Raw genomic sequence first — 55,110 nt, forward strand, 5'->3', positions numbered from 1 at the left:
AGTGCACGGAATTTCAGGACGGCTTCGACGCCGGCGCTCCGCCCGGCCGTCGACGCGTTCGTCCGACAAATTCGCTACCCGGCGGCCGGAGCGCCGTGATACACAACCGACGTGCAAAACATCTTGGAGTTCCCCGAGGTCCTGCGGCTGATCGAAGACCGCTCGGCCGCTTTCCGCGCCGCGATCGCGTCCGCCCCCGACCTTGACGTCCAGGTCCCGACCTGCCCGGACTGGACGCTGCGCGAACTGGCGCAGCACCTCGGCGACGGCCGCCGCCGCCAGGCCTCCATCGTCGCGGCGGGCCCGGGCGTCGAGCCCCCGGCGAGGACGGACCCGAAGGGCGCCCCGACCGCGCCCCGCGACCGCGAAGCCCTGGACGCCTGGCTCGCCGAGTCGACCGCGCTCATGCTCGACGCGATGCGCGAGGCCGGCCCGGACCGCGGCTGCTGGACCTGGTGGGGTCGCTCGCAAGCCCCGGAGACCAGCGGAGCCGTGGCCCGGCACCAGATCCAGGAGATCGCCGTCCACACCTACGACGCCCAGCTCACCCAGGGGGCCGCACAGCCGCTGCCGACGGACGTCGCGGTCGAGGGCGTCGACGAGTTCCTGACGACCGTCGCGGCGACGACCGTCCCCTGGCCGTTCAAGCCGGCGACCATCGACCTGCACACGACCGAGGGCCGCTCCTGGCGCCTGACCCTCAACGCCGACGGCGTCCGCTGCGACGACCTCGCCGCCGACGCTGAGCCGGGCGACATGGCGATGCGAGGCGCAGCGAGCGAACTGGTCCTCTACTTCTACGAGCGCATCCCGCTCGACGGCCTGGAGACCACCGGCGACACCGAGCCGATGGAGCAGCTCGCAGACTGGGACCCGAACGCGTAAAGCGCGCACGTGTGACGCATCTGTCGCTTGTGCGCGCGCTGCTGCGGGCGCCACTGGGCCCGGGGTTGCGGACATCGCGCGGCTGCGGGCAGGCTGCGGGCCTGCTGTTCAAGGGCGAAAAGCGCACCTGCGGGCGGCTCGCGCTCGACTGGGGACAGTGCGCGGCGGGTGCGGATTGCCGGGACTGACCTCGTAGATCAAGCAGCGAGTCGGTAGCGGGCCCGGTGGTTGCGCTGGTGTTCTTGGTCGAGGCGGAAGGTCCAGTAACGGTCGAAGTCGCCGTTGGCGAGCAGGGCGCGGAGTCTCAGGACGGCTTCGGTGCCGGCCCGTGACCATCGGGGGCGTCAGGGCTGAACAGGCGGGGACGGCCTCCCGCCCACCGAGGGTCCAGGCAGGCCGGGCCGATCTGGTTGGACCGGTGGATCACGTCCCGCACCGTGTCCTCGTCGGCCTGCACCAACTGGGCGATCACGGGAACTCGGTTGCCGCCGGCCGAGGCCAGCAGCATCACCGCCCGTCGATGGCGCACTGTGCTGGTGCTGCCCCGGCGCACGATCCGTTGATCCAACCGGTTCCGCCCCCCCGCCGCCAACCCGGTAAACGTTCCCGGTCAGAGCACCAGGTGGTAGCGGCATGGATTTCGCTAGTCCTGAGTGCACGCCTACTGGCGATGCGGCTACTCGGTGACGTACTGGGCTTGACGACGGTACTCCTTGGGTGGGATCCCGTAGGCCGTGCGGAAAGCGCGGGTGAAGTCGGACGCGCGGGGAAAGCCGCAGGAGGCGCCGATGGTGTGGAGGGGAGTGGCGTACATCGCGGGGTCGGCGAGCGCGCGGCGCGCGCGCTCCAGCCGTTGGCTGCGGATCCAGGCAGCGACCGTGTCGTCTTCCTCCTGGAACAGGCGGTGCAGGTAGCTGGTGGAGATGTGATGCGCTGCGGCGATGGTGCGCGGGGTCAGGTGCGGGTCGTGCAGATGCTGCTGGACGAAGGCACGGATGCGTAAGACGAGGGCCTGCCGGCGGGTTTCCGGTGGGAGCGAGTTGTCGGAGTCGAGGGCGTGGGCAATCAGTGCGGACAACAGGTCGACCACGACAGTCCCGAGCCGGGGCCCATCGGACGGTTGGTAGGAATCCGTGCCTCTCGCCAGCTGGGTGAGCAGTTGTCCCAGCAGGGAGCCGAACCCGTCCTGCGCTGAAAGCCGCAGCCGGGCAACCCGGTCCAGCTGGTTACGGGGCAGCGGCAGCAATGCTTTGGGGACCTCCAGCCCAACTCCCGTGTGCAGATCGGCATCGTCACCCCCGTGGACGTCGACGGGCCGCGAGGTGTCGACGACGCACAGGCTGTCCGGACCGTACACGGCTTCTTCCCCGCACGGCGCGCAGCGCCCCGCTCAGAGGCAGAGAGATGTGCAGCCCTTCAGGATCGGACTGCCGGATCAGTTTCGGTGTCCGTCGAAAGCACACTGGCTGGAAGGTTGTCGGCCACACCGATACGGCACCGAGGTACAGAACGCGCTGGGAAGTGCGAAAATCCGCCCGATGGTCACTGCGCAACTCCAGTGGCGCATGGGTCCGGCCGACCAGTTCGCGCCAGCCGTCGAACCGGTCCGCCGGGGACAAGTCCTCGCTGCGGAATACCCTTTCGATCAGCATCTCGCATCCTCCACGTCTTGCGAGTCCCTGAACGGTTTGCCTGTTGCCACTTGATGACGGCAAGGCAGGAGTACACCATCCACAGATACACATCTGGTAAATGCCCGGGCGGAGGCGGTTCCACCTATCCGACGTGTGGGCCGCCTCATCCGCGTGTGCTGCCCTCAGTCGGCAGCGCGGCGTTCGTCGTCCAGGTGGACCACGGCGGAGCCGTGCTCGTCCGGACGGTGGGCGAGGCGGTCCATCACTTCGTACGGTGGCGGTCCCGCGGCGTCACGCCGGGCCCGGTGGTGGTCGGTGGGGTAGCCGGAGGCGGAGCGGCACGCGCGGCCCGGGCCCGCGCTGGAGGCGGGACACTCCACGCGCCGGAACCAGGCACGGACCCGATCGGACAATCACCCCGAGCAGGCGACGGGCTGGAAGCCGTCTTCGCCGCAGCCGACGATGAACCTGGCGCAGTTCGGCCGGGCAGCCGGCCTGTACGTGCCGGACCTGGCCTGACGGAGCCGGGGGAACGGGACGTGGTTCGGCGGGATGCTGTGGGGGTGTCTTCGGGTATCTCGGCACAAGCGCGCCCCCACGACCCGGCCTCCGGCGGAGGGGAAGAGCTGGGCAAGTGCCCCAGGTCGTCACCTGGGGGCCTTCTCGCGTCCTGCTACAGACCGATCGTGTCCTCTTCGAGCGCGCCGCCGACCAGGTCAGCATGCGCGGTCCGCCAGGCCACGTACTCCACCGCCCACGGCTCCCTGTCCACCCAGGCAGACCCCAGCGCATCATCGAACTCCCGGCTGATGGCCTCCTCATGGCCGGGATGCTCTTCACCGAGATGCTGAAGCAACACGTTGATCTTCACGCTGGTGCGCGGCGTGCACTGGGCGGCCCACGCGCTGTGGTCGTTGGGATTCGTGTAATCGCTCATGCCGGTTCAACGACGCCGCAGGCGGCACGGAAGGGTGAACGTGGACTCGGGCCGGGCAGCGTGGTTGGTGGTGCGGGCGGCTGGAACGGTCGTGCATGCCCTCGGTGCCCCACTGCCGGTAACGGTCAGCCCAGCGCGCGGCGGTGGTGTGGCTGACCGGGATGCGTTCTGCCCCCCCGACGCAGGGGCCAGCCGTCGTCCAGACACACCTGGCCAGACGCAGCATGCCGGTCGGCGTCAGCGGGGCATCACGGTGGGACACGAGGGCCTCCTGCGTACGGTCGTAGGTGTCGCGATCCACACCGAACCCAGCAGGCCCTCACCCTCACCTGTTCAAGCACCCAGCGGTGCCTGCGCTCGCACCGGCCGGAATACGCACTCGCGGTCGCCGGTTGCAGCGGGACATGCATCCTCCTCAGGAGCCGCCCAGCGGCATACACCCACTGCTTGCCGGGCGCTTCAGCCCCCACCGGTTCGATCCGTCGGCGGCTGTCGACGACCACGCCCTCGGACTGCTGCTGGAAGCCGCGCGGTGGGCACCGTCGGCGGGGAACTCCCAACCGTGGGGCTTCTTCATCGGCAGGCCCGGTGAGCCGGAGCACGACCGGGTGCTCCCTCACCTGGCGCCGAGCTCGGCCCGCTGGGCGACGGATGCGGGCCTGCTCGTCGTCACACTGACGCGCCGTCACGTCGACGACACGCAGCTGCTCTACTCCGAGTTCGCGGACTACGACCTCGGCCAGGCCATCGCCCACATGACTGTTCAGGCCCAGGCCATGGGGCTGTCCGCGCACCAATTCCGGGCCTTCGACCTGGAAGGGCTCACCAAGGAGCTGGACCCGAACCCGGGCTGGGTGATCGTCTCCATGGTCGCGGTGGGCAAGGCGGCTGGCGGACCCCCGGAGGGCCGTGTCCGGCGCAGCGTCGCGCACTTGCGCTCCGCTCCCTGGTCGCAGGCGGAGTAGCAGCCGAGTCGTGCTCATTCAGCGGTTGGGGCGAGGTGCTTGACCCAGGTCATTGAGAGCGAGGGTAGGTTCGGCGAGGCAGCTGTCAGGGGTCTTGTCGTAGCGGGGGGTCTTTGTCTGCGCAGGTGGGCGCGGTTGCCGCGGGAGGAGCAGGCCCTGTCCCCGGCGACCGTGTCGGGCCGGGTCCGGGTACGGCCGACGGACCGCGGACCCGCACCTTATCAGCCGACCTGTGATTGAGCGTTCCCGCTGGCCGTCCGAGCCAAAGGCTGAGGGGTTCATCGGTCGCCGGGAGTAGGTCCCTTGCCTCATGCGCGCTTTGAGCCTGCTGGCTAAGGTCGGCACTCATGCAGACCACAGGGATTGTTCGCCGTCAGGCGGCGGAGCGTAGGCGCGACACTCTTGAACGGCTCGTTACCGAGCGGGATGTATGGGTGTCGACAGCACATCCCGATCACGGGCCGCACCAGGTGCCGCTGTGGTTCTTGTGGGACGGGCGAGCGGTGTGGATGTGCACCAGTGCCACCTCCGTAACGGCGCGGAACGTCCGCGAGGAGCCGCGCGTGCGTCTGGCGCTGCCGGACACCTTCGATGTGGTGCTTCTCCAGGGTGAAGCGGAGTGCTTCCTGGACCAGGATGTACCCGGAGACGCAGCGGAGGCGTTCGCCGTCAAGTTCGGATGGGACCCCCGCGCGGAGGAAGGGCCCTTTGTGTATGTGCGCGTGGTGCCGAAGAGTGTGCGCGCTTGGCGCGGCACGCCGGAACTACGCGGCAGAGTCATCATGTGCGACGGCACGTGGTTGCAATAGCGGCCGTACCTGGCTGACGCCCCTCTCTCGGCCATCAGTCAGTGGAACATTGCCGCAATCGCGGTCACCTTCGTCTCCTATCTCGTGGGTAGCACGGACTCGCTCAGCGGGCCCCGACATACACGGTGAAGCGGACTTGGGTGGAGCCGAGTGTTTCGGTCACCCTCCAGCAGCCGGCCTCGGGAAAGTCGATGACCGTCGGCCACCACTGCCGGTCGCCGTCGGCAGTGGCAAATCCACCAGTGCTGCCGCGCACGGAGCCGGGCCTGTCCAGTCGTTCGGCGTCGACGTGCGGGGCGCCCTTCTGATCCGTCGACCGTCCCCGGGCGTCGAGCGTCATCGAGGCGTACTTCGTAGGGTGCCTCTCTTCGCGCCCGTCTGTGGGATTCAGAAGAGTGGGCTTGGCCACCCACAGGTCCTCGGCGCCGTACCATTTCTGGTTTTTATCGAAGTCGTGCACGGTGGCGGGTACGGAGTCGGAGGGGACCGGTGCGGCTTCCGGGCAGGCTGCATCCATTGCACCGGAAGCATCCGGCTGAATTGCCGAGGAGGATGGCGAACCCGGCTGGGATGACGTCGATGTTGAGCAGCCGACGGCCAGCATCACCAGCGGGCACATCAGGGACGCTGCTCCTCTTGCTGCCCGCCTTCGCATACACCTCAGTCTTCCATGACTGTGAGTTCCATTGAGCCCTTTCAACCTGTTGCCGTCTTGGCTTCTCACCGGCCGTATCCGCGAACGTCGCCGTGCGATCGGCAGCCGGTGCGCCGGTTGAGCGCCGGCCGACAGGCCCTGCTCCCCCTCGCTCATCTGCGCACCGGACATCCCAATGCTCAGCTCGCCGCCGGGTTCGGCATCGGCACCACCACGGCCTACCGGTACATCACCGAAGCCGTGGACCTCCTGGCCGCCCTGGCACCCACGCTCGAACGAGCCGTCCGCGAAGCGTCGAGGAAGGCGTTCGTCCTGTTCGACAGCACTCTCCTACCCATCGACCGGATCGTCGCCGACCGGCCGTTCCACTCCGGCGAACAAAAGAAGCACGGCATGCGCGTCGAGGTCCTCTCCGACCCGGCCGGACGTCTCCTGTGGGCCTCATCCGTCTTGCCCGGAGCCGCCCATGACATCCGCGCCGCACGCGAACACGGCATCCTCGACACCCTCACGTCAGCCGGCCCGGCCCCGGCCGACCGGCGACGTGCCCGTGCGACTCCCCCCTTTAGCGCGCTGACGTGGGACGAACCGACCACACAGGGCCACCGAGGCGCTGGCGGCTCTGTCCGCGTGCCCTACCGCGGTCGTTGGCACTACCCCTCCGCAGGCCAGCAGGCCGTCAACCGCTCCGACGTCAAGATCCGAGCCCTTGGCGAACAGGCCATGGCCATGCTCGAGACCTGGCGACTCCTGCGCAAACTGCGGTGCAGCACGAGCCGCATCACAGACCTGATCAAGGCCGTGCTCGCCCTCCGCCTCGCTCCAGCCTGAGATCAGGCAGATGGCTCAGTCTCCAGACCACCCCCAAAAGTAGATCTCCTGTGGCGTCCCGCGGGCGTCGTGCAGTACTGCGCAACGGCCGTACCCGCGCTCGCGAGCGAGCTCTTGGATCGCTGGGACGTGTTCGCGAGTCAGCCGTTCAGTGCCCGTAGCCCTCCGGGCCTCTTCGGCAGTCACAGGCTGTACCGCACAGACCTCGGGCTCCTCACCTTCCCGTTGAACGTGGAAGACATCGAGGATCGAGTGGGTTCCGGAGTGCTGCGTCCACTCGTCGGCCCACAGTTCGTCCAGGGTCGAAGGTCGCGGGCGGCGCTCTTCCTCAGGAAGCCAGTCGCCGCCGCGCACCCAGTAGTAGTCACCAGCGAGGAACACTCGGTGCCGCAACTCCTCCAGCGCGGCGCCCACGTCCTCCTGGTACGGCACGTAGTAGTCCCAGGCCGAAGCGCCCATCCTGTATCCCCTCCGAGTTCAACTGCCAGCGCGGTACTACCACGAGAACGTTAGCGGTCGCCTCCGACAGGCCATGAAGGCTGACGACAGGCCTCCCGCATCGACTGCCGAGACGTACCGAGGAGGACAACCAGCCCATGAAGATGCGTCTACTCGCCACCGGGCGGGACTTGCTGGCTGTGGCCCGACAAGGCGAGGCCCGGCGTGCCCAGCCGGTCGATCCTCGCGGCGGCGACGGCGCGTCGTACCGGGGCGGGCACATCGTGGGGTGGGCGGGACAAGACAGCGGCGACCAGAGCCAGACGATCCCGAATGTGGGATTCCCTACCAGGTCACGGCAGACGCACCCGAAGTCTTCCGCCTCACCGTCGCCAAGCCGTGCCGCGACGACTGCCGGTTCACCATCGTCCTGGAGTGGGTCTGCCAAGGCCGCGAAGGCACAATCCTCCGGTCGCTGGCGGAGGGATTGACACATAACGTCCCCGACATCGCCATCGTCTCCGGGCTGCCCCACGCTGCTCGGGCAGCAACGGCCGGAGTCGTGGCATGGAGCGACCGGAGGTCTCGTATGACTGTTCGCCTTTCCGCGTGCCTGATCGCGGCGTCGCTGCTCGCGCTCGGGATGGCCGGGGAGACCTCGGGGCAGGCCCGGGCCACCTGTTTCGGCCGCCCGGCGACCATCACCGGCTCGGGCACCATCAACGGCACCTCCGGCAGGGACGTCATCGTCGGCTCCGCCGGTGCCGACACGATCGACGGCAGGGGCGGCAACGACCTCATCTGCGCTCTGGGCGGGAACGACACGATCCAGGGCGGCCGTGGTGACGACGAGATCGACGGCGGCTCGGGCAACGACTTCATGATCGGGGATGTCTACGCCACCACCGGCGACGCCAAAGGCGGCGGGAACGACCGGTTGTTCGGCCGCGATGGTGACGACAGCCTCGGCGGCGACAGCTTCGCGGACGCCGGTAACGCCGAAGGCGGGGGCAGGGACCACCTCGACGGCGGCCCCGGTGACGAGATCATGGCCGGTGACAGCGTCGCAAGCGTCGGCGATGCCCGCGGTGCCGGAGACGACGTTCTGCTGGGCGGGCCAGGCGCGGAAATCCTGACCGGTGACAGCTCGGCGGGCGGACGCGTCACCGGAGACGGTGGGGACGATGTAGTGGACCTCGGCCAGGACGGCGGCGTCGCTGCCATCGGCGATCACAACATCAGCAGGCCTACCGGTGGCACGGCGACCGGCGCCGGCCACGACCGGGTCACGGGCGGCAGCGGCAACGACGTTCTGATCGGCGACAGTTCCGTGGTGGACGCCGCACGGACGTCCGCCCGCAGCGACGTCCTGAACGGCCGGGGCGGCAACGACACCCTCTTCGGCGACAACGCCGACTTCGACGCCACAAGGAGCGTGGGCACAGCCGGTGGAGACGACCGTCTGCTCGGCGGGGACGGCGCCGACACCCTCCATGCCGGGCCCCGCGACGACCTTCTCGATGGCGGCCCCGGCGCTCCGGACCGGTGCGACGGCGAGGCGGGGTACGACAGCGCCGTCCGCTGCGAAATCGTCAGCCACATTCCCTGACCGGTTCCGAGAGCCTGTTTCGAACTGGGAGGTGGTGTGCGGGGCGTGGGACACTGCGACGGCCCGGCGGTCAGCTCAGGGGAATCACTGTGCGTGGGTCGTTCTTCCTCATCAGCGCGCCGTTCGGTGTGACCAGCAGTTGAACCTTACCGGGCCTCAGTGATTCCCGGACGGTCGAGGGCTCTCCGAAGTAGCCGCGCAGGGTCCAGGTCGCTCCGGGTGGAAGGGTGACCGTGTCGGGGTCAAAGGCCAGGAGATCGTCCGCCTCGCCTCCGGTGGTCATGTGTTTCCACCGGGCGAAACGGCTGCACAGGCCGTCGTCCGCCGTGTCGCAGACGTAGGCCGGTCCGCCGTCCGCCCCCGCAGGCACGGCCGTCTGCGGCACGGACAGGACGAGCTGGGACAACACCTCCCCCAGGGACCCACCCCGGTCCTTGTGCAGGTTGGTGACATCGATCTCGACGTACAGGAAGGTCTGTCCCGGGGGCGCCGTCTTCCCGTCCGGCTCCGTGGGGGTGGTGTGCGCACCCGCGCCGGCGACACTGAAGCGGAACCCGTCCGGGCTCGTCAGCGGTGTGACAGGGCGGTGGGCGGCTGACGAGTGGCTGCCGTGCTCGGCTCCGGAAGCGCCGGAGCGCCGGCCCGATTCCCCCGGTTCCCCGGACGAGGACGCATCACAGCCCGCGGCCAGCACGGTCGCCGCCACCAACACGGACATGACTCCCTGTCGGACCTTCATCCCGAGCCTTCCCCCCTGATGGATCGTGCGTGGTACGAGCAGTCGCTCACTCGTCCCATGCTGTCAATCACTGGCCGTCCGCGTCCGGTCGTTGCGCACATCGACATCGGCCCGGTGCCCGGGCCGCGGGCCCCTGACCGACCGCAAGCCGCTTCAGAATCGTGCGTTGCTGTACGTCCGGGGCGGACCAGCGATGCACGTACACCAGCCCCCACCGGGCCCGCACGCCCTGCGCAGAGCCGAAAGAGCGGCCGTCGGCGGTGTGGGGTTTCCTGAGACCGTCCTTCCTCGGCTCACGGTCCCCGACCGGACGGGTTCTCGGCCCGGACCCGAGGAGATGTACTGACGTCGCAGCATCACGAGGGGGAGGCGATGAGTCGGTAGGGGCGGTGCCACCGTCACGCGCGGCCGGCCACCTCGTCGTGCTCCCCGCGCTACCTGGTCAACTGCGGGCAGAGGGCCGCCAGATCCCCTGACAGGACCGCCTTGAGCTGTCGTGACACGTCGTCGGCGAGCACGCTGTGCCGGCGGCCAGGTCCGTGTCCGTGTCCCCCGTGCAGTCCGGTGCCGGCTGTGCCGCGCGGCGGTGACGTCTTCCGCCTGTGCCGCGGCTGCCGCGGCCGAAACCGGCCGCCTCGCACAGCGCTTCGACACCGGTACTGACGCCCTCGGTACAGGCGAACACGGCGGCTGCTTCCAGGAGCCGCCCACGGGGTCGGCTGCGCGCCTGTGACCATGACCCGGAGGCCAGCCCGACTCCGTCCAGGATTCGGCTCAACCCCGGCGGTCCTGCTTGACCGTCTTCATCGTGAAGTGCGAGGTCACGCTCTTGACCCCGGGGATGGTCATGACCCACTGGCTGAGGAAGGTCTCGTACGCCGCGAGATCGGCGACGGCCACGCGCACGAAGTAGTCCGGCGTGCCGAACAGCCGGCGTAGCTCAAGAACCTCCTCGCACCTCGAAGGTCCGGCCGCGGGCGGCGGGGTCGATCACGGCTCGGTGGCCCCCGATGACACCGTCGGCCTCGAGCCGCTGGACGCGGCGCCGGCAGGGCCCGGAAGTGAGCCGGTGACGCCGGCGCACAGCAGCGGGGCCGCTTCGTCCGGGCCGATGCCGTCCGGCATGCGTTTGCCGTTCAGGCGGTACTGCTCCTCCCCCGTCGCCAAGCGACGCACTGTCTGCAGGAGTTGCCATGCGGCCGACACCGACCCGGTCACCGACGGCGTACGGGGTGACCTCCGCACCGACCTCGGCGACCACGCTCGCGCGGCCACCCCGGAGCGCACCCCGTCCACCCGCGCCCCACCCTCGACAAGGGGCGCGGTCTCCCCTGACACCTGGCTCAAGTGGCGAGAGCCGCGACCCGGCGCCAGCCTGGGAGGGTCGATCGAACGACAGGACGGGAGACGCGCATGACCTCTGTACTCCGTCACCACTGCCTTCGTACCCTCGGCGCCGGTGCCCTCTCCGTGGCGCTGCTGTCCGGCGGGACGGCCGGAGCCCTGGCCGCGAGCCCGACCCCCGGCACCATGGCCACGATCACCGTGAAGGCCGACAAGACCGAGGTGAAGGCCGGGGACAAGGTCACGTTCACCGGCCGCACCAAGGGCCTGAAGATCGGCTCCCCGCTCGTGCTCCAGCACGAGAAGTCCGGCAAGTGGACCTCGCTCAGGGCGACTGCCAAGGTCAAGAAGGGCAGTTCGTACGCCCTGATCGCCAAGCTCAACACCAAGGGCGCCGAGCATCTGCGGATCGCGGGCGCGAGCAAGTCCGGGAAGGTCTACTCGCCCACGGTGACGGTCAAGGTGAAGTAGCCCTCCAAAAGGCGAGCAGTGCGGTGACGAGCGCCTCGGGAGCCTCTTCGGCCATGTGGTGTCCGGAGTCGATCGGGGAGCCGTCCAGTCGGCCGGCCGCCCAGTGGCGCCAGACGCTCAGCACGTCGCCGTAGAGGTCGGCCATGTCGTCGTGGGTGGCCCACAGCACCTGCACGGGGCAGCCGATACGCCGACCGGTCCGCCGGTCGGCGTCGTCGTGCTCCCGGTCGATGCCGAGGCCGGCTCGGTAGTCCTCGCACATGGCGTGCACGGTGGCCGGGTCGTGAATGGCGCGGCGGTAGTCGTCGTACGCTTCGGCGCCCATCTGCTCGGCGGTGGCCTTGTACCAGGCGTCCGGGTCGGCGTCGATGACGCGTTCGGCGGGCTTGTCGGTCTGCCCGAGGAAGAACCAGTGCCACCAGCCAGCGGCGAAAGCGGCGTCGCAGCGCCGTAGCGCTTCCCCGATGGGAACGGCGTCCAACACGCTGACGGCGGACACGGCTTCCGGGTGGTCCAGGGCGAGGCGCGTGGCCACGTACGCACCCCGGTCGTGCCCGACGACAGTGAACCGGTCGTGCCCGAGACCACGCATGACCGCCAGACAGTCGCCGGCCATGGCACGCTTGGAGTACGGGCTGTGCTGCGGATCGGTCGGGGGCTTGTCGGACTCTCCGTAACCGCGCAGGTCGGGGCAGACCACCGTGTGACCCGCCGCGGCCAGCAACGGGGCTACGCGGTGCCAGGTGGCGTGCGTACGCGGGTGCCCGTGCAGGAGCAGGACCGCGGGACCCCTGCCGCCGTAACGCACCCGCAACCGGACCCCATCGCCGTCGCGACGTGTCAACGTGAACCCGTCGAACATGAAACCTCCTGTGGCCGGGACCTCACGGCTCCCCTGCCCGGAGCGCTTCATGCACCCGGTTGTCTCCGTGGACTGCCGATCGCCGTAGTGGGCCAGTCGACAGGTCCGGTGCGGTCCGCCTACTGGGGCGTTCTTCGGGTGACAGCGGCCCGGAGGAGCCCGCCCTTCTATCTCCAACCTGGATTGTTTCTAGAATGGCCGGGTGAAGGACATCGACTCGATCGCGGTGTTGCAGGATCCGGTGCGGCGCCGCCTGTATGAGTACGTGGCGGCACAGGGCCGCGAGGTCGGCCGCAACGAGGCCGCCGAGGCGGCCGGGGTGGCACGCACGCTCGCCGCGCATCATCTGGACAAGCTGACCGAGGCCGGATTGCTGGAGTGCGGTAGCCGCCGCCTGACGGGCCGCTCGGGGCCGGGGGCGGGCCGTCCCGCCAAGGTGTACACGCGGGCGCGGGTCGAGCGATCGGTGTCGCTGCCCGCCCGCGACTACCGCACCGCCGCCGAGCTGCTCGCCGAGGCCGCCGAGCAGGCCGGGCTGGACGCCGGGCTCTGCGCGGTGGCGCGCCGCCGGGGTGAGGCCCTGCGCGGCTCGGCGGCGCCCTGTGGCGGTCTCGAAGAAGCCATGAAGATGCTGGCCGCCCGCGGCTACGAACCGTACCTGGAAGGCGACGAGAGCGCCGAGGGCGCCGAAGGCGTCCAGGCCGCCGAAGGCATCGAGGGGACGACCGGGGCAGCCGCACGCGTCGTTCGTATGCGCAACTGCCCCTTCCACGCCGTTGCCGAAGGTTTCCCGCCACTCGTCTGCGGCATGAATCTCGCGCTGCTGGAGGGGCTGTTCGGCACCGACGGTGCCGTCCGCGCTCGCATGGACGCCCGCCCAGGGGAGTGCTGCGTGGTGCTCGAGAATTCTAAAAACAACGACGATTGACATAGAAAGAGGGGCGTGCTGGGATGAGACCATGACGACATCCGCGCATGCCGCCCACCTCGCCCAGCTCAACGTCGCCACGCTCCGTCACCCCTTCGACGACCCGCGCATGAAGCCGTTCGTCGAGATGCTCGAACCGGTCAACGCCGCCGCCGACGGCACGCCCGGTTTCGTGTGGCGACTCGTGGAGGAGGGAGCGGCCGACGCCACCGGCCTGCGCCCGGCGGGCGAGGACGTCATCGTCAACCTGTCCGTGTGGGAGACCCGGGAGGCTCTGTGGGACTTCACCTACCGCAGCGGGCACCTCGAGGTGATGCGGCGGCGCCGTGAATGGTTCGAACGGCACGTCGAGGCGCACCTGGTGCTCTGGTGGATCCCCGCCGGTCACCTCCCGACCGTCGGCGAGGCCCTGGAGCGGCTGACGGACCTGCGGGCACACGGGCCGTCCCCGCGCGCGTTCACCTTCGCCTCCTCCTACACCGCGGCGGAGGCCGCCCGGCGCATTCAGGCGGTGCCGCCGGCGCGGCCTGTGCAGGCCGCCCGAAGCGCTCCTCCGACGCCGGCCGCGGACTCGGCGGCGGTTCAGATCGTCCAGCGGGAGTACCTGCCGATGGAGCTCGGGTTCGGCTCGCGTGCATGACGTGCCGGCGCCGGCTGCGGGACGGGAACGAGGCCGGGTTCCGGCAGTGGCTGCACGAGGTCCTGCTCGCTGAGCTGAACTCTGAACGGAAGCCGGACTGGTCCCGTTGTGTGGTTGGTTCGTCGCGTGTCAGGGCGTTGCAAGCAGGCTCACGACGGGCCCGTCACCGGTCGACCGCGGCTGTACCGTCCGTCCGCGACCGGGTCGGTCGGCTACGCCGCAGGGAGGCTGGTGTGCTCGGTGTCGTGCCCGCTGTGGCCCTTTGCCCGGCTGCACAGCTCTCCTCCGACGAGCGGGCCGCACGGGTGCGGTCGGCGTAGGACCCGGTCGGTGCCTTGGTCGTGCCGAGAACGACGCGACGAGGTAGCGGTCCGCGACCCCGACAGCGCGAGACGGCCTCCATCACGCCGTCCAGGCCGTCGCCCGCATGCACGACCTCGCGCTCGCCGCATGATCACCCCGGGCCCGCCACCCGCTTCCGGCCGCCTGACCACGGCCTTCTGCCACACCTTTCAGTCAGCATGCTTCTTCCCGGCCGTCTTGCGACGAACCTCTTCAGCGTTCCGGGACTTGTCGGGCCGCTCGCTGGAGGAGGCCGTTCCCCGCTTGCCGTGCGATGCCGTATCAGGCGTTCGCGCGACCCCGCTGCCGGGTGTGCCCTGTGCGGTGTTGTGTGAGGGTGGTGCCGTGGCGCCGTGGTCGCCTGTCTCGGCGGCCCGCTCCCGGCTCGGGACAGCGGGGGCGGGGCTGGAAGCCTGATCGGGGCTGGGGGCAGGAAGCCGTCCGGTGGAAACGTCGCGGCCGGCGGGCTCGGCAGGGGCAGTTCCCTCCTCACCGCTGCGAGCGGACGCGCGTGGTGGGCCGGCTTTCGCGGAGGGGCTGCTCACCGCCCGTGTCGCTTCGTGGTGGGCAGATCCGTCGGATACGGCAACAGTGGCGGCCACGGCAGCCGCCAGCACGGCGGCCGTACCGGCTACCAGGTGACGTCCGCGCGCGGGCGCCGCCTTCGGCGCGGCCGTGCCGGCGGCGTGCGGCGCATGCGGGTGCGTGAGGTCGGCCCACGGCGGCACCTGTTCGGGAACCAGGCTCGTGACGTCAGCCGGCGGCGGGACGGGCCTGGGACCGATCGACTCGGCCAGAGCGGCCAGGGCCCGGACGCAGTCGTCGGCCGATGGGCGGGCCCGCTTGTCCAGGGCGGTCATGTCCCCCAGCAGGGCCGCGAAGTCCTCCGGCAGGGAGTCGGGCAGTTCGGGCCGCCGGTGGAGCCGCGCGATCGCGGCCTCCAAGGGAGCACCGTCGTATTCGAGTCGGCTCGTGACGCATTCGAGGAGCACCAGCCCGAGGGCGTAGACATCGGCGGACGGGCCGACGGACCGGCCTAGCACCTGCTCGGGAGACAGGTAGGCGGCCGTACCGATGAGTGTGCCGGTCGTGGTACGGGTGGTGGCGTCCAGCAGCCGGGAGATGCCGAAGTCGGTCAGGTGGGGGCGGCCGGACGCGTCCAGGATGATGTTCGAGGGTTTCACGTCACGGTGAACGATCCCTGCCCCGTGCGCGTGGGCCAGAGCACGCGCCAGGTCGGCTCCGAGAGCAGCGGTCTCCCCCGGCCCCAGGGGACCCGCGGCAATGCGCGCCTTCAACGTAGGGCCTTCGATCAGCTCCATCACCAGATAGGCCCGTCCGTCGTGCCGGCCGGCATCGTAGACGGTGACCAGGCCGGGGTGCCGCAACCGGGCAAGGATCACCGCCTCGTTGTGGAAGCCGTCCTCCCCGTCGCCACCGGTAGCGACGTGGAAGACCTTGACGGCCACCGGTCGTTCCAGACGCAGGTCGAAACCGCGGTGGACGTCGCCGGCGCCACCCGAGCCGATGACCGCGTCCAGGCGATACCGCCCGCCCAGCACTTGTGCGGAACACCGGAACGACGCCAGAGCCGACTGACGGAGCCTCATGTCATCTCCCACTGCTTCCCCAGGTGCTGCCCACAGGTGCGCCTCCAAGAGGGCGCCGCACACGCGTACCCATGAGATGGCGGAGTACCCCTGCGCCAGGTTCCGCACCTCGACCGGTGAGGCTGTGGTCCCGGGTGACGCCGAGGCTGTCGTCCCGGGTGACGCCCGCTTCTCTCGTCCTCCGCGCGGCGGCCAGGAGCGGGGCTCCGCACTGGCCGGTCAGGCGCGAACACTGTCGAAGATGTCCCGGCAGGCTTCGGGCAGTTGTGCGGCCACCGCGTCCGTGAGGACGACACCAGCGCCGGCCTGGTCATCGCGTCCGCGTGGTGGGCCATGAGGGCGTGGTCGGCGCGGGAAGCGTCGGCGAGGCGGACGTCGACCGCCACGTCTGGTGCCGGTCACGTGCCGGTTTCACCAACTCGGTGCCGGCTTCCAGCACGTGGGCGGCACTGCGGTGGACCATCACCCGCGCCACGGACACCGCAGACCGGCAACGCCTCTCCGGTGGGCACGCGGCTGCTCGCGGAGCTGAGCCTGTCCCGGGACGTTGGTGCCGCGACTGGCTGGACCGGGGGTGGAGACCGCTCGTCCAGGCGTGACGATCGAAGCCGGTGCCGTCTTGCAGAAGGCCGAGGCCCGGTACGGGCCGTAGGTGGTCCGAGCGGCTGGGCGGCAAGGGTACGGGGGAATCCGGACGTGCGTGATCTGGCGAGCGTGGGATATCAGCAGGTCATGAGGTTGCTTGCCACAGTGCGTGAGATGGACCGTCGTCTGACCAAGCGGATGGCTTCCTGGCGGGAACCGTGGCTCCACCGGACGCTGTCGGTGGTGGAGGAAACAGCGGAAGCCACCAAGTTGTGGTGTGGTGCTGCCGCGGTGATGGTGTGGGCCGGCGGGTGGAAGGGCCGTAGGGCGGCGGTGGCGGGTCTGTCGGCTCTGACCTTGGCGCAGCTGGTGTCCAACGGTGTGTGCAAGCAGGTGAGCGACCGTCCGCGCCCGCCCGAGGAGTGGATCCCTCACGACGAGGTCGAGGACCGGCCTGATTCCTCGTCGTTTCCCTCCGGGCACACCGCGGCCGCGGTGGCTTTCACCGCTGCGGTCGCCCCCTCGTGGCCGCCGGCCGGGGCGGCCTGCGCGGTGCCGGCCGCTCTGGTGGCCGTGGAACGGGTGCAGTCAGGTGCCCACTACCCCAGTGACGTCGCCGCCGGTGCCGCCATCGGGCTCGTGAGCGCCTGGCTGGTCAGGCACCTTCCGCAGCTGGTGCTGCGCGTGTGGCGGTGACAGGACCCTCGTGTGGCAGCACGGACATCGAAGGCACGGCGGCGAGCGTCTTCCGGAGCCACCGGGAGGTCTGTGCCCGGGTGAGCGGGCAGTCGGCCGGAGCGGAGTCGGCGGCCCGCCGTCGTCCCGGTCCCGTCGCTGCCCGGGCAGCCGGTCGCCGCCCTCCTCAGGCGTCTCACGGTCCCTACGGGGCGGCACCGACGGTGGCCGCCGTGTCACGCAGCTTCTCGTGGCGAGAGACGCTCGGCACATCAGGGTGCGCCGCCTTCCGTCCCCGCCGCTCCGGTTTACAATTCAACTACATCCGGTGCCACGAGGAGGTCGCACCATGGCGGAGCTGGGTCTGGCCGACACGGTCGGCATCCTGCGGCAACCCGGCGTGCGGACACGGCACAGCAGCGCCGGGCTCGGGTGGGAGCGGCTGTACCTCTCCACCCAGGAGGAGCAGCCCTATCGTGCCGCCTTCGATCCGGCGCCCACGCATCTGCTGATCCTGCACCTGAGCGGCCCCGTCACCGTGCGGCGGGGCCGGGGGGCGGGCACACGGTCGCGGACGATCCCGGCCGGTGGGCTCTTCCTGCAGCCGGCCGGCCGTACCCTCGCCGTCGAACTCGGCGGCACGCTCGACACGGTCCACGCCTACCTCACCGACGACGCGCTGTGCGAGGCGAACGACGGACGGCCCGTGGAACTGTCCGAGGAACTCGGCGCCACCGATCCCCTGGCCGAGCAGCTCCTGCTCGCGCTGGCGGGGGCGGTGCGCTCGTGGGAGCCGTCGGCCCGTACCTACACCGACCACCTGACCGGGATGCTCGCCGCACAGCTCGCCCGACGGCACGGCGTCCGCGACGCGGTGCCGGCGGCCAGCCGGTCCGGACTGTCCGCACGCCGGCTCGCCGCCGTCCGTGAGCTCATGGAGGAGCGGCTGGCCGAACCGCTGCCGATCGCGGACCTCGCCGACGCGGCCTCGCTGAGCCCCAGCCAGTTCACCCGGCAGTTCCGGGCGAGCACGGGACAGTCGCCGCACCAGTTCCTGCTCGCGCTGCGTCTGGAGCGGGCGTGCCGGCTGCTGCGCACCGGTAGCGACCCGATCGCCGAGGTGGCCGTGGCCTGCGGGTTCTCCCATCAGGAGCATCTCACCCGGGTGATGCGCGCCCGGCTCGGCACCACCCCCGCCGTGTTGCGCCGCTCGGGCTGAAGCGACGGCCACGGCCCTCAGCGTTCCAGCACCAGCGCCAGTGCCTGGCCCACCCCGATGCACAGCGCCGCCAGCCCCGTGCCCGTGCCCGCCGCGGCCAGCTGGTGCGCGACCGCTCCCGTGATGCGCGCTCCCGACGCGCCCAGCGGATGGCCGATGGCGATGGCGCCGCCGCGTGGGTTGACGACGGCCGGGTCCAGCTCGGGCAGGGCGGCGAGGCAGGCCAGTGCCTGGGCCGCGTAGGCCTCGTTGAGTTCGACGGTGTGCAGGTCGGCGGGGTCGAGGTCCGCCTTGGCGAGCACCTTGCGGATCGCCTCGACCGGACCGAGCCCGAAGTACTGCGGCTCGATGCCCGTCACCGCCGCGGCCCGCACCCGCGCCAGCGGCTCGCGTCCGATCGCCGCGAGCCCCTCCTCGTCGGCGAGCAGCAGCGCGGCCGCCCCGTCGTTGAGCGGCGAGGCGTTGCCGGCGGTGATGGTGCCGTCCGTGCGGAACGCCGGCTTCAGCCTGGCGAGGGCCGCCAGGGAGGTGTCGTCGCGGATGTTCTCGTCACGCGGCAGGCTGACGTCCTCGACCGGGACGACCTCCCCGTCGTAGAGGCCCTCGCGCCAGGCGCGCGCCGCATTGCGGTGGCTGGCGAGCGCGAACGCGTCCTGCGCCTCCCGGGTGACGGCGTACTTGGCGCCGACCAGCTCGGCGCTCTCGCCCAGCGGGATGGTCCACTCCCGCGGCATCCGCGGGTTGACCAGCCGCCAGCCGAGCGTCGTCGAGTACAGCTGCTGGTCCTTCGCGGGGAAGGCCCGGTCCGGCTTGGGCAGCACCCAGGGTGCGCGGCTCATGGACTCGACGCCGCCCGCCACGACGACGGAGGCGTCACCGAGTGCGACGGCGCGGGCCGCCTGGATGACGGCTTCCATGCCGGATCCGCACAACCGGTTGACGGTGGCGCCGGGCACGCTGACGGGGAGCCCGGCGAGCAGCACGGCCATGCGGGCCACGTCGCGGTTCTCCTCACCCGCGCCGTTGGCGTTGCCGAGCAGTACGTCGTCGATGCGCGCCGGGTCCAGGTCGGGGCTGCGGTCGAGAAGGGCGCGCAGCACACCGGCGGCCAGGTCGTCGGGGCGTACGCCGGACAGCGCACCGCCGTAGCGTCCGAAGGGGGTTCGGACGGCGTCGACGACGTACACGTCACGCGGTCGCTCGATCATGGAGGACTCCCGGCTGGGCAAGGGGGGTGGTCGGGGGGCAGGGCGGCTGTGGTCGGGGCGGTCGAGGGCGTCAGGGCGCCCCTCTGGCGGGGGGCACGGAGGCCCGTCAGGGCGCCTGTCGTGGGGGCACGGTCAGGGGCGTCAGGGCGGCGACCTCGTCGGCCGTCACGCCCGGTGCGGTTTCCACGAGGGCCAGTCCGTGCGGGGTGACGTCGAGCACGCACAGGTTCGTGATGATCCGGTCCACGCAGCGGCGGCCCGTGAGCGGAAGGGTGCACTCCTCGACGATCTTGGAAGTGCCGTCCTTCGCCGTGTGCTCCATCAGTACGACGATCCGGCGGACCCCGTGGACGAGGTCCATCGCACCGCCCATACCCTTGATCATCTTTCCCGGCACCGCCCAGTTCGCCAGGTCGCCGCGGGCGGAGACCTGCAGCGCCCCCAGGACAGCGGTGTCGATGTGGCCGCCGCGGATCATGCCGAAGGAGAGCGAGGAGTCGAAGAACGACGCGCCCGGAAGCACGGTGACGGTCTCCTTGCCGGCGTTGATGAGGTCGGCGTCGACCTCGTCGGGCGAGGGATAGGGGCCGACGCCCAGCAGCCCGTTCTCCGAGTGCAGGACGACGTCGACGTCCGGGGGCAGGAAGTCGGCGACGCGCGTGGGCAGTCCGATGCCGAGGTTGACGTAGTCGCCGTCCCGCAGCTCGCGGGCGGCGCGGGCCGCCATCTCGTCCCTGGTCCAGCTCATCGTTCGCGCACCGTTCTCTTCTCGATTCCCTTGTCGGCCGCCTGCTGCGGCGTCAGTGCCACGACGCGCTGCACGAAGACCCCCGGCAGGTGCACCTCGTCGGGGTCGAGCAGCCCCGGCTCGACCAGTTCCTCCACCTCGGCCACCGTGATCCGGCCGGCCATCGCGGCCAGCGGGTTGAAGTTGCGTGCCGCGCGGTGGAACACGAGGTTGCCGTGCCGGTCCCCGCGGGCGGCCCGGACCAGCGCGTAGTCGGTGGTGATGGCGTGCTCCAGGACGTGGTCGACGCCGTGGAAGCCGCGCACCTCCTTGGGCGGCGAGGCCACGGCGACCGATCCGTCCGGGGCGTACCGCCACGGCAGCCCGCCCTCCGCGACCTGTGTGCCGACGCCGGCCGGGGTGTAGAAGGCGGGGATTCCGCTGCCGCCCGCCCGCAGCCGCTCGGCGAGGGTGCCCTGCGGGGTGAGTTCGACCTCCAGTTCACCGGCGAGGTACTGACGGGCGAACTCCTTGTTGTCACCGATGTACGAGCCCGTGACCCGGCCGATGCGGCCCGCCGCCAGCAGGACGCCGAGGCCCCGCCCGTCGACCCCGCAGTTGTTCGACACCACGGAGAGACCGGTCGCCCCGGTCGCGTACAGGGCATCGATGAGGACCTCCGGGACACCGCTCAGTCCGAAGCCTCCGACGGCGAACGACTGTCCGTCCGTCACGTCCGCCAGGGCCTCACCGGCCGTGGCCACGAGCTTGTCCATCGTGTCCTCTCCTAACGCGCCAGGACGTGGCGGAGCGCGCCGAGGAGTTCCTCCCGCGCCCCCTCATCGGTCTCCGCGGCGGCGGCCCGGCGCCAGGCGACGTGTCCGTCCGGGCGCACCAGCAGCACGCCGTCCTCGGCGATCTCGCTGACGCGGCTCCATTCGCCGTACGCGTCACGGCAGTTGTCGTCACCGACGCGCACCACGCGCAGCGGTACGCCGAGGGCGTCGCCGCAGGCGCGTGCGGCGGTCTCCCAGACACCGCCGGACAGGCCGGTCAGCACGGTGAAGGCACCGTGGCCGACGACGTCCAGCGTGGAGACGCGCTCGCCCTGCGCGTCGACCAGCCAGGCGTGCGGCAGCTTGGCGCCCGGCCGGGTCGTCGGCTGGTGCACCAACTCGCGGTCGCCCGTCCACACTTCGGCCGGGCTGTCGTCGGGGAGCACCGCGGTGGAGACGTACCGCTGGTTCATCTCCACGCCGTGCGCGTTGAACTCGTAGTTCTTCAGCTGGATCGCCTCTTCGAGCTGCCGCCTCCTCTTGGCGCCCTCGGGTGTCCGCGCCCGTATCGCCGCGATCCCTTCGGCGATGGCCTCCGCGTCGCTGCCGCCGCCGACGCCGAGCACGTCGAAGATCGGTCCGAACTGGTCGCGGCTGAGGTTGGCCCGCTCCACGATCTGCCGTCCCACGGGGGCGCGTTCGGCCGTGTAGCTGTCGAGCAGCGCGGGCCCCGCCTCGCCGCGGATCACCATCGCGAGTTTCCAGGCGAGGTTGTACGCGTCCTGGACGGAGGTGTTGGAGCCCAGTCCGTTGGACGGCGGATGGCGGTGCACGGCGTCGCCGGCGCAGAAGACCCTGCCGGCCGCATACTCCTCGGCATAGGCGTGGTTGACGGTCCACAGCGAGGTCGACGTGATCTCCACCGGGAGGTCAGGATCGCCGATGAGGTCGCGCACGATCTTCCGGGCGGCCTCCTCGTCGACACTCGGCGGCGGCTGCTCTATGTCGTAACCCCACACCAGCAGCCACTCGTTCCACGGGCGGACCATGCGGACCAGACCCATGCCGATGCCCCCGGTGTCCGCGCCGGGCTGCAGCACCCAGTACAGGACGCTCGGACGGTGGGCGCAGTACCGGGTCAGGTCGGCCTTGAAGACGATGTTCATGCTGCCGGCCTTGGCCATGCGGCCGGCGAAGGGCAGGCCGAGCTGCTCGGCGACCGCGCTGCGCCCGCCGTCGGCGCCGATCAGGTAGCGGGCCCGCACCGTGAACTCGTCACCTCGGACCCGGTCGCGCAGCAGGGCGGTGACCCCGTCCTCGTCCTGTTCGAAGCTGATGAACTCGGTGTCGAAGCGGACCTTGGCACCGCGGGCCGCCGCGTTGTCGACCAGGATCGGCTCCAGATAGGTCTGCGGCAGGTCGATCATCTCGCAGGGGCTCTTGGCGGAGTACTCGGTGGCCGTCGCGGGGCCGGTGCCCCAGCTGCGGATGCGGCCGATCTCGTCGCCCGTGAGCGCCGTGCACAGCACGGTGTCCCCCATCAGGTGGGAGGGGCTGCCGAGGGCCAGTGCCTCCGACTCGACGCCGAGGTCGCGCAGGACCTCCATGGTGCGCTGGTTGGTGATGTGCGCCCGCGGGGTGTTGGCGAGCCATCCGTACTTCGTCACCAGCAGGGTGCGGACGCCGTAGGTGGCCAGCAGCAGGGCGGCCGAGCCGCCTGCGGGGCCGCTGCCGACGACGAGGACGTCGGTGTCGTACGCGTCGAGCGGGTCGGTGGTCGTCATGGGTGGGCGCTCCTCGGTCATCCGGCCAGCGGGGCGAGACGGAAGGTGTAGTCGAGCCGGCACCACTGGCCGTCGACCGGGCGGTCGTCGGGGGTGGGGCCGGACTGCGGTGTGAAGTCGACGACGAGTTCGTCCTTGACGCCGAAGACGGTGTCGCCGTCCAGGTACGCTCCGCCGGCCACGAACAGCTGCGTGACGAGCCGGCGGTGTCCGGGCGCGTCGAACATGAAGTGCAGGTGGGGCGCCCGGTAAGGGTGGCGTCCGACCGCGTCGAGCATCTGCCCGACCGGCCCGTCGTCGGGAATCGGGTAGTGCGAGGGCAGGATGGACCAGAAGGTGATCCGCCCCTGGCTGTCGCTGCGCAGCCGGGCCCGCAGCACCGGCCCGTCCAGGTCGGGGAGCTGGACGTCGTAGAAGCCGTCCTCGTTGGACTGCCACACGTCCACCACCGCGTCCTTGACCGGCTCGCCGTCGCTGTCCGTGACCCGTACGTCCACCCACAGCGGGGTGCCGTGCAGGCCGCCGGAGATGTCGCTGCCGAGCGCGGTCTCGGGCGGGCCCTCCACGTAGAAGGGGCCGAGCACCGCGGACGGAGTGGTGTCGGGCGTGCGGGAGTTGGTGAGCAGGTCCACGGCGCTGGAGACGCCGAGCGTGTCCGACAGCAGCACGAACTCCTGGCGGGTCGGGCCGCAGATCTGCCCGGTCCGGGTGAGGAAGTCGATGGCGTACTGCCATTCGGTGTCGGTGACGTCGTTGTCCGCGACGAAGGTGTGCAGGTGCCTGACGAGATCGGTCAACAGCGTACGGATCCGGGGGTCGGGGGCGTGCGCGAAGCTGGCCACCACCTCCTCGGTGAGCCGGGCCAGCTTCGCCTCCGTCGAGGGCGGGCCCTGCGGGCGGCGTCCCTGCCAGGCGCCGGCCAGCAGCTCGCCGATGCCCTCGGCGGTCAGCTCGCGCGGGTTCGGGTACGGCGTCGAGGCGGCCAGCTCAGCCGCACGTGCCAGGTCGGACTCCGCCATGCCGAGGTCGCGCAGCGAGGTGGGGCCGCCCAGGGAGACGATCAGGTCGTACACGCCGCTCGGTGCGTCGGGCACGCCCAGGGCGTCGGCGATGCGGCGCATGACCTCGGGGACGGCGGGCGCGTTGTAGGCCATGGCGTGCGGCAGGACGACGGTGTGGGTCTCGGCGTGCGGCAGGCCGAAGCTGCCGCCCAGGGTGTGGCACAGCTTGTGGTGCAGGCCCATGCCGACCGTGGCGAGGCAGGTCCCGGCGAGCCAGGCGGCGTGCAGCAGGTCGGCCCGGGCCTCCGGGTCGGCCGGGTCGGCGGCCAGCCGGGGCAGCGCCCGGGCGATGCCGGAGATCGCGTCGAGGGCCTGCCGGTCCGTCACCGGGTTGGCGTCGGCCGAGTAGAGGGCCTCGACGGCGTGCGCGAGGGCGTTGATGCCGCTCGTCACCGTCATGGGCAGCGGCAGCGTGAGGGTGAAGTCGACGTCGTAGACGACGGTCTCGGGCAGGATCGCCGGCGACGACCGGGTGACCTTGCGCCCGTCCCGGGTCTCGCCGAGCACCGGGGTCACCTCGGAGCCGGCGTAGGTGGTCGGCAGGATCACCTGCGGGAGGTCCGTGCGCAGGGCCAGCGCCTTGGACAGGCCGGTCGTCGAGCCGCCGCCGACGGCCACGATCACGTCGGCCGAGGCGTGCGTGAGCACGTCGAGCGCCTGCTCGGTCACCTCGACCGGGGTGTGCATGGCGGCACCGTCGAACTCCGCCACCACGAGGTCTCCGAGCACCTCGCGGACCCGCGTCGCGGTGCGGGCCAGGGGCCGGCTGGACAGCAGCAGGACACGGGAGCAGCCGAGCCGCTCGACCTCCTCGCGCAGCCGGCCCACCGTGCCGGGTCCGAAGACGACCCGCGAGGGACGGGATGTGTAGACGAACGTCCGCATTGAGTTCTGCCTCCGCCTGTCATCCGGTGTGCGTCGAGCGCTTGGATCACCGAGTGTGCGGAGGAGGGCGGCACGTCGTCCTGCACGATGCGCGCGCGGCGCTGCACGAAACGCGCGTGTGTTCCGGAGCCGGCGAGGCGCGCCGCGCTCGTCGCACGCGGGCCAACTGGTCCGGCGTACCGGCCCCCCTCCCCCTCACCGTGGGCCCGGTCGTGTGCGCGGTGGGCATGGTGACGATGCTGCGGGTCGGTGCCGGTGCCTCGTACCTGACGGACGTGCTTGCCGCGCTGCTGGTCATCGGCGCCGGGATGGTCACGATGGTCGCTCGCTGACCGTGGCCCTCCTGTTCGTCCGTGGACGGCTCGAACGCCGCAGTGGCGAGCGGTGTCGACAACGCGGCGACGCGCGCGTCCGTCCGGTGACTGCGGCGGCCCTGCCGATGCTGGTGGGCATGGGCCCAAAGGCCCACCTCTCGGGTACCGCCTTCGACGCGTCGTTCGGCGGTGCGATGCCGCTGTGCGCGGCACTGCTGTGCGGCGGGGCCCTGCTGGCCTTGGTGACGCTCGGCCCCGCCGCCGACGTCCCTCACCGGGTGCGCCGGCGCACCCACGGGTGGCTCATGGAGCCGCCTGCGGTGCCACGGCTCGCGCACCCCCCGCGCACCACTGACGGGAGCAGAGCCGATGACCAGTGCGTCTCCCCCACCGCTGCGGCCCATGCCGGAGGGCTACCGCTTCCCGTCCGGCTCCCGGCGGCGTGCCGGGCGTCGCCGTCCCGGACGAACGCGTCCCGCGGATGCCGCACGGAGGCCAGGGAGACGAGATCCCGGCCGAACAGGGCCGCGGTGAGCCAGACGGTGAGGACACCGATCTCGCGTTCCCGACACCGGAGAACCCTCCGTCCACGAACATCGAGGACGACCTGTCCGAAGGCCACGCGGGTCGCCTACCTGCCGCACGGCCTGCTCACCCAGATCCGGTGGGTTCCTCATCCACGTACACGGGTGTCCTTCGGTCACGGCACACGTCGCGCTGAGCAGCCGCGGCCGGGGCGGTCAGGACGCGGCGGGAACCGCCGCGTCGAGGCCGTGGGAGGCGACGAGCTGTGCACTGCCGTCGGCCAGGCGGTAGCACAGGCCCACCACGGCGGCCTGGCCGGCGGCGACCTTCTCGGCGAGCACCCGGGAGCGGTCCAGCAGCAGGTCGACGGTGTGCCTTATGTGCTCGGCGAGAATCTCGCCCGGCTCGACCCGTCCGGCGGCCCGCGCCGCCAGCACGCTGGGCGTCACCCGCTCGACGACGTCCCGGACGTACCCGGCCGGTGTCATGCCGTCCTCCAGGGCGGCGCACGCCGCGCCCACCGCGCCGCACGAGTCGTGTCCGAGCACCACGACCAGCGGGCAGCCCAGCACGTCCACGCCGTACTCGATGCTGCCCAGCACTTCCGCACCCACCACGTGGCCTGCGGTGCGTACCACGAACAGGTCGCCCAGGCCGCGGTCGAAGATGATCTCGGCGGCCAGCCGGGAGTCCGAGCACCCGAACAGCACGGCGAAGGGCTGCTGGGAGGGTGCGATCTCGGCGCGGCGGGTGGCGTCCTGGTTCGGGTGCTCGGGGGTGCCGGCGACGAAGCGCTCATTACCGGTCAGCAGCAGCTCGAAGGCCTCACGGGGCGTCGGGGTCTTGATCTCGGTCATGACCGCAGCTTAGAACCCGGCACCGGTCGTCGCACCGCCAGGTCCCCTCGGCCGTCGCCGGGCCGGCCGATGCGGGCGCCTTGGGCATCGTCCCCAGGCGCCGGGCGTGGGCGGCCTCGATGCGGGACCGCGGCGCACAACGCTGTACCCGGTCCCGTACGGCCGGCCCCCTGCACGCTCCGGGAGCGCCCACCGGCCGCCACGGCTCACTGTCGTCCGCCAGGCCCGTACGACGAGCGAGGCGCTGGCCGAACGAGGGGGCCGCCCACGGCCCAGCAGCGGAGACGGCGGGCGCGGACGGAGGACGGCCCGTAAGTTGAGGGTGAGGGCTGTGGGGGCCGGAAGGGAGTGCCACCGGTGGCATCGCGGGTTGATCACGCGGCACTGTTCGCCGCCACACCGAGCCCGTACCTGGTACTCGGCCCGGACCTGGTCATCGTCGATGTGAACCAGGCCTATCTGGAGGCCACCGAACGCACCCGCGAGGACCTGCTCGGCCGGCACGTCTTCACCGCGTTCCCCGAGAACCCCGCCGACCCGGAGGCCGACGGGGTCCGCAACCTCGACGCTTCCCTGCACCGGGTCCTGGCCACCGGCCGGCCCGACACGATGGGCCTGCAGAAGTACGACATCCCCGTCGTGAGCCGGCCAGGCGTCTTCGAGGAACGATGGTGGTCCCCGGTGAACACTCCCGTCCTGGGCCCGGACGGGCAGGTGGCCTACATCATCCACCGGGTCGAGGACGTCACCGCCTTCGTCAAAGCCCACCAGGCCTCGCGGCCCGCCGGCGTCCGGGTGGGCCAGTACCTGGAGGAAACCCAGGCGCTGGAGGCCGAGCTGTACGCGCGGGCGCGGGAGCTTCAGCGGCTGAACGAGGAACTGCGCCAGGCCCACACGCGGGAACGCGAAGTCGCCCTCGCCCTGCAGGAAGCCATGCTCCATGCCCCTGACCTGGCCCAGCACCCACACGATGTGACGGTGCGCTACCTGCCCGCCACCGGCTCCCTCAACGTGTGCGGCGACTGGTACGACGTCGTCGACATCCCACCCGACCGGCTCGCCCTCGCTGTCGGCGATGTCATCGGCCACGGCCTTCAGGCCGCAGCCGTCATGGGGATGCTCCGCAGTGCCCTGTCGGCGGCCACCCGCGCCCTGGAACGCCCCGCCCAGGCCCTGGAGGTCCTCGGCCTGTACGCCCGGTCCATCGAGGACGCTCTGGGCACCACCGCCGTGCAGGCGCTCGCCGACACCCGCAGCCACCTGATCACCTACAGCAACGCCGGCCACCCCCCGCCGATACTCCTCCACCCCGACGGCGACTGCGCACTGCTCGACCAGGCCACCGACCCACCGCTCGGCGCCCGCCCCCAGCACGTCCCCCGCCCACAGGCCAGCGTGCCCTACAAACCCGGCGACACTCTCGTGCTGTACACCGACGGACTGATCGAGCGCCGCGGCGAGGACATCGACGCCGGTCTGGGGCGCCTGACCGACGTGCTCAGCGAGTGCGGCCGCCTCGGCACCGAGCAGCTCGCCGACACCGTCCTGGCACGCCTCGGCGTCTCAAGCGGTGGCCGCGACGACGTCGCGCTGATCGTCGTGCGACTCTGACCGGCGAGCAGACCCGCCCGCCTTCCCGTGCTGGTGCGCGTCCGGCGACGAGGGCCTGTGCCTGGCCGTTGCCACGATCAGCGGGATCAGCAGGCACGGCGACCGGTACGCCCGCGAAGGACCACGCTCAGTGCCCCTGCCGCCCGACCGCGTCAGGGGACCGAGGAACGGACCGTCTTGTCGGACACACAGGGGCCCGCCTGGTCGCGGCTCCCCATCCGGAGGCACGCGGATGGCGAGCGGAGCGATCACCACGGAGGATGAGTACGCGTCCCTGGTGGCAGATCTCCTGGTCCGCTGAGGGTCTGTGAAGGAGGCACCCCGTGGAAAGCGTCGACACAGGCCGGTTCGGAGCCGCGGGAATCTTACCGGCGGTGATCTGGTGAAAATGCACGGCAACTCGCCCGACAAGTCGCGTCAGAGGGCGCAACGGACGCTGGCGAAAGCACAAGCCAGACCGTCGCGGGTCTCCCTGGCGTTGGTCGCGCTGGTCCTCCTCGCGACGACCGGGCTGTTGGGCTGGTTCGGCATCGAGGACTTCGTCGGGGCGCTGACCTTCGCCGGCCGCATCACCGGTGCCGTGCTCATCGCCGTGGCGTTCGCCGCGCTGCTGGGCGCCGTCGCGGCTGCTGACCATTGGCTGTGGGAGACCTTTCGCTACTCCGGGCTGGTGGTGCTGATCGGCACGTTCGCGGCCTTGCTGACCAACTTCCTCGTGCTGGCCGAGATTCTGAAGGACGGCGATTCCACGTTCTTCAAGGCGCTGTTCAGCGCGCTCACGGCGGGTTCGGCACTAGCTGTCTTCGCGGTGTGCCGCACATCGATCGACATCCCCGCTCCGAAGCGGGTGGCCGCGACGCTGATCGTCACCACGGTCATCGCGGTGGCGAACTTCGGCTACCAGAACCTCTACCTGCCGTCCCAGCGCGAAGTGCGGCCTGTCATCAGATTGTCCGTGGGAAAGCCGATGACGAATCCGGATCGCAAGGCGTTTTCCGTGCCGGTGGACATCACGATCGAGAATCGCAGTGATGCGGCTTTCTACGTTCTGGGCACCGAATTCCACGCCATGGCGGAACGGGTGCCGCTGAGTTCGCAGGACCGGCTCCGTCAGCAGTGGCGAGCTGATTCCGAGCAGTGGGCGAAGTTCGAGGAAGTCAACCCGGTCTCCCGCAGGGAGATCCACCAGCCCGGCGAGTTGGTGTCGGCGCAGCCGTGGATGCCCTACGGAGGATGGATCTACGCCAGCGACACGTTCTCGTCCCGAGTGGTCGTGCAGCTTCCCGTCGACACCCCGTACGACCAGCTGGCGTTCTATGCGAGCGCGCACCTCACACGCAAGGACCGAACTCGTCTGGAGAATCTCAGGTTCACCGGGTACAGCTGGCGTGGCGCCCAGCTGCCCCAGTGGCTCAAGAGGCGCGAGGATTTCGACTCCATCGTCTACGGGAGCCGTATACACGAGAACAACGTGATCGACGAAAAGACGAGGAAGCCTCGGTACATGACCGTGTACTGGCGGTTCGGCACCCATGGCGTCAGCTTGCTGGAAACCATCACCACGGCGGACGGCAGGAACGAGTCCCAGGAAGCGGTGGAAGGCCGGTACGGCGTCCGCCAGGTCGAAACCGGCCCGGTCGAGCGGCCCCTGTCGGACATCAAGAACCGGCAATGACCGGCAGGGCCGCGGCGGGTACCGGAGACCGCTCGTCCAGCAGTCCCTCCAGCCACACCACCAGGGCGAGCGAGCCGTTCATACGGTCCCAGGAGGCGGAGTCGCCCATGCCCAGCTGAGCCTCCCGCACCGCCTGGCAGAGTCTGTCGATGTCGAACATCTCCGCGATGAGCGGATGCCGTGCGGAGCGGCACAGGTCGATGAGGTCGTCGCCGTGCGACCGCAGACCATGGACGTACGGCCCGTTGAAGGGGATCTTGTCCGCTCGGTCGCGTATCCGGGGCGGGAGCATGTCCGCCATGGCCTCGCGCAGCACCGTCTTCGGGCGGCCCGGGCGGAACGTGGCTTCGGCGGGGAGGCGGCGCATCGTGGCGATGACCTCCGGGTCGAGGAAGGGGTGCGAGAGGAAGAATCCGTTCTGCGGTGCGCAGCGCCAGGACAACGGGTCGGGCGCGGCGAGGTAGTTGGCCGCGTCGTAGAGCGACTGTTCCGGCGCGCGCCCGAACAGGAACCGGCTCTCCCCGACGCGGGCCGCGCGGTAGCCGTGAGCCCGTGCGAATCCGCGTCGCAGCCAGGGCGGGCGCGTGAAATGACCGAGGCCCCCGAGGACCGTTCCGCGGTGGACGAGCCGGGTGATCCGTTCGGCTGTCAGCGGCAGCGCCGGCTGCACGACGTGGGTGCGGACGATGTCGCGCACTCCCTGGTCGCTCGCCGCGGCCCGGAGCCGCGCCTGACGCGTCATCTCCCGGAGCCGTCCGGACCGGGCCAGCCGGTGCAGATGAAACGGGTTGGCGTCCACGATCGGATCGGCTCCGCATCCGGTCAGGAGGATGTCACAGCCCAGCTCGGCCGCGGCGGCATGCAGCCTGCTCCAGAAGGGGGCACGGAAGGCGTGGGCATGAGGCTCGTCCGAGTCCCCGGCGTGGTGCAGGAAGTCATCGAAGTCGGCCACGTCGTCGGTGTCGACGATGACCGGGCGGGCGCCGGGTGCCTGTCTGCGGACCGCCTCCACCGCCTCCTCCAGGTACGGCCGCTCCGCGGCCAGCTCTCCTGTGCCGAAACGCCCGGCGAGCAGGACCAGGTCCCCGGTGCTGCCCTCCTGTCCCGCGGCGAGCAGACGGGCCGTGAGCAACGCGACGCTGGTGGAGTCGGTGCCGCCGGAGACATGGCAGGCGATCGTCCGGCCGAGGCGGCGCCCGACAGCGTGCTCCAGCGCGCGGCGCAGCTGCTGCCCGGGACCGGATCCGTCTGCCACCGGTGCCGGCGAATCGACGGTGCGCCCGGTGCGGCTCAGCCGGTGGCCTCGCATCCGCCCGGTGACGGACAGCTCCACCACCTCGCCGCCGAGGATCCGGTGTACCCCCGCGAACGGGGTCAGTTCCGTGTGCGGTTGCGCCATGTTCCCGGTCAGATACCGGCAGAAGTAGCGGTGTTCCAGCTCCGCGGCGCTGCCCAGGCCGCGCGCCGACGTACTCACCGCGCTCACCCGGCCCTCGGACTCCCTGAAGAACAACGGGATGCGCGCCTGCTCGTCCCGCAGCAGCAGAACGCGGTCCTGGTAGACCAGGACCGCCGCGAAGTCGCCGGTGGGCAGGGGCGGTTCGGACCCGGGCGGGGCGAAGGCGCCGAGGAGAGCGTGCGCGCCCGCCAAGCGGTCGTGGACCGAGCCGGCCCAGCCGACGACCGCTGCCGTGCCGGCGGGTGAGGCCACCGTCGTCACGAGTCCCTGCCGGACCATGGCCTCGGCCGTCCGGAGTTCGGGTGCGTCCCCGGCGAACTCGACTCGGAGCGCTTCCATGCCGCCGCCCTCAGCAGCCGATCGAGAGGACCGGTGTGAAGGCGTGCCCTCGCGGGTCGGCGTCCGGGATGCACAGGCCGGCCGCAGATGTCCAGGCGTGCAGGGCGAACGGGTGCTCGCGCACGCCCACGTGCAGTACGGCCTCGAAGCCGCGCCGCCGCAACAGGACGAAGGCCGTGACGGCCTCGGTCTTGCAGTCGCCGTTGACGAACCAGCTTCTGCGGCGGGCTGCTTGAACCGCTCGTTTCAACCGTGCGACGTCCGCCGCGGAAGGGGTGTCCGTTCGGGCGTACTGCGGGGCGGCCAACGGCAGCATCCGAAGGACGCGTCCGAAGCCGAGCGTCCGGATCAGCAAGTGCCCGCCGCGCAGCCAGAGTCCGACCTCGGCATCCGTGTCCGCCTGCCGGCGGGCCGCCGCGCATCCGGCTCGGACGAGACCGGTGACGAGGTCCGCGCGTTCCTCGGAGCTTTCGTCGGCGAACTTCTCGACGTCCGCCGTCGCCATTCCGAGGAATCGCGTCCGCTTCCAGTCGGCGATGAGCGCCCCTCCGGGCAGCCTGGTGACGCGGCAGTGCGGTGAGAGGATCCGTGTCAGGGCCACCAGGGCGTCGCGGTCCCGTGTCACCGCACGGCCTCCCATGCCCCGGTGCACGGTGTCAGGACTGATGTCCGTGACCGTCGTAGTCGCCGCCGCTGAAACCCCGGATCAGACGGCCGCCGCCGAGAAGGACAAGGCCACGCGGCATACGGCGCCGCAGAAATCGGATCAACATCGCCTACCTCCAGAACCGGTGGCGTCGATCAACTCAAGGCTACTCCGGCTCGAATGCCTCGCAACCCGATACGTCCGTCCGGGCGGTGCCGCACCAGCGGGCTTCGGGCGACGGCACCCGCGGTCGTCACCGGCTCCGGAGCAGCGGGGCCCGGTGGCTTTCCGCGCGCCACCGGGCCCGGGCCGTATCAACGGGCGGGAATATTCCGGTCGGATGAGGAGCGACGGACTGGGTGCGGCCGGTCGCCGCGCCGGTGGAGTTCCAGGGCCACCGGGGCAGCGGTGAAGACCGAGGAGTACGTGCCGATCGCGAGGCCGACGAGCAGGGCCAGGGCGAAGTCGGTGAGCGAGGACCCGCCGAGCACGGCGAGGGCGGTGAGGATGAAGGCGGCGCCCATGCCGGTGTTCACGGTGCGGGGCAGGGTCTGCAGGATCGCCTGGTTCGCGATGCCGGGCAGCGGTGTTCCGGGGGCTTCGCGGGCCAGTTCCCTGACGCGGTCGAAGAGGACCACGGAGTCGTTCACCGAGTAACCGATGACGGTGAGCAGGGCTGCCAGGAACACCCCGTCGACAGGCTTGCCGAGCCAGGCGAAGACGCCGACGAGGATCACCACGTCGTGGGCGAGGGCCGCGACCGCGGCGGTGCCGAACAGCAGGCGGAAGCGCGCCGCCAGATAGACGAGCTGCGCGCCTAGGGCGACGGCGAGCGCGATCAGGGCGCCACGGCGCAGCTCCTGCCCGAGGCTGGGGCCGATCAGTTCGTCGCGGACCTTGTCCGCCCCGCCGGCGAGGTCGCGTACGGCGCCGGTGACCTCGGCCTCCTCGGCGTTGGTCAGCTGCTCGGTGCGCACGGTCAGGCCACTGTCGCCGGACGACTGCACGACGGCCCGGGGGAAGCCCGCCTCCGCGAGCGCGGTGCGGGCCCGGTCGGCGTCGACGGGGGCGCTGGTGGCGTACTCGATGAGGCGGCCACCGGTGAACTCCACACCGAGGTCGAGGCCGCGCACCGCGATGCCCGACGCGGCCAGGACGAGCACGGCGGCGGACGTGGCCAGCCAGCGGCGCGGGTGGCGCATGAGGTGGGGGTCGCGCCGGGTGAGACGGTCACGGACGGCGCCCGTGGTCGCGATGCCGGTGAGGCGGGGGCGGCGGCGCAGGCCGGGGCGGCCGGCGGCGTACTCGGCGAGCACCCGGGTGATCACCAGGGCGCTGAACATGGAGGCGAGCACGCCGATGCCGAGGGTGACGCCGAAGCCCCGCACGGGCCCGGACGCTAGGAAGAACAGCAGAGCGGCCGCGATCAGTGTGGTGATGTTGGAGTCGGCGATGGCGCTCAGCGCGTTGCGGAACCCGGCCGCCAGCGCCGAGCGGACACTGGGGCGGCGGCGGGTGGCGTACTCCTCGCGGGCCCGTTCGAAGACCAGCACATTGGCGTCCACGGCCATGCCGATCGCCAGGACGAAACCGGCCAGGCCCGGCAGGGTCAACGTGGCGCCGAGCACGGCCAGAGCGGCGTAGGAGAGCAGGCCGTAGCAGACCAGGGCGACGGCGGCCAGCACCCCCATCAGCCGGTAGACGACGATGATGAACACAGAGGTCAGCGCCGTGCCGATGGCCGCCGCCCAGGCGCCGGCCGCGATGGCCTGCGCGCCCAGGGTCGGGCCGACGGTGCGCTGTTCGACGGTCTCGACCGGCACGGGCAGAGCTCCGCCGTTGATGAGAAGGGACAGCTCGCGGGCTTCCTCGGGGCCGAAGGAGCCCGTGATCTGTGTGGCGCCGTCGCGGATGCCGGTCCGGCACGCGACGGACGGGTCGACCTGTGGTGAGGAGATGACCTTGTCGTCGAGGACGATGGCGACCCGCCGCCCCGGGTCGCCCGGCGGGTGACAGGCGGCCTCGCCGGTCAGCCGGGCCCAGCCGTCACGGCCGGCGCCCTCGAAGCCGACGGTGACGTGCCATCCGGCTCCGCCCTGCTGGTCGAAGCGGGCGGCGGCCTCCTTGACGTGCCCGCCGGTCAGGGCCGCGGCCCCGAGGCGCAGCGGTGTGCCGGACTCATCGGGCAGGACGTGTTCCCGGGGCCGTTTCGGCAGGGGCCGGGAGCCGTCGTCCGCGCTGTCAGCGGTGCCGAGCACCGGGTGGAAGCCGAGCTGCGCGGTACGGCCCAGAACGTCGGCGGCCTTCTTCGGGTCCTGGACCCCGGGCAGTTCGACGAGGATGCGGTCGTCGCCGGAGCGGACGAGGGTGGGTTCGGCGACGCCGAGCGCGTCGATGCGGTCGCGCAGCACCTCCAGGGCGCGGTCGGTGGCCGCGCGGTCGGCGTCGGTGGTGGCGGTGGACCGGGTCTGCAGCACGATCTGGGTGCCGCCGCGCAGGTCGAGTCCGAGGCGGACCGGCACGGTGACGGCGATGTACAGCGATACGGCGGTCACGGCGAGGGCGAGCAGCGCTCTCACACGGAGTGAACGGGTCAACGGGGGCCTCCGGCAGGCACACCACGGCCACGGCGGCGGCCGGAGAGAGGGCGCGGCCGGGGGGCGAGGTGAGCGGTGGGCGGACAAGAGGGGGTGTCAGGTGCCGGAGGCCTCAGGCGGTGCCCGTCCACGGACACGGGGTGCGTGAGCATCCGAGGAGGGAACGTGCCCGGCCGATTCGGTGAGCCGCGCCAGGCGGGGCGGGATGACGGTCGTGCCCTGGGCACAGGCGGCGGGGTGGCAGCGCGGAGCAGGATCCTCGCGGTGCGGCTCGTGACGCGGTGCCGCCCGGACGATGCGGACGCGGTCGCACCCGTCGTCGGCGTGCGGTCCGGCGTCCCGGTAGTGGCCCGCCGCTGCCGCCGCTCCGGCCGCCGAGCCCCCCGTGATCGCGGGTCCGGCGAGGCCGACCGCGGCCAGCAGCGTCAGGACGACGGCCGCCAGCAACGCGACGGCAGAGGGCCGGGCACTGCCGGAGCGGGGGGCGGTGCGCGCGGGGCGGTGCGTGCCCGAGCAGGGGGCGGTGCGCGCGGGGTGGTGCATGCCCGTCCCCCTCTCGTCGTGGTGTGCGGGTGCCGCCGGGCGCAGGCTGTTCGGTCTGGGATCGGGCGGCTGCCGGCGGGGGTCGGCCGGGAGATCAGGGTTCGATCAGGCCGACGCGGATGGCGTAGCGGGTGAGTTCCAGGCGGTCACGCAGACCGAGCTTCTGCAGCAGATTGGCGCGGTGCCGCTGTACCGTCTTGATGCTGATGAACAGCAGCTCCGCGATCTCCTTCGACGAGTTCCCCTCAGCCACCAGCTTCAGGACCTCCTCCTCGCGGGGGGTGAGGACCTGATCGGGGGCCTCCTCGCCGCGTCGAGCGCGGTCCAGATAGTTGCGGATCAGCGCGGTGACCGCACCGGGATACAGGAACGGCTCGTCCCGCATCGCGGCCCGGCACGCGGCGACCAGGTCCCGGTCGGCAACCGACTTCAGCACATACCCGCTCGCGCCGGCCTTCAGAGCCTGGAAGAAGTACTGCTCGTTGTCGTGCATGGTGAGCATCAGGATCCGCAGACCCGGCTTGAGGACGGCCAGTTCCCGGGCGGCCTGCAAGCCGGTCATGCGTGGCATGGCGATGTCCAGCACGGCCAGGTCGACATCACGGGTGCGGGCCAGCTCGACGGCTTCGGCGCCGTCGCCGGCCTCGGCCACCACTTCGAGGTCCGGTTCCTGGTCGAGGATGAGCCGCACACCCCGGCGGACCAGTGCGTGGTCGTCGGCGAGCAGGATACGGATCGTGTTCCGGGAGGCCCCCCAGGGCGGTGTTTCCGTCGGGGAAGTCGTGGTGTCGGGCATGGTCAGGGCTGCTTCCTGGGAGCGGACGCGGTGAGCTGGACCCGGGTGCCGGTACGGGGTGCCGGGGTGATCTCGAGGCTGCCCCCGATGAGCAGGGCCCGCTCGCGCATGCCGCGGATGCCGGCGCCTTCGCGGGGGGCCTTGATGCCGGAGCCGTCGTCGGTGACCGTCAGCACCACGCTGTCGTCGGCATGGCGCAGGGCGACCGTCACCCGCTGGGCGTCCGCGTGACGGGCGACGTTGGTCAGCGACTCCTGGGCGACGCGGTAGAGGACCAGTTCGGTCTCCGGCGCGAGGGCGGGCAGGTCGGCGTCGAAGCGGCGGCTGACCTGCAGCCCGGTGTGAGTGGCGAAGTCCTCGGTGAGCGAGGTCAGCGCACTGACCAGACCCAGGTCGTCCAGCACGCCGGGCCGCAGCCGGCGTACCAGGCGACGGACCTCGTCCAGGCTCTCCCGGGTGATCTCCTGCACCTCGTGCAGCTCTTCGCGCAGTGCCGCCGGTGCGTCGTCCGCGGCCCGCTTGAGGCCCAGCAGGATCGCGGTCATGCTCTGGCCGACCTCATCGTGCAACTCCTGTGCGATGCGGCGGCGTTCGGCCTCCTGGGCCAGCAGGGCCCGGGCACTGCTGGTGGCCCTTTCGTGTTCCAGCCGTTCCAGCATGGCGTTGAACGTGCGGATCACCTCGGCGACCTCGCCGCCTCCGGAAGCGGGCAGACGCTGGCCGGGGCGCAGCAGGTCCACGGTGGTCATCAGCTTCGTGAGCCGGTCGAGCGGGGCCAGGCCGAGCCGTAGCAGCGCGGCGTTGGCGACCAGCATCACGGCCAGACCGCCGACCAGGATGACCGCCTCGGTGAGCAGGACCGGCACGGAGACGGTCACTGGAGCCCACAGCAGCAGCGCGGTCGCCGTGCCCAGCACCACGGCGTTCAGGGCGAAGATCCGCCAGAACAAGGACACCGGCCCAACGCCTCCCCTTCTACAACCTCGCTCCACCTCCACTGTCGGCCATCGCGCGGCCCCACCGCGTCCACGGTAGCGGGGCGCTCGGGTACGCCTGTGGCCAGCCTTCCCCGTCCCGCGTGCCCCGTCGATGGGGTCCGGACCCCATTTCCCGGGGCGTGCACCACCCATGGCCCGTCCGTATGGGTCCCTCGCCCCGGCGTAGATGGGGCCCGCGCCCGATAGGTGTCCGCCGCCGGCCCGGCCATGGTGGGAGGCACACGATCACCGCCACACGAAGCGTGCGGCTCGGCGACACCGCCGCGCTGTGCGCCGCCCAGAAGCCTCGCAGAAAGGGACTGACCATGTCGCTCGATGTCACCCGGGCGGAACCCCATCCGGACGAGGCCCGACGGCACCTGGAACACGCCCGCGTCTCCCGGCTGGCCCAGCTTCACGCCCTCGACGAGACCAGGCAGACCACGGACGCGTACCTGCTGTCCGAGCAGAAGGCCGCCATGAAGCGGGTCCTGAGGGAGATCGAAGAAGCCTTCACCCGCATCGACGACGGCACCTACGGCACCTGCCAGGACTGCGCCAAGCCCATCCCCGCGGAACGGCTGGAGATCCTCCCCTACACCCGCTACTGCGTCGCCTGCCGGCGCCGGGCCACCTGACCTGCGCCCGCAACCTCCTGCCCTCCCCTGCCCTCGAAGGGGTGAAGTGGTGAACCACCAGACCATCGGTCAGAGCACGACACACCTGTCGGCCGAGGACCTCGCCGCACTGCGCCGGCACCTTCATGAGCAGCGCCTGTTCCGCCAGGAGCAACTGCTGCAGCTCGCTGCGCCGGTCACCTCACGCACCGAGGACCGGCTGCGGCGGCGGGCCGCCGCGCAGATCGAGGTCCTCGTCAAGCTCTCCGCATCCGCCCGTATGGTTCTCGCCGACGTCGAGGCAGCCCTGGAACGCATGGACGACGGATCGTACGGCACCTGCCACCTGTGCCGACGCCCCATCGACCGGGAACGGCTGATGATCATTCCGCAGTGCCGCTACTGCGCCCGCTGCCAGCAGGTCAGGGAGGCGATCCCATGACCGGCATCGACCGGCCCCGCACCACCGCTGCCCGGCACCGGCCCTGGCCGCTGTGCCGGCGCTGCAGCGGCATCGCCCTGGACATGGGAAGCGCCCGCACCCGCGCCTGGATCGCCGGCAGGGGTGTGGTCGTCGACGTACCCACCGTGACCTTCCCGGGCTCCGGCGCGGTGCACCCCATCCAGCGCGGCAGCATCATCGACACCCTGGAGTGCGCCCGCATGCTGCAGCGGCTGCTCGCGCACCGCCTGCCCCGCTTCACCCGCCCCATGGTCATCGTCACCGCACCCGTCCTGGGCGGCGTCGCCTACCGCACCCAGGCCCGCACCGCGGTCGACGTGCTGCGGCCGCACAGCGTCCTGACCGTGCCCGGCGCCCGGGCCATCGCTGTGGCGGCCGGCGCGGACCTGTCCCGTCCGCTGATGGTGGTGGACATCGGCGCCCACCTCACCGAAGTGGTACTGCTGGACGACGGCGACATCACCGACGCCCGCCGCACCGCCCTGGGCACCAGCGATCTGGACGACACGACCACACCCTCGGAGATCGCCGGGGCGGTGGCCTCGATGCTGACCGCGATGCTCCGGCAGGACCGCTCCTCGCTCAGCGTCGATGCGGTGCACCGCGGCATCCTGCTGGCCGGTGGAGGTGCCTTGCGTCCCGAGATCACCGCTCCCCTGACCGAGCAGCTGGACATGCCGCTGCGCGTGGTCCCGGCCCCGCACACCGCATCGGTGCGCGGCGCCGCCAAGCTCCTGCAAGCCGCCCACACACACCCCTCCGCCTCCGGCCCTCTCCCACCGGCTGTCCGCCCCCGCTAGGCCCTGTCGTGACTTTCGGATCAGCCCCGACTCGGAGGGGCGGTGCCTTGCCGGTGCCGATGAGGGGGCGCGCGTGCAGCCGCAAGGCGGAGGAGGGAGCCGACGCGGCGCGGCGGTGACCGACGGCGACGCGGCAGATGCGCGTGCCGAGCCCCGCGGCCCCGGGCCGATCCGGAAGACACGGCCCAGGCGGCGCTCGCACTCCCGGTTCATCGGCACTCCGCATCCGCTGCGTCCACCGCCGAAAGGAGGACACGTGCCCGGCCGCACACCCCCACCTCGCGAGGAGTCGTCCCTGGTCATGCTCCGGCGCCTGCGACGCAACCCCCTGTGCCGCCGCAACGACCTGGTCCAGGCGTGGATCGGCCTCGGCCTGCTGCTGGCCGCGCTGGCGGCCACCCCGGCCGCCATGGTCCTCGTCGGCGACGCCGCCCACCGCCACTACGCCCGCACCGCCCAGCACCAGGCCGCCACCCGCCACCCCACCACCGCCGTCCTCCTCGAGGACGCCCGGCACCACCCGGAACCCGGCTCCGCCGAAGCCCGGAAGACCCGCTACCCGACCAACGTCCGCTTCACCGACCCCCACGGACACACCCGCACCGCCACCGCCGATGTCCAGCCCGCACTGCCCAAGGGCAGCAGCATCCGCGTCTGGGTCGGCACCGACGGAACCCTCACCGACCCACCGCTGAGCCCCAGCGAGATCCGCAGCCGCGCCATGGGGTCAGCCATCCTCGCCACCCTCGGCGTCCACGCCACCGCAGCCGCCGCCTACGGCGCCGCCAGCCGCGTCATCCAGCGCCGCAACCTCGCCGCGTGGGAGACCGCCTGGGCCCAGACAGCACCCCGCTGGACCACATCGCCTTAGCTCGCGGCAGGCCAAGCGGTCTCGCGCCGATGCCGGACTCGGCGAGCCCGCAGCCGCGCCTGCTTGGAGCAGCGCCGTCGGCCGGCGCTGTGCCTCGTCGGGCAGGTCCCCTGACCGCCGGCCTTCGTCGTGGCCGACGGTCCACTCCTGCCGTTCCATCCTCAGTTCGCCGTGCGGCGATGCGGCTTCCCGTGGCGAGGGTTGGTCGTGGCGGAGTTCCAGCGCTCGAAAGGTCATCTGCGCGGACGGGCCGCCGGCGCTCAGGTTCCGGGCCGCGCGTGCGACCGTGAGCCGGGTGAGCCCTGACACTCGGCCAGTCTGCCGTCCGCCGGGCGCTCCCCGCTCACCGCTCCACAGCCCGCCGTGGCCTGAACACCGCTCAGGCAGTGGTTCCGCCCCGCCGCGCGCCGCAGCCGCCGCCTACGGCGCCGTGCGCGGCTCGCCCGCATGGGTCGCGTCGACGCGGGAAACCGGTGATCACGTTTCGGCGATGCGAGAGGAGACCACCGTGCACAAGGGCAAGTGGATAACAGGCAGCGCGCGCAAGGAGCTGGCCGAAGCCTTCACCAAGGAGTACCGCGAGGGCCGGTCCATCCGCGCCATAGCCGAGGCTCATGGCCGGTCGTACGGCTTCGTACATCGGGTGCTCACCGAAGCCGGCGCGCCCCTCAGGGCACGGGGAGGCGATGTCCGCACCGGCACCGCCCACTCGACGCGATGACAGCCGCGCCGACAGCGGCGTGCCGCCCGCGGAGTGCCGCTGCCGGTCACGGCTCCGGGACGTCCGCAGACGGCGTGGCACCGCTGCTGCCTGCCCTCCGCTGAAAGCGGCTGCACCATCGGTTTCCGGGTAGCCGAACCTCGTGGGGTGCCCATCGAGAGCAGGGCATCCCTGACGAAAGGAGCGTCATGCCAGGGGTCATCCAACGACTCAAGCAGTTCGCGAGCAGTCCGCAGGGTCGGCGCACGATCGAACAAGTACGCCGTACCGCGGCCGATCCACGCCGCCGAGCCCAGGCCCAGCGGCTCTTCGGCAAGCTCCGCGCCCGCCGGTCGGCGTCGGGAATGTGACCCACACCGACGAGCGGCGTGCCGACTCGCGCCGTTGCGCTTCTGCCCTCCCGGAGACACGGTGACCGTTGCCACACCTCATCAGGCAGCTGACCGTCGCAGCCACCGGAAGCGGCCGTCCGTGAGTCGCCGCCCGGGCCGGTCACGGCCGGCAGGGCGGCGGCCCGGACGCCGTCTTCTGCGCTTCGGGCTCGGTGAAGTCGGCGAAGCGGACCGGTTGGCAACGTGGCATCCGGCCTGGGCATGACGCGACGACATCCACGAGGCGTTCCTCGGCCTCGCCACCTGCCTCGTCACCCACCGGCATGTCCAACGCCTTTGTCAGGACCTCCAGGAGTGTTCCGTTGGAGCGGCCGGCCGGCGGGGTCCCGGTCAGGTCGCCCTCCCTTCCCGGTCGGAGGACGGCCACACATAGGGCAGATCGTCCGGGACTCCGGGGAACAAGGGCGCGTACGTGTCCCGGTCCTTGCGGACGAGCGCGGACTGGTGGCTGCGGTGGAAGGCCTCGTCACCGAGCCACGGCGGAAGGTCCCCCGCGGCGGCGAGAGCGGGCTGACCGCGCACGTGTGCGCCCGGACGGCCTGCGGCGTATCCGGCGATCAGTGACGCGGCACAGCTGTCCTGGTGCCCCTGCTCGCGCCAGACACGGCAGACTTCGAGTCCGTAGCGGACCAGGGCCTCCTCGTATCCGCTCCACATGCGCACGGCCGGGTGCCTGCGCCAGCCGTATCCGGGAACGGTCAGGCCGCGCAGCACCTGGAGTGCCTCGACCCGCTGCTTGCCCAGGCGGCGACGGTCCAGGATCAGGGCGGAGCGCCGGAAGTCGGCATCGGGCAGGAACGTCTGCATGGTCGCCGTCCTGAGCGGGTGCGGGAGTTCGGGTGATCCGGGTTCGGTCGGAGGGTGCGCTGCCCCGCCCGTGGCCGGCCGGCCACCGGGCCCGGCGGTCTCGGTCGGCGGGGGACGCGGTCAGCCGTCCACGGCCGGGGGGCGCGCCGCGTGGTCAGGGTGTCCCAGGGCGCGACGTGCCTCCTTCATCTCCGCCTCGTACAGGTGGTCCCGGCCGTGGGCGAGTGCGTTCACCACGCTGCGTTCCAGCTCCTGGAACGGCCGGTAGTAGGTGTCGTTGTAGGCCTCGATGATCTGGAACGTCCAGTGACCGGGGATGACGTCGCGGCCCAGGATCTCGGCCTCGGCCTTCGCCGCCCACTGGGCGTGCCCGGCCTCGCGCAGCAGCCGTACCGCCCGTTCCAGTTCACGGTCGGCCCCGCCGGTCAGCTGGTGGAAGCTGTACAGATGGCCGCGGGCGCGCTCGGTGGTCTCCAGAGCCTTCGACAGCGATCCGAGGGCTTCGACGGTCAGGTCGTCGACCCCTTCGGGGCGGCGTTGCCGGTGGTCCGGTCCGTCCTGGTACTCGTTCATGGCACTCCCTGGGTCTGCGGCGCCTACGGTCCCCGCATCTCTTCCCGTCGCGCCGGGTGTCCCCCTGCGGCGTCGGCCGGACGGGTGACCGGTGGTCGCGTCCGGTCCGGCCTGCGTCGGCGGCGGATGCGGGCGTCCTGCGCTAGCGTCCGCCGTCATGACGTTCGTTTCGCTCAAGGAATTACGGGCCGAGTTGCGGGATCTGGCGGAGCCGGCCGTGCGGGCGCAGCAGGAGCGGGTGCTCAGCCGTGCGGAGGACGACGAACTGCTCGGCGTACGCGTGCCGGTGCTGCGCGAGCTGGCGCGTGCCTACCGCGAACTTTCCCTCGAGGACGTGGACGTGCTGCTGCACAGCCGTGTCCACGAGGAGCGGTTCGCCGGGCTGCTGGTCCTGGCCGAGCAGGTGGGCACGGCGACCGGCGCGGACCGCAAGGCGCTGGTCGACTTCTATCTGGCGCGTACCGACCGCGTGGACAACTGGGACCTGGTCGACGGTTCCGCGCACGTCGTACTCGGGCCGTGGCTGCTGGAGGGGGATCTGCGGGTCCTGGACGAACTGGCCGCGTCCTCGTGGCTGTGGGACCGCCGGATCGCGGTGCTCGCCACGCTGGCGCTGATCCGCGAGGGACGTTTCGAGCCGACGCTCCGCCTGGTGCTGACGTTGCGCCAGGATCCGGAACCTTTGATCCGCAAGGCTCTCGGCTGGATGCTGCGGGAGATCGGCCGCCGGGACGAGCCGCTGATGGTGGCCTTCCTCGACCGGCATCTCGACGAGCTGCCGCGCATCACCGTGCGCTATGCGACGGAGCGGCTCGCACCCGCCGAGCGGGCACGGTTCGTGAAGGGGCGATAGGGCCGGGAACACCCCGTGAACTGGCCGTGGCCGTACGCGGTGTACGGCTCCCCCGCGTCCAGTTCATCGCGGGCAGGAACGCTCCCTTGCGTCGGGAGAGCTTCGCCGTGTCCAAGCTCGACCTTTGTCTGGAGCGCCTGCGCGCCGAGGAGTTCGGGGACCAGGTATGGACCGATCACCTCACGGTGCCTGAGGTTGCCGAGCACATCGCGGCAACCGCCGGCCTGACGCTCGCCCCGAACGAAGACGGAGCGCTGCGAGGACGTGCGCGGCGGGCCTGGACGGGGATCAAGCACATTCGGTTCGACTGAGGCGATCACGGCACCCCGCCTCGGCCGAGGAAGGCCGCGCGGGAGAGCGGCAGATCGGGCCACGGAACACTCCCGGCAGGCGAAAAAGTGCATTCCCCCCGCGTCCCCATGTCCATGTCCGGTGGCTGAGTGCATGCCCGGGTATCCGCCGACCTTGGTCTGAAGCGCGCACTCCACCCTGGGGCAAACGCGGTTCAGGCACGTCCCGCTCAAACAACTGCACTACGGGCACCATCGGCACCGGCCCCGCCGGCGGTCCCCCCGTCCATCGTCAGCAACAAGGTCGCTCCTCCAGTTCGTCAGGAGGCCGAGGCACGTGGTGCCGGGGCCTGCATCCTCTGCGGATTGCATCCGGTGCCGGCGCTTTCCGAAGAGGGAAGGGGTGCAACTGCTGGTCAGGACGTTGGGCGCCGCCGACCGACCCGGCGGCGCCCGCGACGCGCTCCGGCTCGTGGCCGGACGCTCCAGCGCCTCAGCCAGGAGGTCAACGACCTCACGACACGGATCGCCACCGCAATCACCCTCTGCGCACTACCGCTGCTGGCCCGCTATGACGTCGGCCCGGACACCGCCGTCACTTCACCGGCAGCAGCTGGTGAACCGGGACCTCGGGGGCCGGTGACCCCCGGCGCCCCGCCGCGGCTGGTACGCGTGCCATGCCGCCGCCGCGCCGGCCGACAGGCCCGTTGATTGCCGATCGTGTCGTACGTCTTCCCCGTCGCTGAGAGTCTCTGTGGCCGAGTTGCCCATGCGGCCAGGGGCCGTCGCCCGGCTCCGGCAGCAGTGACCGGGCAGCGCCCCGACTGGCGGTAAGTCAGCTAGGACGTGAGGAACCGCACCGAGGGGCCCCGGATTCCGCGATGTGTGCCGTTTCACGCACACCAGATGCCGCCTAAGTTGTCTGCATCACAGCGGAAATGTCCATTTAGCATCCATGCTCGAAACGGATGCCAACTCCTGAAGTGGGGCTTATCGGCATCCCCTTGGGCACGAAGTTACAAAGTGACCTATACCACAGTACTGCTGACATTTCCCCTTTATCCCTGTTCCTCCTCCCCTTGGGAAGGTGCCCCATGGCCGCTTACCTCTGTCCTCCTGCCGTGATACACGGCGAACACCCCGTGAAGACCAGCCAGATCGTGGCGGAGGTGCGCGACCGGCACCCGCACGCGGCGTGGGCGCCGCGGATCGACGGCATCGCGGCCAGTACGGGCATCGAGACCCGCGGGTGGATGCTGCCGCTGGAGACCGCCGTCGCACCCGGCACTGGCGGCGGCCTGCGGTCTGTCGGCGTCGAGCCGGCCCAAGAGGCGCTGGCCCGCGACGGGTTCGCCCAGCAGGACGTGGACCGCGTGATCGCCGCACTTGAGGCGATACCCGCGCCGCAGACTGTCCAGGAGCGCACCGCGCCGGCCTGGGAGGCCGTGCAGGCCTACGGGGAGCGTGCGGCGCGCGGCGCCCTGCAGATCGCCGGGTTGGACGCCGCGGACATCGACTGCCTGATCACCAGTCACTCCACCACCCCGGCGCTGCCGGGTCTGGACCTGTCCCTGGCCAACAAGCTTCCGCTCCGCAACGACGTGATGCTGCTGCCGGCCACGCAGTGGGCCTGTATCGCGGGGACCCGCTCCCTGGCGCTGGCCGCGGATCTCGTGGCCGCGGACCCCGACCGAGTGGTCCTGGTCGTCATCTCGGAGGCGCTGAGCACGACCTACCAGCCCGCAGACGACACCCTTGAGTCTCTGATCGTCCGGTTGCTGTTCGCGGACACCGCGGTCGCCGCGGTGGTCACGGGCCGCCCGAGGCGCGAGTCGGTGCTGCGGCTGGACGCCGCCTGGCATCACACCCTGCCCGGCACCCAGGACCTGCACCGCCTGGAGACGCGGGCGGACGGCACCCACTTCGTGATGGACCGGCGCGGACCGCGCGCCGTGCAGGAGACGGTCACCGCGATGTGGGAGTGGCTGCGCGTGCGTTACCAGGACCACCCCGACGCCTGGCACCCCGACGTGCTGCTCGCGCACCCCGGCGGGACCCGGGTTCTGGAGTACATGGAGCAGACGATGCCCGACGCGTGGCCGTCGGGGCTGCTGGACTACAGCCGGGACAGCTACACCACCGGCAACCGCGGAGGCGCCGCCGTGTTCGACATCCTGCGGCGGGCGCATGACGCCGGGCAGAAGCCGGGCAGTCGCGCCGTCCTGTACGCGGCGGCACCGGGCCTGACCGCCACCGCCTTGGAAGGGGAATGGCTCTAGCACGACGCCGCACCACCCGTACTGGTACGACGCCGCACCACCCGTACTGGTACGCGGGCCCACCACCGGTACCGGCACATGGGCCGCCCGCGTCATCGGTCACGCCGCCGGAACCGCCGAGCGCGTCGTCCGTACCGTCGGCGGCGGCTGATTCGCCCGCCGCCCGGGCCCTCGCCGCGCTCCTGTACGTCGCCCGTGTCTTGGAGGCGTCGCCGCGTCACCTCGCGACTTTCGCCCAGACCACCTTGCCGGTGTCCGTCCACCGGACCCCCCACCGGGTGGTGAGCCTGTGCGCGATGTGCAGGCCGCGACCGCCGTCGTCGAGCAGGCCGCCCGGCCTCAGACGCGGCCTGCCGGTGCCGGTGTCGCCCACCTCGCACAGCAGGGCGTGACCGGACCTGATCAGCCGTACCGTGATGGGACCGGTGGCGAAGCGCACGGCGTTCGTGACCAGCTCGCTGACCAGCAGGACCACGGTGTCCCGGGTGTCGTCCCTGGTGCGCCATTGCCGCAGCAGCACGGAGACCTGCGCGCGGGCACGGGCGGGGGCGTCGTCACGGGCGGGCAGCCGCCACGTCGCGGTGTCCCCTTTGCGGTAGCCGATCATCCGTGCGAGCAGCAAGGTCACGTCGTCGCGCTGGCGCGCGGGTGCCAGCGCGGAGACGACGTGCCGCGCGGCCTGCTGCAGGGCGTCCCAGGGGTGCACCGTGGACACGGCGTCCGCCAGCCTGCCGATGCCCTCGTCGATCGACACGGCCGGATCCTCCACCAGTCCGTCGGTGTAGAGGGCGAGCAGGGAGCCCGGGGGTGCGCCGAACGTGTGCACGTCGAAGGGTTCCCGCAGCGCGAACTCGGCGCCCAGGCCGGGGTGGGGCCGGACGTCGAGCGGGCCCGCGTGCCCGTCCGGGGAGACCAGGACCGGGGGGAGGTGGCCGGCGCTGGACAGTGTCACGCGGTGGCCGACCGGGTCGTAGAGGGCGATGCAGCAGGTCGAGCCGAGGGCGCTGTAGCCGGCCGTCAGCCCGGAATCGGCGTCGTCCAGCAGCGACACTGTCTCGTCCAGGTGCTCCAGTACCTCGTCCGGCGCGAGCCCCGCGGACAGCAGCGCGCGGGCCTCCATGCTCAGCTCCCCCATGGTTGCCGCGGCTCCCAGACCGTGCCCCACGACGTCGCCGACCACCAGTGCGGTGCGGCCGTCCGGCAGCGGGAAGCTGTTCACCCAGTCACCGCCGACGCCCGCGCTGTCGGGGGTGGCGGGCTGGTAGACGCTGGCTATCTCGATGGTGTCGCCGCCGGTCCGGGGCAGGAGCCGGCGCTGCAGGGCCAGCACCTGCGTGTGCTCGCGCTGGTGCTGACGAGCCAGGTCGACGTGATGGGCGGTCCTGGCCACCAGTTCCTGCAGGTCGAGCAGTTCGCTGTCGCGGAACGGGAAGTCCGCCCGCCGCCAGACCTCCGCCACGCCCAGTACGACGGGCGGCGCGCCGTCCAGGACCAGCGGTATGCACGCCACACCCGCCGACCGGTCACCGGGCACGAGGGCACGCACGACTCGTGGACTGCCGAGTACCCGCTCGACCGCGTCCCGGTCGGGGATGACGATGGTCTGCGGGGCATCGTCCCGCAGTACCGCCTGCGCCAGCAGGCGACTCGCGTCGCCGGGGAGATCCTCGCCCGGAGTCACGTAGCCCTCGGGCCACGCCCGGTCCGGCACCAGAGCCGCCCGCCGGAGTCGGATGCGCCCCTTTGCCTGGCCGGTGACTCCCTCGCCCGTCCACACGGCGAAGTCGAGGTCGACGGCGGCCACGTCTCCCCAGGCGAGCAGGGACTCCGCCAGCGACTGCGCGGTCTCGCCGATGTCCAGCGAGGTGCCGATCGCGGTCTCGGCGGCGTAGAGGTGCAGTCTCCTGGCCATCGCGATCAGGGAGACGGTCAGGCCCTCCTCGGGTGCCGCGGCGGGCAGGATGCTCATCGAGACGACCAGCTCCGACCCGTCGCCGCGCCGCAGGCGCTGGATCCGGGCCACGTGCGCCTCACCGGTCTCCACGACCTGCCGCAACCGCCGTGTGACCGTCGGTACGTCCCCGGGGGGCAGGAGATCGACGAAGGGCCTCCCGGCCACGGCGTCCAGGCCCGCGAACACCGGGGCGTCCAGATTGCAGCGGGTGATGATCAGATCCCTGTCCAGGTTGACCGCGCCGAGGATCTGCTCCTGGCGGCCGGCTGCCGGGTCCTCGGGAAGGCGCCGGCGCCTGGTGCGGTCGGCCTGCGCGTCGGCAGGACCGGCGTCCGATGCCGCTCCGCCGCGCGGGATGTAGCGCCCCAGGGCCCTGCTGACCAGGTCGAACGCCGAAGAGGACGATGGGGAGGGTGTGGAGTCCATGGAGCTCTCTCAGCAATCCCCGGCGCAGCGCCGGGGCCGTACTCGGACCCGTGCGACGGGGGTCCCGAGATCCCTGACCGCACACCTCATTGAATAACAGCAGGGGTCGCTTCGCCCACACCAGCGAATCGCGGGGTGAACGCGGACAGTGAGGTGAGTTCCCGGTGCATGTGCTGCTGTACCGGCCATCGGGGGCTTCCGGAGGTGGGTGGGGTGAGGGGCCGGCTGGACCCGTAGGCCCGTAGCCGGTCCTTCACGCTACGCACACGGTCAGCTCGTGATCACGTCGTCGGGCATCCGGGACGCGTCACGCTGACGTAGACCCACGGATTGCTGCCGAGCGACTGCGCCCCTCCGGTGGTCGGGTCCTCATAGCGCATGACGTACTCCTGCGGGCCATGGGCGTAGGCCACGGTCGGTCCGTGCTCGGCGAAGAGGCACGCGCCGTGGGGCCGGATGCGGGGGTGCTCCAGCGGCGGTTGCACCTCCGTCCCCGCGGTGCAGACCGGTGACGCGGCCCGGCGCCTCAGCCTCGGCAACTCCGTGACGGGCGCTCTGCGGAGGCTCGTGCGCGCCGCAGGTGTCCCTGTTGTGATCCTCGGTCGTCCTGCAGGGCGCCCTTGAGGTCACCTGCGTACCGCGTCGCGCAGTGGGTTGCGTGTGCGGGCAGCAGTGGAGGGAGGACCCCGCTGGAACAACTGCCGTGCCGGCGGACCGCATCGAGCCGCCCGGCCGCTCCGCGTCAAAGGAAACGCACGGCGAGTGGAAGGGCGTAGGGCAGGACCACCTGCTGTGGAAGGAGAGTACGCGGATCCGCCGGGCCGGGTTCGCCGAGGGGCCCACGCCGCAACTCACGTACTGTGCGCACCAAGTGGGTCGCGTCAGAGGCAGGAGGCGACCACCGGGGTGGGATCCGGGCCGCCGTGGAACGCGGCGCCCACGTTCGTCGACGCCTACGGCCCCTATGTCGACGAGGAGCTGGTCGGCGAAGCGTTCGCCGCGCGACCAGGTCGTCATCGCCCGGTGACTACCCGGAAGCGCCAGCTGTCGTCGGCACCGCGTCCTGCGTGACGGCCGCGGCAGCCTCCTGTTCACAGGCGGCTGCCACGCTGTACGCGTCCTCGTCCTTCGACAAGGCCGCGCTCCGCGTAGGTTCAGGCCGTCCACGCGCAGCCGGCGGGAACGGGCGTGCACGCCACCAGCGTACGCTCGCGGGGGCGGTCGGTAGCGGTGAGGCAAGCTCAGAGCGCGGTGCCCGTCTCCCGTGCCAATACCTGCAGCAGACGGTCCTGGAACGCCGCGTCATGGACCGCGCGGTGCGGCTCCTGCCGTTGGCGGTGGTACCAGTACCCGCCGGTGGTCAGCGCCTCGGAGTCGTCGCTGGAGGCGAGCCACTCCTGCGTCCGATGGCCGAGTTCCAGGTCGTCCGGTGCGTTCGGTCCGCCCATCCTGGTCGGCACCCAGCCCGGGTCCACGGCGTTGCTGAGCACGTCGGGGCGGAGGCGGGCCACCGCGGCGGCGAGCGTCGTGACGAACAGCTTGCTGTCGGCGTACGACCCCGCGCTCCGCCCCCGCCAGTCGACCCGGTCGAGCGAGGGCCGCCCGTCGAAGTGCGAGCCGCTGCTGAGGTACACCAGACGCCGCGGGCCGCGGAGCAGGGCCGTGAGCAGGTACGGGGCGATGACGTTGACCGGCATGACGGCCGGCCCGCTCCAGACGCCGGCGTTGTGGATGACGGCGTCGAGCGGCTCGGCGTCGTTCAGTTCGGCGGCGACGCGCCGTACGGCGTCGCGGTCCGTGAAGTCGCCGACCACGAGGTGAGCCCCACGGTCGACCAGCGGGTCGAGGGCCGCCGCGCGCTCCTGGTCGCGGGCGTGCACCACGACCTCGTGTCCGGCGGACAGCAGCGAATCGGCCGCGGCGCGTCCCAGGCCGTCCGCGGAACCGGTCACCAGGATCCGGCTCAAGGTCGTACCCCCTCTCGTACGCGCGATGTCCGGGAAGACACCACCGCCGGGTGTGTGAGGGCCGTTCGGGCATCGTGCGGGACTGTTCCTCGCACGGGTGTGCCTCCTTTCGTCCGGGCCGGTCCCCCGGGCTGGTTCAGGCCGCGAAGACCTGCTTCGCGGCCGTGACCGCCGTCATGGCCTTGGGCCAGCCGGCGTAGAAGGCGAGGTGGGTGATCGCCTCGATGAGTTCGGTCTCGGTGACACCGTTCTCCTTCGCGCGTCCGAGGTGGAAGCGGAACTGGTCGGCGTCACCGCCGGTGACGAGCGCGGCGACGGTGATCAGGCTGCGGTCGCGGGCGGCCGGCTCGGGGCGGTTCCACACGTCCGCGAACAGGACGTCGTCGGTGAGCTCGGCGAGCTTCGGAGCGAAGTCACCGATGGTGCGGCGTCCGCCGCCGATCTGCTCGGGTCGGTCGGCCATCGATGGTCCCTTCGGTTCGGCGCGGGTCAGCGGCTGCGGGGGCGGTCGTACTGCTCGTCGGTGACGGGCTCGTTCCAGGTGGTCTCCTCGCTGCCGTCACCCTTGCCCTCCCACATCGCGATGTGTTCCATGAAGCGGTCGGCGGTGGCGCCGTGCCAGTGTTCCTCGTTCGGAGGGCAGGTGACGGTCTCGCCGGGGTGTGCTTCGAAGACGGTGCCGTCGCGGGTGCCGATCAGGGCGATGCCGGAGACGACGTGCAGGGTCTGGCCCAGTACGTGGGAGTGCCAGTGCGTACGGGCGCCCGGGGAGAAGCGGACCATGTTGGCGCGCATCCGGGACGGCTCCTGGCCCGCGTGGATCACGTCGAACCAGACGTCGCCGGTGAACCAGTCGGCGGGGGCCTTGACCGTGGCCTGCTGGTTGACGAATTCCATGGTGTGTCCCTCTCGGAAGTACGGGTTCGGGGATGGATCAGTCGGCGGCGGCCTGGGAGGCCGGGGTCCAGCTCGCGAGAGGCGGCGATCTGGACGAGGGGGAAGAAGGCCTTGCTCGTGTCGAGGGAGTACGCAGTCGGTGATCAGGAGGGGAGACGCCTCGCGCTCGTCGGCGATCTTCTTGAGCGCAGCCGCCGTCATCGAGGAGACCGCAGGGCGGTGAGCTGGAGAAGGGTCTGCTGTTCCAGGTATTGACAGGACCCCCCACATGTGCGGCATCCGGCATAGCCTGACCATCGTGAGTCTTGAGAGCGACATCCGGGCGTTCCTGGCCTCCCGCCGCGCCAGGATCACCCCGCAGCGGGCGGGCCTGCCTGCCTACGGCGGCAACCGGCGCGTGCCGGGTCTGCGCCGGGAGGAAGTCGCCCTGCTCGCCGGTGTCAGCGTCGACTACTACGTCCGCCTGGAACGCGGTCATCTCGCCGGCGCCTCGGAAGAAGTCCTCGGGGCCGTCGCGAACGCCCTCCAGCTCGACGAAGCCGAACGCGCCCACCTCCACGACCTGGCCCGCGCCGCCGCCAGACGTCCCGCCCGCCGTACCAAACGCCGCGGTCCGCTGCCGGACAGCGTCCTGCGTGTCCTGGAGTCCATGACCGACTCCCCCGCCTTCCTGCGCAACGGCCGCCTGGACATCCTGGCCACCAACCGCCTCGGCCGCGCGCTCTACTCCCCTCTTTTCCCCGACAGCACCACCACGTCGGTCAACATCGCCCGTTTCCAGTTCCTCCACCCACAGGGCCGGGACTTCTTCCCGGACTGGGAGGAGTCCGTGAACACCACCGTGTCCCTGTTGCGCACCGAGGCCGGACGCGCCCCGCACGACAGCGACCTGACCGGACTCGTCGGCGAACTCGTCACCCGCAGCGAGGAATTCCGCACCGCCTGGGCCAAGCACAACGTGCGCCTGCACCACACCGGCCGGAAATCCTTCCGCCACCCGGCCGTCGGTGCTCTCACCCTGGACTTCGACGCCATGGAACTACCGGCCCAGCCCGGCCTGACCCTCACGGCCTACAGCGCCGCCCCCGGTACACCGGAGCAGGAGGCGCTGCAACTCCTCGCCTCCTGGGCCGCCACTCAGGAGACGGACGTCACGGTCCGCACCGCTCCGGCCGACGACCGATAGCCACCGGCTCGCCCGGCGAACGACACAGCTCCGTCGGCCCGCGCGCGCACACCTTCCACCGACCTTCGGCTCTGCGCGGCCATCGCCGACCGCTCAGCTTCAACGGAGCGGTGATCCGGACCGCCACCGAGTCCCACCGCCTCGCCCGCAGCAAAGCCCAGGCCGGACGAGCCGCCGCCGGCTGACGGCCCGTCCGGCCGGCGCGTGCAGCAACGGCCGCCGCTGTGCGTGCTTCAGCCCGGTCATAGGACACCCAGACGTCGACGTGCACCCGGTTGCGCTGCGGACGTGGTACGTCCATCTGCTGGAAGGAGAGGGCGCCCCGCGGCGGTGCGGGTCGGTCAAGTCCTCAGTGCCGTTCGCTCGATCGGCACAGCCGAGCAGCGACGCCGGAACCGCACTGCATCCGGCCCTGCGAGGGCATCGACGGTGACCTGGACGGTCTGAACGGCGGACGGGTCCGCGGGAATTCCGAGTGTGCGGGCCACGGCCGAGACAGATCGGTCACTGTGCGCCGCGTAGCTGAAGAAGGTACGCCGCGGTCAGCGCAACGGCACGGTCCGTGTCGTGCGACAGCTCCACGAGGGCACGTGACGTCCTCGTCCCCGGGATGCCCGCCAGCGCCTGGGTCAGCCGCCCGCGTGCAGGCGCCTTTGTGGTGTCGTGGGCGAGGCGGTCGACGAGGACGGTCGCGATCCGGTCCGCCGTCGCGGTGTCGCTCGCCAGCACGCTCAGTGCGTCGGCCGCATCGGTGTCGTTCCTTCCCTCCACGATCATCTCGATGAGCACCGGGACCGCATCGGCCACACCACGCGTGCCGAGCGCCAGAGCCGCATACCCGCGGACCACGACGTCGGGGTGCGCGAGGGCATCCCGGAGCTGCGCGGTGGCTTCACCACCGGGCAGCTCGGCGAGGCACTGAACGGCACGTTCCCGCACCGCGCCCACCGGTGACCTGAGGCCCTCCGCCAGCAGTGCGGAGCCGTCGCCCGATCGCGCGAGCGCCCACCGAAGGGCCCCGGCGACATTCGGCTCCGTCTCGCTGAGTGCCGCCTCGACCAGGGCCTCCACCGGCACCGGAACCTCGTCGACCGAGGAGAGGGCGGCGCGCTGGCGCGCGTCGGCGCTCTTCGACCCCAGTGCCTGGAGCAGCGCGACGACTTGGAGGACGTCCTCCCAGCCGGCGGGGTCCGCTGCATGGATGCGGCGGAGCCGCGTGAGCAGCTCGGTCTCGGCCGCGATGCGGTCGCGTGTCTGACGGATGAGGTCGTCGACGAGTGCCGAGGGCGTGAAGCCGGGATCGTCGAGCGCGCGTCCGATCTCACGCAGCGACAGTCCCAGCGACCGCAGGCTCTCGATATGGAAGATCCTCCGCATGTCCTCGCCGGAGTACTCCCGGTATCCGGAGCCGGTACGACCCGAAGGGCGCACCAGACCGAGCGACTCGTAATGCCGGAGCATGCGGGCACTGACCCCGGACCGCCGCGCCACCTCACCGATCAACACGTCCTATCGTTCCTCCTGGCCAGGCCCGCCGAGGACCACGGCGCGCTTCGCCTCCTCGATCGCGGACTCGAATCCGGCGTCCGGGTCGCGCAGCAGCCGTTGCGTGGCGAGCGCGTGCGCTCGTATGCGCGGGTCGGGAGCCGTCGTCGCGGAACGAACAGCCGGCACGATCACTTCGCCGAGCGCGACCAGCGCCCGGCTGAGACTCAGCCGTGTCTCCCGCTCACCGCGCCCGAGCTGCGTCGCCAGCACCGTGGCCAGCGCGGGTTCCTCGCCTTCCGGCACGAGCACGACCGCGGCCCGCCAAGCGCTTCGCGCCACCTCGTCGTCGGCGTCGCACAGGAGTGTCCGGGTGATCGCCGGCCACGCCTGCCGGTCCCCGATCTTGGACAGCGTGTGCAGCGCCTGGCTCCGTGCCTGCGCACGCTCCGAGCGGACTTCGCGGAGCAGTTCGGGAAGCGTCATGGACACCGGGTGGCGGGTGAGCGCCCAGGTCAGCATGTCGCGGACGAAGAACTCGGGCTCGATCGCGCATCGCTCGACGAGCTTGGCGACGAAACGCGGGTCGGGCGTCGTGCCGACCGCCAGAGCAGTCCGCAGCCGCACGGACGAACGGCTGTCCTCCAACGCCCGGAGCGCCCGTTCCGCATCCGTGTCCTGTCTCGGAATCGTCATCGAGACCACCTCCTCGGCAAGCAGTGAAGACCTTGTCACTGTGTCAAGGTCAAACAGGGCCCGCTGCCACCGGTCACCTGCTGCGTCGCGACCGTGCCCTTCGAGTCTCGTGAAGCGGGCAGCTCGGGGTCAGCCGAGTGCGCGGAAGAGCGACTGCACAGCCCGAGCAGGCAGTGAGGTCGGCAGCTCGTGGCTGGTCCCGCCTGTCCCCGGGGTCGATCACGACACCGCTGCCGAGTCGCTGATTCCGGCTCCCATGCGGATGGCGGGGGCGGCGCCGAAGCAGTGGCGGCGGCTGCCGTGGGCTGCGGCAGCGGATCGGCCCGGCGCGGGGCCGGTGCGGCCGAGGCGGCGCGCCAGTGGCCGGCAGGAGCGCCAGGGCTGCGGACGCGCCCGCGCTGTGACCTGCGCACACTGGATGTATGCACGGGTTGACGGTCGGCGGGGCGGCTGAGCGGGAGGACTTGCTCGCGGCCGCCGCGGTGGAGGCCGTGGAGGGAACGAGCGCGTACGCGGGGAGTGTCTTCCTGCGCTCCCGCGACCGCCGGTCGATCGCGCTCGCCGCGACCTGCGGGGTGCCGCCGTCTCTGCTGGGTGGCTGGCGCCTCATCGCGGCGAGCAGTCCGATTCCGGTCGCTGTGGCGTACACGTCCGGGCGGACGGTCCATCTTGCGAGCGCCGAGGAGACGATGCGGCGCTATCCCCAGCTGGCGGTGGCTCTGCCGTATGCCTTCGGCTCCTGCTCGGTGCCGGTGCGCGCGAGTGACGGGGAGCTTTTCGGATCGTTGGCGATCGTGTGGCCGGCCGCACCGGGCAGCGAGGGGCTGTCCAAGGCCCAGCGTCGCCACCTGCGGAGCATCGCCGGTCGGCTCGGT

Annotated in this window: 56 protein-coding genes and 5 pseudogenes (1 of these 61 cut by a window edge); 24 read left to right on the forward strand and 37 right to left on the reverse strand. The window is 71.4% G+C overall.

Annotated features, from left to right (window positions below; translation table 11 throughout):
* Positions 1–111 precede the first annotated feature (111 nt).
* Complete coding sequence (locus AB0L21_RS09765) at positions 112–885, forward strand: maleylpyruvate isomerase family mycothiol-dependent enzyme (RefSeq protein ID WP_365783198.1); 774 nt, start codon at positions 112–114, stop codon at positions 883–885.
* Between the two features lie 11 nt (positions 886–896).
* Positions 897–1,073, forward strand: a complete 177-nt coding sequence (locus AB0L21_RS09770; RefSeq protein ID WP_365783200.1) for a hypothetical protein — start codon at positions 897–899, stop codon at positions 1,071–1,073.
* Between the two features lie 167 nt (positions 1,074–1,240).
* Here AB0L21_RS09770 and AB0L21_RS09775 read toward each other — a convergent pair.
* From AB0L21_RS09775 to AB0L21_RS09800, 6 genes and pseudogenes are all read right to left on the reverse strand, one after another.
* Positions 1,241–1,477, reverse strand: a pseudogene (locus AB0L21_RS09775) (helix-turn-helix domain-containing protein); the annotation flags it as partial.
* An 84-nt stretch (positions 1,478–1,561) separates the two neighbouring features.
* Complete coding sequence (locus AB0L21_RS09780) at positions 1,562–1,975, reverse strand: helix-turn-helix domain-containing protein (RefSeq protein WP_365783345.1); 414 nt, start codon at positions 1,973–1,975, stop codon at positions 1,562–1,564.
* A gap of 33 nt (positions 1,976–2,008) precedes the next feature.
* Positions 2,009–2,630: pseudogene (locus AB0L21_RS09785) on the reverse strand (hypothetical protein); the annotation flags it as partial.
* A gap of 71 nt (positions 2,631–2,701) precedes the next feature.
* Positions 2,702–2,899 carry a hypothetical protein gene (locus AB0L21_RS09790; RefSeq protein WP_365783202.1) on the reverse strand — a complete coding sequence of 66 codons (198 nt, stop codon included), beginning with the start codon at positions 2,897–2,899 and terminating at the stop codon, positions 2,702–2,704.
* A gap of 293 nt (positions 2,900–3,192) precedes the next feature.
* Complete coding sequence (locus AB0L21_RS09795; RefSeq protein WP_365783204.1) at positions 3,193–3,456, reverse strand: hypothetical protein; 264 nt, start codon at positions 3,454–3,456, stop codon at positions 3,193–3,195.
* 70 nt (positions 3,457–3,526) lie between these two features.
* Positions 3,527–3,718, reverse strand: a pseudogene (locus AB0L21_RS09800) (leucine zipper domain-containing protein); the annotation flags it as partial.
* Positions 3,719–3,860: 142 nt separating this feature from the next.
* Here AB0L21_RS09800 and AB0L21_RS09805 point away from each other — a divergent pair.
* Positions 3,861–4,421, forward strand: a complete 561-nt coding sequence (locus AB0L21_RS09805; protein WP_365783206.1) for a nitroreductase family protein — start codon at positions 3,861–3,863, stop codon at positions 4,419–4,421.
* 110 nt (positions 4,422–4,531) lie between these two features.
* Here the strand turns inward: AB0L21_RS09805 and AB0L21_RS09810 are convergent.
* Positions 4,532–4,618, reverse strand: a pseudogene (locus AB0L21_RS09810) (IS5/IS1182 family transposase); the annotation flags it as partial.
* A 150-nt stretch (positions 4,619–4,768) separates the two neighbouring features.
* Here AB0L21_RS09810 and AB0L21_RS09815 point away from each other — a divergent pair.
* Positions 4,769–5,230 carry a pyridoxamine 5'-phosphate oxidase family protein gene (locus AB0L21_RS09815; protein WP_365783208.1) on the forward strand — a complete coding sequence of 154 codons (462 nt, stop codon included), beginning with the start codon at positions 4,769–4,771 and terminating at the stop codon, positions 5,228–5,230.
* A 103-nt stretch (positions 5,231–5,333) separates the two neighbouring features.
* On the opposite strand, the gene AB0L21_RS09820 is transcribed toward AB0L21_RS09815, so the two are convergent.
* On the reverse strand, positions 5,334–5,849 hold the full coding sequence (locus AB0L21_RS09820; protein WP_365701789.1) for a hypothetical protein: 516 nt from the start codon (positions 5,847–5,849) through the stop codon (positions 5,334–5,336).
* Between the two features lie 67 nt (positions 5,850–5,916).
* Here AB0L21_RS09820 and AB0L21_RS09825 point away from each other — a divergent pair.
* Positions 5,917–6,716: pseudogene (locus AB0L21_RS09825) on the forward strand (transposase family protein).
* A 15-nt stretch (positions 6,717–6,731) separates the two neighbouring features.
* Here AB0L21_RS09825 and AB0L21_RS09830 read toward each other — a convergent pair.
* Positions 6,732–7,175: a hypothetical protein gene (locus tag AB0L21_RS09830; RefSeq protein ID WP_365783210.1), complete on the reverse strand. Its 444-nt coding sequence runs from the start codon at positions 7,173–7,175 to the stop codon at positions 6,732–6,734.
* Positions 7,176–7,443: 268 nt separating this feature from the next.
* Between AB0L21_RS09830 and AB0L21_RS09835 the strand changes: the two genes are divergently transcribed.
* Entirely contained in the window at positions 7,444–8,763 is a 1,320-nt protein-coding gene (locus tag AB0L21_RS09835; protein WP_365783212.1) for a calcium-binding protein, read from the forward strand.
* 70 nt (positions 8,764–8,833) lie between these two features.
* Here the strand turns inward: AB0L21_RS09835 and AB0L21_RS09840 are convergent, their stop codons facing one another.
* The 3 genes from AB0L21_RS09840 to AB0L21_RS09850 all read right to left on the reverse strand — a co-directional run bounded on the left by AB0L21_RS09840 (position 8,834) and on the right by AB0L21_RS09850 (position 10,669).
* Complete coding sequence (locus AB0L21_RS09840) at positions 8,834–9,481, reverse strand: hypothetical protein (protein ID WP_365783214.1); 648 nt, start codon at positions 9,479–9,481, stop codon at positions 8,834–8,836.
* 795 nt (positions 9,482–10,276) lie between these two features.
* The gene (locus AB0L21_RS09845; protein WP_365783216.1) at positions 10,277–10,402 is read right to left on the reverse strand and encodes an Lrp/AsnC ligand binding domain-containing protein; all 126 of its coding nucleotides are present in this window, start codon (positions 10,400–10,402) and stop codon (positions 10,277–10,279) included.
* Between the two features lie 90 nt (positions 10,403–10,492).
* Positions 10,493–10,669, reverse strand: a complete 177-nt coding sequence (locus AB0L21_RS09850) for a hypothetical protein (protein WP_365783218.1) — start codon at positions 10,667–10,669, stop codon at positions 10,493–10,495.
* Positions 10,670–10,915: 246 nt separating this feature from the next.
* On the opposite strand from AB0L21_RS09850, the gene AB0L21_RS09855 reads away from it, so the two are divergent.
* The gene (locus AB0L21_RS09855; RefSeq protein ID WP_365783220.1) at positions 10,916–11,317 is read left to right on the forward strand and encodes a hypothetical protein; all 402 of its coding nucleotides are present in this window, start codon (positions 10,916–10,918) and stop codon (positions 11,315–11,317) included.
* Here AB0L21_RS09855 and AB0L21_RS09860 read toward each other — a convergent pair.
* Positions 11,304–12,179 carry an alpha/beta hydrolase gene (locus AB0L21_RS09860; protein WP_365783222.1) on the reverse strand — a complete coding sequence of 292 codons (876 nt, stop codon included), beginning with the start codon at positions 12,177–12,179 and terminating at the stop codon, positions 11,304–11,306. The two genes, AB0L21_RS09855 and AB0L21_RS09860, sit on opposite strands and share 14 nt — an antisense overlap.
* A gap of 202 nt (positions 12,180–12,381) precedes the next feature.
* On the opposite strand from AB0L21_RS09860, the gene AB0L21_RS09865 reads away from it, so the two are divergent.
* Entirely contained in the window at positions 12,382–13,107 is a 726-nt protein-coding gene (locus tag AB0L21_RS09865) for a helix-turn-helix domain-containing protein (protein ID WP_365783224.1), read from the forward strand.
* Between the two features lie 31 nt (positions 13,108–13,138).
* On the forward strand, positions 13,139–13,747 hold the full coding sequence (locus AB0L21_RS09870; RefSeq protein ID WP_365783225.1) for a DUF3291 domain-containing protein: 609 nt from the start codon (positions 13,139–13,141) through the stop codon (positions 13,745–13,747).
* 512 nt (positions 13,748–14,259) lie between these two features.
* Here AB0L21_RS09870 and AB0L21_RS09875 read toward each other — a convergent pair.
* A complete protein-coding gene (locus AB0L21_RS09875; RefSeq protein ID WP_365783227.1) occupies positions 14,260–15,699 on the reverse strand; it encodes a protein kinase in 1,440 nt (479 codons plus the stop codon).
* A 759-nt stretch (positions 15,700–16,458) separates the two neighbouring features.
* On the opposite strand from AB0L21_RS09875, the gene AB0L21_RS09880 reads away from it, so the two are divergent.
* A complete protein-coding gene (locus AB0L21_RS09880) occupies positions 16,459–16,980 on the forward strand; it encodes a phosphatase PAP2 family protein (RefSeq protein WP_365701809.1) in 522 nt (173 codons plus the stop codon).
* Between the two features lie 328 nt (positions 16,981–17,308).
* The gene (locus tag AB0L21_RS09885) at positions 17,309–18,178 is read left to right on the forward strand and encodes a helix-turn-helix domain-containing protein (RefSeq protein ID WP_365701811.1); all 870 of its coding nucleotides are present in this window, start codon (positions 17,309–17,311) and stop codon (positions 18,176–18,178) included.
* 17 nt (positions 18,179–18,195) lie between these two features.
* Here the strand turns inward: AB0L21_RS09885 and AB0L21_RS09890 are convergent, their stop codons facing one another.
* The 5 genes from AB0L21_RS09890 to AB0L21_RS09910 form a co-directional block, all read right to left on the reverse strand.
* Complete coding sequence (locus AB0L21_RS09890) at positions 18,196–19,386, reverse strand: acetyl-CoA C-acyltransferase (RefSeq protein WP_365783228.1); 1,191 nt, start codon at positions 19,384–19,386, stop codon at positions 18,196–18,198.
* Between the two features lie 106 nt (positions 19,387–19,492).
* The gene (locus tag AB0L21_RS09895) at positions 19,493–20,134 is read right to left on the reverse strand and encodes a CoA transferase subunit B (protein WP_365701815.1); all 642 of its coding nucleotides are present in this window, start codon (positions 20,132–20,134) and stop codon (positions 19,493–19,495) included.
* The gene (locus tag AB0L21_RS09900; RefSeq protein ID WP_365701817.1) at positions 20,131–20,889 is read right to left on the reverse strand and encodes a CoA transferase subunit A; all 759 of its coding nucleotides are present in this window, start codon (positions 20,887–20,889) and stop codon (positions 20,131–20,133) included. The genes AB0L21_RS09895 and AB0L21_RS09900 overlap by 4 nt, the downstream gene beginning before the upstream one ends.
* A gap of 11 nt (positions 20,890–20,900) precedes the next feature.
* On the reverse strand, positions 20,901–22,673 hold the full coding sequence (locus tag AB0L21_RS09905) for an FAD-dependent monooxygenase (protein ID WP_365701819.1): 1,773 nt from the start codon (positions 22,671–22,673) through the stop codon (positions 20,901–20,903).
* Positions 22,674–22,690: 17 nt separating this feature from the next.
* On the reverse strand, positions 22,691–24,619 hold the full coding sequence (locus tag AB0L21_RS09910; protein WP_365783230.1) for a maleylacetate reductase and hydroxyquinol 1,2-dioxygenase domain-containing protein: 1,929 nt from the start codon (positions 24,617–24,619) through the stop codon (positions 22,691–22,693).
* A gap of 116 nt (positions 24,620–24,735) precedes the next feature.
* On the opposite strand from AB0L21_RS09910, the gene AB0L21_RS09915 reads away from it, so the two are divergent.
* The gene (locus tag AB0L21_RS09915; protein ID WP_365701823.1) at positions 24,736–24,951 is read left to right on the forward strand and encodes a hypothetical protein; all 216 of its coding nucleotides are present in this window, start codon (positions 24,736–24,738) and stop codon (positions 24,949–24,951) included.
* A gap of 722 nt (positions 24,952–25,673) precedes the next feature.
* On the opposite strand, the gene AB0L21_RS09920 is transcribed toward AB0L21_RS09915, so the two are convergent.
* Positions 25,674–26,315, reverse strand: coding sequence for a carbonic anhydrase (locus AB0L21_RS09920; RefSeq protein WP_365701825.1), 642 nt, complete (start codon positions 26,313–26,315; stop codon positions 25,674–25,676).
* 357 nt (positions 26,316–26,672) lie between these two features.
* Here AB0L21_RS09920 and AB0L21_RS09925 point away from each other — a divergent pair, with 357 nt between their 5' ends.
* Both AB0L21_RS09925 and AB0L21_RS09930 read left to right on the forward strand, forming a co-directional pair.
* On the forward strand, positions 26,673–27,926 hold the full coding sequence (locus AB0L21_RS09925; RefSeq protein ID WP_365701827.1) for a SpoIIE family protein phosphatase: 1,254 nt from the start codon (positions 26,673–26,675) through the stop codon (positions 27,924–27,926).
* A 388-nt stretch (positions 27,927–28,314) separates the two neighbouring features.
* Positions 28,315–29,601: a hypothetical protein gene (locus AB0L21_RS09930; protein ID WP_365701829.1), complete on the forward strand. Its 1,287-nt coding sequence runs from the start codon at positions 28,315–28,317 to the stop codon at positions 29,599–29,601.
* Here the strand turns inward: AB0L21_RS09930 and AB0L21_RS09935 are convergent.
* From AB0L21_RS09935 to AB0L21_RS09960, 6 genes are all read right to left on the reverse strand, one after another.
* The gene (locus AB0L21_RS09935) at positions 29,585–31,399 is read right to left on the reverse strand and encodes an asparagine synthase-related protein (RefSeq protein WP_365783231.1); all 1,815 of its coding nucleotides are present in this window, start codon (positions 31,397–31,399) and stop codon (positions 29,585–29,587) included. The genes AB0L21_RS09930 and AB0L21_RS09935 overlap by 17 nt on opposite strands.
* Before the next feature lie 10 nt (positions 31,400–31,409).
* The gene (locus tag AB0L21_RS09940; RefSeq protein ID WP_365783233.1) at positions 31,410–32,024 is read right to left on the reverse strand and encodes a lasso peptide biosynthesis B2 protein; all 615 of its coding nucleotides are present in this window, start codon (positions 32,022–32,024) and stop codon (positions 31,410–31,412) included.
* 335 nt (positions 32,025–32,359) lie between these two features.
* Complete coding sequence (gene secD / locus AB0L21_RS09945; RefSeq protein ID WP_365783235.1) at positions 32,360–34,642, reverse strand: protein translocase subunit SecD; 2,283 nt, start codon at positions 34,640–34,642, stop codon at positions 32,360–32,362.
* A gap of 96 nt (positions 34,643–34,738) precedes the next feature.
* Positions 34,739–35,185: a hypothetical protein gene (locus AB0L21_RS09950; RefSeq protein ID WP_365783237.1), complete on the reverse strand. Its 447-nt coding sequence runs from the start codon at positions 35,183–35,185 to the stop codon at positions 34,739–34,741.
* Between the two features lie 94 nt (positions 35,186–35,279).
* Positions 35,280–35,981: a response regulator transcription factor gene (locus AB0L21_RS09955; protein WP_365701840.1), complete on the reverse strand. Its 702-nt coding sequence runs from the start codon at positions 35,979–35,981 to the stop codon at positions 35,280–35,282.
* A gap of 2 nt (positions 35,982–35,983) precedes the next feature.
* Positions 35,984–36,937, reverse strand: coding sequence for a sensor histidine kinase (locus AB0L21_RS09960; RefSeq protein ID WP_365701842.1), 954 nt, complete (start codon positions 36,935–36,937; stop codon positions 35,984–35,986).
* Positions 36,938–37,284: 347 nt separating this feature from the next.
* Between AB0L21_RS09960 and AB0L21_RS09965 the strand changes: the two genes are divergently transcribed.
* The 5 genes from AB0L21_RS09965 (at position 37,285) to AB0L21_RS09985 (ending at position 40,430) form a co-directional block, all read left to right on the forward strand.
* Positions 37,285–37,596: a TraR/DksA C4-type zinc finger protein gene (locus tag AB0L21_RS09965; RefSeq protein ID WP_365701844.1), complete on the forward strand. Its 312-nt coding sequence runs from the start codon at positions 37,285–37,287 to the stop codon at positions 37,594–37,596.
* Between the two features lie 46 nt (positions 37,597–37,642).
* Positions 37,643–38,017 (forward strand): TraR/DksA C4-type zinc finger protein, encoded by a 375-nt coding sequence (locus AB0L21_RS09970; protein ID WP_365701846.1) that lies wholly within the window; start codon positions 37,643–37,645, stop codon positions 38,015–38,017.
* On the forward strand, positions 38,014–38,838 hold the full coding sequence (locus tag AB0L21_RS09975) for a rod shape-determining protein (protein ID WP_365783239.1): 825 nt from the start codon (positions 38,014–38,016) through the stop codon (positions 38,836–38,838). The genes AB0L21_RS09970 and AB0L21_RS09975 overlap by 4 nt, the downstream gene beginning before the upstream one ends.
* A gap of 301 nt (positions 38,839–39,139) precedes the next feature.
* A complete protein-coding gene (locus AB0L21_RS09980; RefSeq protein WP_365783347.1) occupies positions 39,140–39,709 on the forward strand; it encodes a hypothetical protein in 570 nt (189 codons plus the stop codon).
* Between the two features lie 490 nt (positions 39,710–40,199).
* On the forward strand, positions 40,200–40,430 hold the full coding sequence (locus tag AB0L21_RS09985; RefSeq protein ID WP_365701850.1) for a helix-turn-helix domain-containing protein: 231 nt from the start codon (positions 40,200–40,202) through the stop codon (positions 40,428–40,430).
* 722 nt (positions 40,431–41,152) lie between these two features.
* Here AB0L21_RS09985 and AB0L21_RS09990 read toward each other — a convergent pair.
* Together AB0L21_RS09990 and AB0L21_RS09995 are read right to left on the reverse strand one after the other, a co-directional pair.
* The gene (locus AB0L21_RS09990) at positions 41,153–41,629 is read right to left on the reverse strand and encodes an MSMEG_6728 family protein (protein ID WP_365701854.1); all 477 of its coding nucleotides are present in this window, start codon (positions 41,627–41,629) and stop codon (positions 41,153–41,155) included.
* Positions 41,630–41,749: 120 nt separating this feature from the next.
* Entirely contained in the window at positions 41,750–42,202 is a 453-nt protein-coding gene (locus AB0L21_RS09995; RefSeq protein ID WP_365783241.1) for a hypothetical protein, read from the reverse strand.
* 157 nt (positions 42,203–42,359) lie between these two features.
* Here AB0L21_RS09995 and AB0L21_RS10000 point away from each other — a divergent pair, with 157 nt between their 5' ends.
* From AB0L21_RS10000 to AB0L21_RS10010, 3 genes are all read left to right on the forward strand, one after another.
* Positions 42,360–43,055, forward strand: coding sequence for a DNA alkylation repair protein (locus AB0L21_RS10000; protein WP_365783242.1), 696 nt, complete (start codon positions 42,360–42,362; stop codon positions 43,053–43,055).
* A 107-nt stretch (positions 43,056–43,162) separates the two neighbouring features.
* Complete coding sequence (locus AB0L21_RS10005; RefSeq protein WP_365701860.1) at positions 43,163–43,366, forward strand: hypothetical protein; 204 nt, start codon at positions 43,163–43,165, stop codon at positions 43,364–43,366.
* A gap of 1,073 nt (positions 43,367–44,439) precedes the next feature.
* Positions 44,440–45,624 carry a type III polyketide synthase gene (locus tag AB0L21_RS10010; RefSeq protein ID WP_365783244.1) on the forward strand — a complete coding sequence of 395 codons (1,185 nt, stop codon included), beginning with the start codon at positions 44,440–44,442 and terminating at the stop codon, positions 45,622–45,624.
* 217 nt (positions 45,625–45,841) lie between these two features.
* Here AB0L21_RS10010 and AB0L21_RS10015 read toward each other — a convergent pair whose 3' ends face one another.
* From AB0L21_RS10015 to AB0L21_RS10040, 6 genes are all read right to left on the reverse strand, one after another.
* Entirely contained in the window at positions 45,842–48,004 is a 2,163-nt protein-coding gene (locus AB0L21_RS10015; protein ID WP_365783246.1) for a SpoIIE family protein phosphatase, read from the reverse strand.
* A 281-nt stretch (positions 48,005–48,285) separates the two neighbouring features.
* Positions 48,286–48,489 carry a hypothetical protein gene (locus AB0L21_RS10020; protein ID WP_365701868.1) on the reverse strand — a complete coding sequence of 68 codons (204 nt, stop codon included), beginning with the start codon at positions 48,487–48,489 and terminating at the stop codon, positions 48,286–48,288.
* A 257-nt stretch (positions 48,490–48,746) separates the two neighbouring features.
* Entirely contained in the window at positions 48,747–49,013 is a 267-nt protein-coding gene (locus AB0L21_RS10025) for a contact-dependent growth inhibition system immunity protein (RefSeq protein WP_365783348.1), read from the reverse strand.
* A 232-nt stretch (positions 49,014–49,245) separates the two neighbouring features.
* Positions 49,246–49,971: an SDR family NAD(P)-dependent oxidoreductase gene (locus AB0L21_RS10030; protein ID WP_365783248.1), complete on the reverse strand. Its 726-nt coding sequence runs from the start codon at positions 49,969–49,971 to the stop codon at positions 49,246–49,248.
* 136 nt (positions 49,972–50,107) lie between these two features.
* Positions 50,108–50,434 (reverse strand): carboxymuconolactone decarboxylase family protein, encoded by a 327-nt coding sequence (locus AB0L21_RS10035; RefSeq protein ID WP_365783250.1) that lies wholly within the window; start codon positions 50,432–50,434, stop codon positions 50,108–50,110.
* A gap of 26 nt (positions 50,435–50,460) precedes the next feature.
* Positions 50,461–50,868 (reverse strand): cupin domain-containing protein, encoded by a 408-nt coding sequence (locus tag AB0L21_RS10040; protein WP_365783252.1) that lies wholly within the window; start codon positions 50,866–50,868, stop codon positions 50,461–50,463.
* A gap of 298 nt (positions 50,869–51,166) precedes the next feature.
* On the opposite strand from AB0L21_RS10040, the gene AB0L21_RS10045 reads away from it, so the two are divergent.
* The gene (locus AB0L21_RS10045) at positions 51,167–52,054 is read left to right on the forward strand and encodes a helix-turn-helix transcriptional regulator (protein ID WP_365701880.1); all 888 of its coding nucleotides are present in this window, start codon (positions 51,167–51,169) and stop codon (positions 52,052–52,054) included.
* Here the strand turns inward: AB0L21_RS10045 and AB0L21_RS10050 are convergent.
* From AB0L21_RS10050 to AB0L21_RS10060, 3 genes are all read right to left on the reverse strand, one after another.
* Positions 52,020–52,355 (reverse strand): hypothetical protein, encoded by a 336-nt coding sequence (locus AB0L21_RS10050; RefSeq protein WP_365783254.1) that lies wholly within the window; start codon positions 52,353–52,355, stop codon positions 52,020–52,022. The genes AB0L21_RS10045 and AB0L21_RS10050 overlap by 35 nt on opposite strands.
* A gap of 203 nt (positions 52,356–52,558) precedes the next feature.
* The gene (locus AB0L21_RS10055; protein ID WP_365783256.1) at positions 52,559–53,560 is read right to left on the reverse strand and encodes a MerR family transcriptional regulator; all 1,002 of its coding nucleotides are present in this window, start codon (positions 53,558–53,560) and stop codon (positions 52,559–52,561) included.
* Between the two features lie 3 nt (positions 53,561–53,563).
* Positions 53,564–54,235, reverse strand: coding sequence for a HEAT repeat domain-containing protein (locus tag AB0L21_RS10060; RefSeq protein ID WP_365701886.1), 672 nt, complete (start codon positions 54,233–54,235; stop codon positions 53,564–53,566).
* A gap of 422 nt (positions 54,236–54,657) precedes the next feature.
* On the opposite strand from AB0L21_RS10060, the gene AB0L21_RS10065 reads away from it, so the two are divergent.
* Positions 54,658–55,110, forward strand: the start of a protein-coding gene (locus AB0L21_RS10065; RefSeq protein ID WP_365783258.1) for a SpoIIE family protein phosphatase. 2,019 nt of this gene lie beyond the right edge of the window; 453 of the gene's 2,472 nt are visible here — the first part of the coding sequence; the start codon lies at positions 54,658–54,660; the stop codon falls past the right edge of the window.

The organism is Streptomyces sp. NPDC052721, from assembly GCF_040678315.1.
Lineage (GTDB): Bacteria > Actinomycetota > Actinomycetes > Streptomycetales > Streptomycetaceae > Streptomyces.

What these genes read in the sequence shown, in the direction of transcription:
- AB0L21_RS10040 (WP_365783252.1), bottom strand. Translation starts at nt 50,868, where the DNA reads ATGGAATTCGTCAACCAGCAGGCCACGGTCAAGGCCCCCGCCGACTGG.
- AB0L21_RS09830 (WP_365783210.1), bottom strand. Translation starts at nt 7,175, where the DNA reads ATGGGCGCTTCGGCCTGGGACTACTACGTGCCGTACCAGGAGGACGTG.
- AB0L21_RS10000 (WP_365783242.1), top strand. Translation starts at nt 42,360, where the DNA reads ATGACGTTCGTTTCGCTCAAGGAATTACGGGCCGAGTTGCGGGATCTG.
- AB0L21_RS09905 (WP_365701819.1), bottom strand. Translation starts at nt 22,673, where the DNA reads ATGACGACCACCGACCCGCTCGACGCGTACGACACCGACGTCCTCGTC.
- AB0L21_RS09995 (WP_365783241.1), bottom strand. Translation starts at nt 42,202, where the DNA reads ATGAACGAGTACCAGGACGGACCGGACCACCGGCAACGCCGCCCCGAA.
- AB0L21_RS09965 (WP_365701844.1), top strand. Translation starts at nt 37,285, where the DNA reads ATGTCGCTCGATGTCACCCGGGCGGAACCCCATCCGGACGAGGCCCGA.
- AB0L21_RS09855 (WP_365783220.1), top strand. Translation starts at nt 10,916, where the DNA reads ATGACCTCTGTACTCCGTCACCACTGCCTTCGTACCCTCGGCGCCGGT.
- AB0L21_RS09840 (WP_365783214.1), bottom strand. Translation starts at nt 9,481, where the DNA reads ATGTCCGTGTTGGTGGCGGCGACCGTGCTGGCCGCGGGCTGTGATGCG.
- AB0L21_RS09815 (WP_365783208.1), top strand. Translation starts at nt 4,769, where the DNA reads ATGCAGACCACAGGGATTGTTCGCCGTCAGGCGGCGGAGCGTAGGCGC.
- AB0L21_RS09885 (WP_365701811.1), top strand. Translation starts at nt 17,309, where the DNA reads ATGGCGGAGCTGGGTCTGGCCGACACGGTCGGCATCCTGCGGCAACCC.
- AB0L21_RS09935 (WP_365783231.1), bottom strand. Translation starts at nt 31,399, where the DNA reads ATGGAAGCGCTCCGAGTCGAGTTCGCCGGGGACGCACCCGAACTCCGG.
- AB0L21_RS09875 (WP_365783227.1), bottom strand. Translation starts at nt 15,699, where the DNA reads ATGAGGCTCCGTCAGTCGGCTCTGGCGTCGTTCCGGTGTTCCGCACAA.
- AB0L21_RS09950 (WP_365783237.1), bottom strand. Translation starts at nt 35,185, where the DNA reads ATGCACCACCCCGCGCGCACCGCCCCCTGCTCGGGCACGCACCGCCCC.
- AB0L21_RS09930 (WP_365701829.1), top strand. Translation starts at nt 28,315, where the DNA reads ATGCACGGCAACTCGCCCGACAAGTCGCGTCAGAGGGCGCAACGGACG.
- AB0L21_RS10015 (WP_365783246.1), bottom strand. Translation starts at nt 48,004, where the DNA reads ATGGACTCCACACCCTCCCCATCGTCCTCTTCGGCGTTCGACCTGGTC.
- AB0L21_RS09900 (WP_365701817.1), bottom strand. Translation starts at nt 20,889, where the DNA reads ATGGACAAGCTCGTGGCCACGGCCGGTGAGGCCCTGGCGGACGTGACG.
- AB0L21_RS09880 (WP_365701809.1), top strand. Translation starts at nt 16,459, where the DNA reads ATGGACCGTCGTCTGACCAAGCGGATGGCTTCCTGGCGGGAACCGTGG.
- AB0L21_RS09805 (WP_365783206.1), top strand. Translation starts at nt 3,861, where the DNA reads ATGCATCCTCCTCAGGAGCCGCCCAGCGGCATACACCCACTGCTTGCC.
- AB0L21_RS10010 (WP_365783244.1), top strand. Translation starts at nt 44,440, where the DNA reads ATGGCCGCTTACCTCTGTCCTCCTGCCGTGATACACGGCGAACACCCC.
- AB0L21_RS09870 (WP_365783225.1), top strand. Translation starts at nt 13,139, where the DNA reads ATGACGACATCCGCGCATGCCGCCCACCTCGCCCAGCTCAACGTCGCC.
- AB0L21_RS09920 (WP_365701825.1), bottom strand. Translation starts at nt 26,315, where the DNA reads ATGACCGAGATCAAGACCCCGACGCCCCGTGAGGCCTTCGAGCTGCTG.
- AB0L21_RS09890 (WP_365783228.1), bottom strand. Translation starts at nt 19,386, where the DNA reads ATGATCGAGCGACCGCGTGACGTGTACGTCGTCGACGCCGTCCGAACC.
- AB0L21_RS09820 (WP_365701789.1), bottom strand. Translation starts at nt 5,849, where the DNA reads ATGTGCCCGCTGGTGATGCTGGCCGTCGGCTGCTCAACATCGACGTCA.
- AB0L21_RS09895 (WP_365701815.1), bottom strand. Translation starts at nt 20,134, where the DNA reads ATGAGCTGGACCAGGGACGAGATGGCGGCCCGCGCCGCCCGCGAGCTG.
- AB0L21_RS09980 (WP_365783347.1), top strand. Translation starts at nt 39,140, where the DNA reads ATGCTCCGGCGCCTGCGACGCAACCCCCTGTGCCGCCGCAACGACCTG.
- AB0L21_RS09955 (WP_365701840.1), bottom strand. Translation starts at nt 35,981, where the DNA reads ATGCCCGACACCACGACTTCCCCGACGGAAACACCGCCCTGGGGGGCC.
- AB0L21_RS10060 (WP_365701886.1), bottom strand. Translation starts at nt 54,235, where the DNA reads ATGACGATTCCGAGACAGGACACGGATGCGGAACGGGCGCTCCGGGCG.
- AB0L21_RS09910 (WP_365783230.1), bottom strand. Translation starts at nt 24,619, where the DNA reads ATGCGGACGTTCGTCTACACATCCCGTCCCTCGCGGGTCGTCTTCGGA.
- AB0L21_RS09860 (WP_365783222.1), bottom strand. Translation starts at nt 12,179, where the DNA reads ATGTTCGACGGGTTCACGTTGACACGTCGCGACGGCGATGGGGTCCGG.
- AB0L21_RS09975 (WP_365783239.1), top strand. Translation starts at nt 38,014, where the DNA reads ATGACCGGCATCGACCGGCCCCGCACCACCGCTGCCCGGCACCGGCCC.
- AB0L21_RS10035 (WP_365783250.1), bottom strand. Translation starts at nt 50,434, where the DNA reads ATGGCCGACCGACCCGAGCAGATCGGCGGCGGACGCCGCACCATCGGT.
- AB0L21_RS09990 (WP_365701854.1), bottom strand. Translation starts at nt 41,629, where the DNA reads ATGCAGACGTTCCTGCCCGATGCCGACTTCCGGCGCTCCGCCCTGATC.
- AB0L21_RS09985 (WP_365701850.1), top strand. Translation starts at nt 40,200, where the DNA reads ATGCGAGAGGAGACCACCGTGCACAAGGGCAAGTGGATAACAGGCAGC.
- AB0L21_RS10050 (WP_365783254.1), bottom strand. Translation starts at nt 52,355, where the DNA reads ATGGACGTACCACGTCCGCAGCGCAACCGGGTGCACGTCGACGTCTGG.
- AB0L21_RS09795 (WP_365783204.1), bottom strand. Translation starts at nt 3,456, where the DNA reads ATGAGCGATTACACGAATCCCAACGACCACAGCGCGTGGGCCGCCCAG.